Source organism: Streptomyces sp. NRRL F-5630, assembly GCF_000719475.1.
Taxonomy (GTDB): Bacteria; Actinomycetota; Actinomycetes; order Streptomycetales; family Streptomycetaceae; genus Streptomyces.
The window spans coordinates 1-54277 of sequence record NZ_JOGO01000042.1 but is presented as its reverse complement, the minus strand read 5'-3'; the positions used below and the strand labels follow the sequence as shown (position 1 = coordinate 54277).

General features: G+C 71.6%; 46 protein-coding genes and 2 pseudogenes. 19 read left to right on the top strand and 29 right to left on the bottom strand.

The window, feature by feature from the left end:
• The first annotated feature begins 197 nt into the window (after positions 1 to 197).
• The 10 genes from IF99_RS0119720 to IF99_RS35040 all read left to right on the top strand — a co-directional run bounded on the left by IF99_RS0119720 (position 198) and on the right by IF99_RS35040 (position 12313).
• On the top strand, positions 198 to 785 hold the full coding sequence (locus IF99_RS0119720) for a GTP-binding protein (RefSeq protein WP_037827195.1): 588 nt from the start codon (positions 198 to 200) through the stop codon (positions 783 to 785).
• The gene (locus IF99_RS0119715; RefSeq protein WP_030997910.1) at positions 785 to 1417 is read left to right on the top strand and encodes a GAF domain-containing protein; all 633 of its coding nucleotides are present in this window, start codon (positions 785 to 787) and stop codon (positions 1415 to 1417) included. Before IF99_RS0119720 ends, IF99_RS0119715 begins: the two co-directional genes overlap by 1 nt.
• A gap of 85 nt (positions 1418 to 1502) precedes the next feature.
• Positions 1503 to 2756, top strand: coding sequence for an acyl-CoA dehydrogenase family protein (locus tag IF99_RS0119710; protein ID WP_030997909.1), 1254 nt, complete (start codon positions 1503 to 1505; stop codon positions 2754 to 2756).
• 127 nt (positions 2757 to 2883) lie between these two features.
• A complete protein-coding gene (locus IF99_RS0119705) occupies positions 2884 to 3396 on the top strand; it encodes a DNA-binding protein (protein ID WP_051703583.1) in 513 nt (170 codons plus the stop codon).
• A 494-nt stretch (positions 3397 to 3890) separates the two neighbouring features.
• A complete protein-coding gene (locus IF99_RS0119700) occupies positions 3891 to 4070 on the top strand; it encodes an FxLD family lanthipeptide (RefSeq protein ID WP_030997907.1) in 180 nt (59 codons plus the stop codon).
• Positions 4071 to 4159: 89 nt separating this feature from the next.
• Positions 4160 to 6199 carry a lantibiotic dehydratase family protein gene (locus IF99_RS0119695; protein ID WP_234340767.1) on the top strand — a complete coding sequence of 680 codons (2040 nt, stop codon included), beginning with the start codon at positions 4160 to 4162 and terminating at the stop codon, positions 6197 to 6199.
• A complete protein-coding gene (locus IF99_RS0119690) occupies positions 6196 to 7266 on the top strand; it encodes a lanthionine synthetase LanC family protein (RefSeq protein WP_030997905.1) in 1071 nt (356 codons plus the stop codon). Before IF99_RS0119695 ends, IF99_RS0119690 begins: the two co-directional genes overlap by 4 nt.
• 37 nt (positions 7267 to 7303) lie before the next feature.
• Complete coding sequence (gene fxlM, locus IF99_RS0119685) at positions 7304 to 9346, top strand: methyltransferase, FxLD system (RefSeq protein ID WP_030997903.1); 2043 nt, start codon at positions 7304 to 7306, stop codon at positions 9344 to 9346.
• Positions 9347 to 9350: 4 nt separating this feature from the next.
• Positions 9351 to 10466: a hypothetical protein gene (locus IF99_RS0119680; RefSeq protein ID WP_030997902.1), complete on the top strand. Its 1116-nt coding sequence runs from the start codon at positions 9351 to 9353 to the stop codon at positions 10464 to 10466.
• 191 nt (positions 10467 to 10657) lie between these two features.
• Positions 10658 to 12313, top strand: a complete 1656-nt coding sequence (locus tag IF99_RS35040) for a hypothetical protein (RefSeq protein WP_234340766.1) — start codon at positions 10658 to 10660, stop codon at positions 12311 to 12313.
• Between the two features lie 36 nt (positions 12314 to 12349).
• Here the strand turns inward: IF99_RS35040 and IF99_RS0119670 are convergent, their stop codons facing one another.
• Complete coding sequence (locus IF99_RS0119670; RefSeq protein ID WP_158716628.1) at positions 12350 to 12934, bottom strand: DUF6461 domain-containing protein; 585 nt, start codon at positions 12932 to 12934, stop codon at positions 12350 to 12352.
• 177 nt (positions 12935 to 13111) lie between these two features.
• Positions 13112 to 14332 (bottom strand): IS256 family transposase, encoded by a 1221-nt coding sequence (locus tag IF99_RS0119665; RefSeq protein WP_030997898.1) that lies wholly within the window; start codon positions 14330 to 14332, stop codon positions 13112 to 13114.
• A 306-nt stretch (positions 14333 to 14638) separates the two neighbouring features.
• On the opposite strand from IF99_RS0119665, the pseudogene IF99_RS34405 reads away from it, so the two are divergent.
• Positions 14639 to 14728: pseudogene (locus tag IF99_RS34405) on the top strand (IS5/IS1182 family transposase); the annotation flags it as partial.
• 222 nt (positions 14729 to 14950) lie between these two features.
• Here the strand turns inward: IF99_RS34405 and IF99_RS0119660 are convergent.
• From IF99_RS0119660 to IF99_RS0119630, 7 genes are all read right to left on the bottom strand, one after another.
• Positions 14951 to 15847 carry a DUF5655 domain-containing protein gene (locus IF99_RS0119660; RefSeq protein WP_030997897.1) on the bottom strand — a complete coding sequence of 299 codons (897 nt, stop codon included), beginning with the start codon at positions 15845 to 15847 and terminating at the stop codon, positions 14951 to 14953.
• A 344-nt stretch (positions 15848 to 16191) separates the two neighbouring features.
• On the bottom strand, positions 16192 to 16842 hold the full coding sequence (locus IF99_RS0119655) for a hypothetical protein (RefSeq protein ID WP_030997896.1): 651 nt from the start codon (positions 16840 to 16842) through the stop codon (positions 16192 to 16194).
• Positions 16843 to 16857: 15 nt separating this feature from the next.
• Positions 16858 to 17613 (bottom strand): hypothetical protein, encoded by a 756-nt coding sequence (locus IF99_RS0119650; RefSeq protein ID WP_030997895.1) that lies wholly within the window; start codon positions 17611 to 17613, stop codon positions 16858 to 16860.
• The gene (locus IF99_RS0119645) at positions 17607 to 18137 is read right to left on the bottom strand and encodes a hypothetical protein (RefSeq protein WP_030997893.1); all 531 of its coding nucleotides are present in this window, start codon (positions 18135 to 18137) and stop codon (positions 17607 to 17609) included. The genes IF99_RS0119650 and IF99_RS0119645 overlap by 7 nt, the downstream gene beginning before the upstream one ends.
• Before the next feature lie 257 nt (positions 18138 to 18394).
• A complete protein-coding gene (locus tag IF99_RS0119640) occupies positions 18395 to 19417 on the bottom strand; it encodes a hypothetical protein (protein ID WP_234340765.1) in 1023 nt (340 codons plus the stop codon).
• A 379-nt stretch (positions 19418 to 19796) separates the two neighbouring features.
• Positions 19797 to 21140, bottom strand: a complete 1344-nt coding sequence (locus IF99_RS0119635; RefSeq protein WP_030997891.1) for a class I SAM-dependent RNA methyltransferase — start codon at positions 21138 to 21140, stop codon at positions 19797 to 19799.
• Between the two features lie 107 nt (positions 21141 to 21247).
• Positions 21248 to 23320 carry an APC family permease gene (locus IF99_RS0119630; RefSeq protein ID WP_030997890.1) on the bottom strand — a complete coding sequence of 691 codons (2073 nt, stop codon included), beginning with the start codon at positions 23318 to 23320 and terminating at the stop codon, positions 21248 to 21250.
• 261 nt (positions 23321 to 23581) lie between these two features.
• Between IF99_RS0119630 and IF99_RS0119625 the strand changes: the two genes are divergently transcribed.
• Entirely contained in the window at positions 23582 to 24250 is a 669-nt protein-coding gene (locus tag IF99_RS0119625; protein WP_030997889.1) for a potassium channel family protein, read from the top strand.
• Positions 24250 to 24930, top strand: coding sequence for a potassium channel family protein (locus IF99_RS0119620; RefSeq protein ID WP_030997888.1), 681 nt, complete (start codon positions 24250 to 24252; stop codon positions 24928 to 24930). The genes IF99_RS0119625 and IF99_RS0119620 overlap by 1 nt, the downstream gene beginning before the upstream one ends.
• A gap of 174 nt (positions 24931 to 25104) precedes the next feature.
• On the opposite strand, the gene IF99_RS0119615 is transcribed toward IF99_RS0119620, so the two are convergent.
• From IF99_RS0119615 to dut, 8 genes and pseudogenes are all read right to left on the bottom strand, one after another.
• The gene (locus IF99_RS0119615) at positions 25105 to 25854 is read right to left on the bottom strand and encodes a DUF3159 domain-containing protein (RefSeq protein WP_030997887.1); all 750 of its coding nucleotides are present in this window, start codon (positions 25852 to 25854) and stop codon (positions 25105 to 25107) included.
• A gap of 3 nt (positions 25855 to 25857) precedes the next feature.
• Entirely contained in the window at positions 25858 to 26277 is a 420-nt protein-coding gene (locus IF99_RS0119610) for an OB-fold nucleic acid binding domain-containing protein (RefSeq protein ID WP_199806523.1), read from the bottom strand.
• An 82-nt stretch (positions 26278 to 26359) separates the two neighbouring features.
• Positions 26360 to 27040, bottom strand: coding sequence for a response regulator (locus IF99_RS0119605; RefSeq protein WP_030997884.1), 681 nt, complete (start codon positions 27038 to 27040; stop codon positions 26360 to 26362).
• Positions 27037 to 29838 carry a sensor histidine kinase gene (locus tag IF99_RS0119600; protein WP_234340764.1) on the bottom strand — a complete coding sequence of 934 codons (2802 nt, stop codon included), beginning with the start codon at positions 29836 to 29838 and terminating at the stop codon, positions 27037 to 27039. The genes IF99_RS0119605 and IF99_RS0119600 overlap by 4 nt, the downstream gene beginning before the upstream one ends.
• Positions 29839 to 29990: 152 nt before the next feature.
• Positions 29991 to 30758, bottom strand: a pseudogene (locus tag IF99_RS32640) (SDR family NAD(P)-dependent oxidoreductase); the annotation flags it as partial.
• Entirely contained in the window at positions 30755 to 31438 is a 684-nt protein-coding gene (locus IF99_RS0119585; protein ID WP_030997880.1) for a TetR/AcrR family transcriptional regulator, read from the bottom strand. The gene IF99_RS0119585 and the pseudogene IF99_RS32640, both read right to left, overlap by 4 nt.
• Before the next feature lie 207 nt (positions 31439 to 31645).
• Positions 31646 to 32413, bottom strand: a complete 768-nt coding sequence (locus IF99_RS0119580; protein WP_030997879.1) for a DUF3710 domain-containing protein — start codon at positions 32411 to 32413, stop codon at positions 31646 to 31648.
• Between the two features lies 1 nt (position 32414).
• A complete protein-coding gene (gene dut / locus IF99_RS0119575; protein ID WP_030997878.1) occupies positions 32415 to 32930 on the bottom strand; it encodes a dUTP diphosphatase in 516 nt (171 codons plus the stop codon).
• Positions 32931 to 33053: 123 nt separating this feature from the next.
• Between dut and IF99_RS0119570 the strand changes: the two genes are divergently transcribed.
• Entirely contained in the window at positions 33054 to 33512 is a 459-nt protein-coding gene (locus tag IF99_RS0119570; protein ID WP_030997877.1) for a DUF3093 domain-containing protein, read from the top strand.
• 93 nt (positions 33513 to 33605) lie between these two features.
• Here the strand turns inward: IF99_RS0119570 and IF99_RS0119565 are convergent, their stop codons facing one another.
• From IF99_RS0119565 to IF99_RS0119550, 4 genes are all read right to left on the bottom strand, one after another.
• On the bottom strand, positions 33606 to 34565 hold the full coding sequence (locus IF99_RS0119565) for a hypothetical protein (RefSeq protein WP_030997876.1): 960 nt from the start codon (positions 34563 to 34565) through the stop codon (positions 33606 to 33608).
• Positions 34566 to 34578: 13 nt separating this feature from the next.
• Positions 34579 to 34875, bottom strand: a complete 297-nt coding sequence (locus IF99_RS0119560) for a DUF4193 domain-containing protein (protein WP_007821276.1) — start codon at positions 34873 to 34875, stop codon at positions 34579 to 34581.
• 451 nt (positions 34876 to 35326) lie between these two features.
• Positions 35327 to 36661 carry a HAMP domain-containing sensor histidine kinase gene (locus tag IF99_RS0119555; RefSeq protein ID WP_030997875.1) on the bottom strand — a complete coding sequence of 445 codons (1335 nt, stop codon included), beginning with the start codon at positions 36659 to 36661 and terminating at the stop codon, positions 35327 to 35329.
• A gap of 7 nt (positions 36662 to 36668) precedes the next feature.
• The gene (locus IF99_RS0119550; protein WP_030997874.1) at positions 36669 to 37322 is read right to left on the bottom strand and encodes a response regulator transcription factor; all 654 of its coding nucleotides are present in this window, start codon (positions 37320 to 37322) and stop codon (positions 36669 to 36671) included.
• Between the two features lie 466 nt (positions 37323 to 37788).
• Here IF99_RS0119550 and IF99_RS30940 point away from each other — a divergent pair, with 466 nt between their 5' ends.
• A complete protein-coding gene (locus IF99_RS30940) occupies positions 37789 to 37998 on the top strand; it encodes a hypothetical protein (RefSeq protein ID WP_037827193.1) in 210 nt (69 codons plus the stop codon).
• A gap of 114 nt (positions 37999 to 38112) precedes the next feature.
• On the opposite strand, the gene IF99_RS0119540 is transcribed toward IF99_RS30940, so the two are convergent.
• Complete coding sequence (locus IF99_RS0119540; protein WP_030997873.1) at positions 38113 to 38913, bottom strand: inositol monophosphatase family protein; 801 nt, start codon at positions 38911 to 38913, stop codon at positions 38113 to 38115.
• Positions 38914 to 39092: 179 nt separating this feature from the next.
• Complete coding sequence (locus IF99_RS0119535; protein ID WP_030997871.1) at positions 39093 to 40220, bottom strand: ferrochelatase; 1128 nt, start codon at positions 40218 to 40220, stop codon at positions 39093 to 39095.
• Positions 40221 to 40502: 282 nt separating this feature from the next.
• Between IF99_RS0119535 and IF99_RS0119530 the strand changes: the two genes are divergently transcribed.
• Positions 40503 to 41843 carry an MFS transporter gene (locus IF99_RS0119530; RefSeq protein WP_030997870.1) on the top strand — a complete coding sequence of 447 codons (1341 nt, stop codon included), beginning with the start codon at positions 40503 to 40505 and terminating at the stop codon, positions 41841 to 41843.
• Positions 41785 to 43122: a D-arabinono-1,4-lactone oxidase gene (locus IF99_RS0119525; protein ID WP_030997869.1), complete on the top strand. Its 1338-nt coding sequence runs from the start codon at positions 41785 to 41787 to the stop codon at positions 43120 to 43122. Before IF99_RS0119530 ends, IF99_RS0119525 begins: the two co-directional genes overlap by 59 nt.
• A gap of 127 nt (positions 43123 to 43249) precedes the next feature.
• Here the strand turns inward: IF99_RS0119525 and IF99_RS0119520 are convergent, their stop codons facing one another.
• Positions 43250 to 44512 (bottom strand): hypothetical protein, encoded by a 1263-nt coding sequence (locus tag IF99_RS0119520; protein WP_030997868.1) that lies wholly within the window; start codon positions 44510 to 44512, stop codon positions 43250 to 43252.
• A gap of 558 nt (positions 44513 to 45070) precedes the next feature.
• Here IF99_RS0119520 and sepH point away from each other — a divergent pair.
• Positions 45071 to 46150 (top strand): septation protein SepH, encoded by a 1080-nt coding sequence (gene sepH, locus IF99_RS0119515; protein WP_030997866.1) that lies wholly within the window; start codon positions 45071 to 45073, stop codon positions 46148 to 46150.
• A gap of 96 nt (positions 46151 to 46246) precedes the next feature.
• Here the strand turns inward: sepH and IF99_RS0119510 are convergent, their stop codons facing one another.
• Entirely contained in the window at positions 46247 to 47098 is an 852-nt protein-coding gene (locus IF99_RS0119510; RefSeq protein ID WP_030997865.1) for a sulfurtransferase, read from the bottom strand.
• A 270-nt stretch (positions 47099 to 47368) separates the two neighbouring features.
• Here IF99_RS0119510 and IF99_RS0119505 point away from each other — a divergent pair, with 270 nt between their 5' ends.
• The gene (locus IF99_RS0119505; RefSeq protein WP_030997864.1) at positions 47369 to 48166 is read left to right on the top strand and encodes a VOC family protein; all 798 of its coding nucleotides are present in this window, start codon (positions 47369 to 47371) and stop codon (positions 48164 to 48166) included.
• 6 nt (positions 48167 to 48172) lie between these two features.
• Here IF99_RS0119505 and IF99_RS0119500 read toward each other — a convergent pair whose 3' ends face one another.
• From IF99_RS0119500 to IF99_RS0119485, 4 genes are all read right to left on the bottom strand, one after another.
• Positions 48173 to 48823 (bottom strand): thymidine kinase, encoded by a 651-nt coding sequence (locus tag IF99_RS0119500; protein WP_030997863.1) that lies wholly within the window; start codon positions 48821 to 48823, stop codon positions 48173 to 48175.
• 215 nt (positions 48824 to 49038) lie between these two features.
• Positions 49039 to 50268, bottom strand: a complete 1230-nt coding sequence (locus IF99_RS0119495) for an alkaline phosphatase family protein (protein WP_030997862.1) — start codon at positions 50266 to 50268, stop codon at positions 49039 to 49041.
• Positions 50268 to 50876, bottom strand: a complete 609-nt coding sequence (locus IF99_RS0119490; RefSeq protein WP_030997860.1) for a DUF5998 family protein — start codon at positions 50874 to 50876, stop codon at positions 50268 to 50270. Before IF99_RS0119490 ends, IF99_RS0119495 begins: the two co-directional genes overlap by 1 nt.
• A 281-nt stretch (positions 50877 to 51157) precedes the next feature.
• On the bottom strand, positions 51158 to 54178 hold the full coding sequence (locus IF99_RS0119485; RefSeq protein WP_030997859.1) for a bifunctional GNAT family N-acetyltransferase/acetate--CoA ligase family protein: 3021 nt from the start codon (positions 54176 to 54178) through the stop codon (positions 51158 to 51160).
• Positions 54179 to 54277 lie beyond the last annotated feature (99 nt).

Sequence of the window (54277 nt, the reverse complement as noted above, 5' to 3'; positions counted from 1 at the left end):
TCTCCTTGACGCCAACGCCCTCGTCGTCCCCCTGACCCACCCCTATGCCGATACCGGCGAAGGGTCCGGTCCGACTCCCCAACTGCTGGCAGCCCTTTCTGCGGGCTTGAAGAGGAAGTGGCCTGATGCCGTCGCCTATCCCCAGGCCGGATGACCCGACCACGGTTTCGCCGCACCCACGGGCCGGTGCGCCGACCGTGCTGAAGATCGTGATCGCCGGGGGCTTCGGCGCCGGCAAGACCACCGCCGTGGGCGCCGTCAGCGAGATCACACCTCTGAGCACAGAGGAGTACCTGACCGAGGCGAGCACGGACGTCGACAGCCTGGCGGGCATCGAAGCGAAGCAGACCACGACCGTCGCCTTCGACTTCGGCCGGCTCACCCTGCCCGACGCGCCGATGCCTCTGGAACTGTTCCTGTTCGGCACGCCGGGCCAGGACCGGTTCGTCGACCTCTGGTACGACCTCTCCCGCGGAGCCATCGGCGCGATCGTCCTGGTCGACACCCGCCGCTTGGAGAGCAGCTTCACCCCCGTCAACTTCTTCGAAGCCATGGGCCTGCCCTTCGTCGTCGCCATCAACCAGTTCGACGGGGCGCACCGCTACCACCCCGAGCAGGTCCGCACCGCTCTCGAACTCCCCTCCGCCGTACCTGTGGTCACCTGCGACGCCCGCGACACGAATCACGTCGCCGGCGTTCTGCTGACCCTCGTCGACCACGCCGTGAACAGCGCCACCACCAATCGCACTGGTCACGCCCCATCCACGACCCTCCAGGACGCCTGATGTCACAGCACCCCAGCGACCCCTACCGCGCACCGCAGACCGCCCCGTCCGCAGGGTCCTTGCCGTGGCGCGACATGCGGGACACCACCCGCGGTCCGTTCACCACCGCCCTCACCAGCCAGCGGCCTCAGCAGTCGCTGGAGCTGGCGCAGCGTTACGAGCTGCTCAACCGCCTGGGCGTGCCCCCGGTGGCCAACGAGGACTTCGACGACCTGGCCCGCGACATGGCTGAGAAGGCCGGGTTCCTGTACGGGTTCGTCAATCTGTTCCTGGAGGAGCAGACCTTCATCGGACTGCACCAGCCGCCCGCGGACAGCGGGTACGTGATCGTCGGCCGCACCATGAGCCGGGACCACGGCTGGTGCCCGGAAGTCATGGCCCGCAAAAAGGCCCTCCCGCTGCACGATGTTCACGCCTCACCGCGCTTCAGCGGCAATGCGGTGGTTGACGCCGTCGGGATCCGTTCCTACTTCGGTGCTCCACTGATCCACGACAGCGGCACGGTGCTGGGCACGGTGTGCGTCATCGACCCCGAGATGCGGCCTCTGGCCGAGGCCCGCCCTCTGCGGGACATCGTCATCGACGCCAGTGCGCAGGTGATGGACCACATCACCCGCGCCCCCGTCCGCTAGGCCGTTCCACCACCCCCACCCGGGAGCCGCAGGCGATCCCCGGCCGCTCCACGCGTTGCGACCTTCATCCAGGGAGAGGGAGACCATGCCCGCCACACCCACCACGCCGCCACCGGCGCTGCGTCCCTACCTCACCGCCCGCCACGACCTGCTGTGGCAGGAGGCGGACGCCTTCGCGGCCGAGCACGTCATGCCGTGCGCCGCGCGGATGGAGGCCGCTCCGGGCAGGGTGGAGCGCAAGGTCGCCGGCCTGATGGCCGTCCGGGGCTGGTTCGCCGTCACCGTCCCGGACGTCTTCGGCGGGCTGGGCGCCGGACACGTGGCCAAGACGATCCTGGTCCACCGCATCGCGCGGGTCTCGGCGGCTGCCGCGGCCATCCTGCAAGCCACCCTCATCCCCGCCGGTGCCCTGCTGCACTTCGCCTCCTACGAGCAGAAGGGCCGCTGGCTTCCCCAGGTCGGGGACGGCTCCCTGCTGCTATCGATCGCCGTGACCGAACCACACGCCGGGGGGCACATCGGCGGTATCGAAACCACGGCCGAACGCGTCGGCAACGAGTGGGTGATCACCGGCAGCAAAATCCATATCGGCAACAGCCACGTGGCGGGGGCCCACCTCGTCATCGCCCGCACCGCCGCACCGAAAGTGAGCACCTCGCAGGCGCTGACCGCGTTCATGGTCGAAGCCGACCGCCCCGGGCTCTCCGTCCCCGCCCATCGTCCCGGCCTCGGCCTGCACGGCTTCTCCGCCGGCCGCCTCGACCTCGATCACGTCCGCGTCCCCGAGGACAACATGGTCGGTGAGGTAGGCCAGGGACTGGCCGTTGCCCAGAGCAGCAGCATCCTCTACGGCCGCCCCAACCTGGCCGCCCTCAGCCTCGGCCTCCATGAAGCCGCCGTGGACACCACCACCGCCCGTCTCAAGACCCGTCCCCGCTACCAGGGCACCCTGTCCGACCTGCCCGTTCTGCGGGACCGCGTCGGCGACATGGAGGCCCGCCTGCGCGCCGCCCGGATACTCGCCTACCAGGCCGTTCACCTCCTCGATCAGGGGCTGTCCTGCGACGCCGACCTGATCAACGCCAAATACCTCGGCCACAAGTGGGCCGTGCAGTCCGCCCAGGACGCCATGGAACTGCACGGCGCCCACGCCCTCGACGGCGACTACCTCCTCCAGCGTCTGTGGCGCGACATCCAGCACACCTACCCACCGGCCGGTACCGGTGAAGTCCAGCGCATCCGCCTGGCCGACGCAGCCTTCGACGAGGACCACATCCAGTGGTCCGAACGCCTCGCCGCCGAAGCAGCCTGGGCACACCCCGACCCGACCGCCGCATGAGCCCCCGTGCGCGGCGCCCCGTGAACCCCAGCGCCACGCACAGGCCCGCCCCGCCAGCCCTCGCCCCCCAGCTGAGGTCGACAGACCCCCTTCGGTGACCGTCATCCAAACCGAGAAAGAGACATCCGTGACTCCGCTCATCGCGACCCGAGCACCGATCACACCCCTGCAACCGGCCCTGCAACGCATCGCGCAACACCTCGTGGACGGGCTCACCACCTGCGAGATCGCCACACGAACCGGTCTGACGGTGGGCACAATCCGCCAGTACATTCGCGACATCCGCGACAGCGTGCACTGCCCGCCCCGCTGCAAACCGCAGGTGCTCGTCCACCTCCTGTTGGTTGCCGAGCAGGTTGCCCTGCCCACTTCTGACAGGCCAACACCGGAACTCAACGCGGAGCAACTGCTGCTGCTGCGGGCGGTAGCTGAGCACAGCGACTCCAGCGACGTCGCCCTCGCAGCCAGACTCGCGCCCGCCGACGTCCGATCCGCGATCGACCAATTGCTCGACGAGACGGGGGCCGCCGATGTCACGCAGCTCGTCGTCCTGGCTCACGCGTGGGGCCTGCTGGGCACGTGGCCCGCTACTGGGCAGCCAGCGACAACGGCACCCCGGCCGCGATCTCCCGCACCGTGAAGCGTGCGGATCGAGGTCGACCCTGACCTGTCCGACCACCACATCCTGCGGATCCGCATAAACGCCGGACGTTTCGCAGAGATCCTCAACCACGCCGCAGAGTAGAACGCCGCCAGCTCAGGCATTCGGCGGATGGACTTAAGCAACTTCCGGGCCGGACACCTGAAGGACAGCCCGGAGCACGCTGACGGCTTGGCTAGGTCCCGTCGCCTTCCGGACTCCGCGTCCTTCCCTGACCGCTCAGCCAGACACCGGCTTTCGTGTCTGGAGAAGTGGCCGCCGAGAGCGATGAGCAGGCCGAAGGCGTCGTCCCAGCGCTGGACAAGGCCGCTAAGAATCCCCGGCGGGCGCAGGTTGCTACGGCCTGACGCCACCCCACCGACTCCCGGGCGGGCGACTGCTCAGAGGCTTTCCCCGCCGTCGCCACCTGGTAGCAGACCCCGAGGTCCGAACGAGCCTCGGCATCCCGCAACACCCACTCATAGGAGGCATACATGACCGCCACCCAGAGTCCGACCCCTCCCGAGCAGGCGGGCCTCGTGAAGGCCGATGTCGACCCGTTCGGGCTCGACATCACCTTCATCGAGGGCACGCCGGCGACCGAGACGGTCCTGATGTGCAGCACGGGCGACACCTGCGGCAGCTCCTGCCCCAGCGCCTGCACCACCTCGTAAGCCGGGACGCCCCGGCAACGAGGGCCGGACGGGGGCTCTCCCCGTCCGGCCCGCCCAGCCCGCCACGCCAGAAGATGAGGAGAGCCCTGATGACACGGCGACGGCCCACTCTGTACGAGGCCACGGGACAGGCCATGCTGCGCGCCGCGGTGCACACGAGCGAGCCCGCCATGCCGCCATGGCCCGCAACCACGGCGCTCGCGGACGAGTGGCGCATGTGGCTGAGCACGGTGTGGTCCGACACCGGCTTCCGTCGGGCCGTGTCGCAGGCGAGCCCTCACCTGGCGGACCAGGTGCAGGCCATCATCGACGGCCGCACACCGAAGGCGCGTCGGATGCGCCGGGCGGCGCTGGCCACTGCCCGCTACGCGATCCGCTACGCCCACCGCTCGACCCCTTACGGTCTTTTCGCCGGCGTCACCCCGCTCTGCTTCGGCCAGACCACGTACGTCCGCATCGGCGACGAGCACCAGGCCGTGGCCCGCCCCGATCCGGTCGGGCTGGAGGAGATGCTCAGTGCCTGGGAGAGCGATGCGGCACGCATGGCCGACGCCGAGGTCTGCGTCAACACCCTGATCCAGCAGCGCGACCAGCACATCCACGTGCCCTCCGAGGGCGACGCTGAGTTCCGCCTCGCTCTCAGCCCCGCGCTGCGTCTGGTACTCGACCTAGCCCGGTCGCCGATCGGGTTTCGCCACTTGTCCGACAAGCTGGCCGCAGAGTTCCCCGCAGTGGGCAGTGCCGCGCGCGGCCGGCTGCTCGGTGAACTGCTGCGGGTGCGGGTGTTGCGCTCCTCGTTGCGCGCGCCCGCCACCGCCGCCGACCCCACCGATGTCCTGCCGCCCGCGGCACGCGCGCAGACGGCCAGCCTGCGGACAGCATGCGACGTGCGGTTGGACGCCGCCGTGCGGGTGTCCGAGCGGGTGCTGACCGAGGCAGAGACCGCAGCGACCGTTCTGGCCCGCCTGGTAACTCATCCGGCCGGGACACCGACTTGGCGGCGGTGGATCGAGCAGTTCTCCGAACGCTACGGCGAGAACACCGGGGTGCCGGTGGAGGCGGTGACGGACCCCGACCGGGGCGTGGGCTTCCCGGCCGGATTCGTCACGGCGAGCGAACCGCCCCGGCCGATGTCCCGGCGCGACCGCCTGCTGCTGGAGCTGGCCGGCACCGCAGCCGTCGAAGGCAGCCGCACCGTCGCGATGACTGGGGCGATGATCGAGGAACTGGAAGCAGCGGCGGGTGACAAGCCCCGCGACCTGGCGCCCCACCTCGAACTGGCCGCACAGGTTCACGCCGCCTCCGCTCCGGCCCTGGACCGGGGCGACTTCCGGCTGCGCGTGCTGACCGTCTCCCGCTCAGCCGGATCGATGACCGGCCGGTTCTGGCACCTCTTCCCCGGCACCGAGACGGCGTACGCGCATCTGCCCACCGTCGATCCGGAGGCGGAACTCGCGCAGCTCTCCTTCCACGCCGGACGGGTGGCGGCCGACCTGCTCACCCGCGCGCCCCAGGCCCCGCCCCGGATCGTGAGCGTCGGCGAATTCCGCCGCCCCGCCCCGCACGTCCTCTTCCCCCGCGACCTCGCGGTCACCGTCACCGACGGCCGCGCCCAGCTGGTGGAATCCGCGACGGGCAAACCGCTGGAGCTACTGGCCCCCACCGCCATCAACTTCCTGTGGAACAACTACACCCCGCCGATGGCCCGCTTCCTCGGCGAGATCAGCCGGGCCGCCTCCCCGCAGGTGACCTGGTTCGACTGGGGAGCCGCCTGGACCCTGCCCTTCACCCCGGCCCTCACCTACCGGCGCACCATCCTCACCGCCGCCCGCTGGAAGATCCGCAGCCGCACGCTCCCTGCCCGCACCGCACCTCTCCAGCAGTGGGCGCACCAACTCCACGCTTGGCGTGCCCGGTTCCGGGTGCCGGAGCGGGTCCTGCTCGCCGAGGACGACCAGCAGCTGCCCCTCGACCTCGCTCGCGACGTCGACCTGGACCTCCTGCGCGCGCACCTGGACGCCAGCCCCTTCGGCATCGCCACCTTGCACGACGCGCCCCCGCCGGACGCCGACGGGTGGATCGGCGGCCGGGCCCACAGCATCGTCGTCCCCCTGGCCAGGCGCTCATGACCGCGACGACCGGGCCTCGCACGCAGGACCTGTCCGAGGGTGCCCTGGGGATGGCCCTGCTCGACATCGAGCGCCGCGACCTGTCCACCGCCCGCCGCCACCTCGCCCAGGCCACCGCCCGAGGGGTGAGCACCGGCAACAACGCCAGCCTCTTCCACGGCGCGCCCGCCCTGGAGTTCGTCCTGGCTCGCGCCCACAGAGCCGACGACAACGTCCGCGCGGCCGTCGACCGCGTCGTGGACGCCCGGCTCGCCGCCGCCCACCGCCGCCAGGCGGCCGGCGCGCTGCCCCACCTCGCCGAATGGGACCTCATCCGCGGCCTGACCGGTCTCGCCGCCCTCCTGCTCTCCCGACAACCGCCCGTGCCCCGGCTGCCCGACGTGCTCGCCTGCCTCGTCGCGCTCGCCCACCCCACCCCCGGTGACGGCCGGACAGTGCCCGGGTGGTGGTCGCCTGTCGGCCCGGACGGGGAGGAGATGGCCGGCGGGCACGGCAATAACGGGATGGCTCACGGCATCGCCGGGCCCCTTGCCGTGCTCTCCCTCGCTCTGCGCGACGGCATCAGCGTCCCCGGTCAGGTGGAAGCCGTCGACACCTTCGCGACCTGGCTCGACCGGTACGGCGCACACTACTGGTCCACCGCAGCCCACCTGGACGCCGTCCAGCCGCCCGCGCCTGAGCCGACCCGCCAGTCCTGGTGCTACGGCCAGCCCGGCATTGCCCGCGCCCAGCAGCTCGCCGCGCTCGCCCTCGGCGACCCCGCCCGCCGCCGGGCGGCCGAGGACACCATCAAGACCACCCTGACCGACCCGCTGCACCTCGCCCGCATCACCGACTCCACGCTCTGCCACGGCTGGGCCGGGCTGCTGACGCTTACCCGCGCGGTCGCCGCCGACAGCCCAGCACCCGACCGCTTCAGCCCGATCATCCAGGAACTGCACCGACGGCTGGCCACCAGCTGGGAGCGCCTGCCCAAACCCGGATTCATGGAAGGCCGCGCCGGAGCCCAACTCGCCCTGCAGGCCGCCGATGCCACCGGCTGGAGCCGCGCCCTCCTGCTCACCTGACCCCCGAACCTGCCGACGTGCAAGGAGTTACCTCCCCATGACCTTCGACGACGAGAACCTGCCGACCCTGCCGGCCACGTCCTGGTGGCACGCATCCGTGGCCTTCGCCGATCCGCACATGGACGCTGCTCGGGCCCTGGCGTGCGCGCTGGCCAAACACCGCTTTCACTTCCTGCGCAAGGACGCCGGCGTGCGCCTGCGCACCGAACAGCCCGTCGCCAACTTGCTGGACCAGCTCGTCGCCGACGGAGTGATCACCGGCTGGGTGGGCGGTATCTACGAGCCGGAGACGCACGCCTTCGGCGGCCCCGAGAGCATGGAGGTTGCGCACGAGGTGTTCTGCGCCGACAGCCCGATCGCGCTCTCCGAGACCGGCAGCCCCGGCGCCCGCGAGCGCAGCGTGATGCTGCTGTCCGCCATGATCCGCGAGGCCGGGCTGGACCCGTTCGAAGCAGGAGACGTCTACGCCCAATGGGCCGCCCTACGTCCCCCCATCACCCCGCCCCAGGGCCCCGCGCTGAAGCAGGCCGCCTCCGCGATGCGGCAGCTGATGAACGCGGACGCCGCCCTACGCCCCGACGCGGAAGCCGGCTGGGTCGAGCGCGTCACCGCGTTCGAGGACGCCGGCCGTCGGCTGCGCCGGCTCGCCGCAGACGGCCGGCTGATACGCGGAATCCGGGGCGTCATCGCCCATCACGCGATCTTCGCGTTCAACCGCGCAGGCGTGCCTGCCGACGCGCAGGCCGCCACCGCGTGGCTCGGCCGTCACGTCGCCTTCTCCAGCGGAGAAGGCGACGTGTCTACCCGCAAGTCCGCCTCCGCGGACCCTAACCTCCCCCGAATGGAGACCACCGTGACACCCGAAACCGACCCCAGCCAGCTGCGCGAAGCCCTCGCCCAGCGGCTCGCCGACAGCGGCCACCTACGCAGCCAGGCGGCCATCGATGCCTTCCGCACCACCGACCGGCACGCCTTCCTGCCCGGCGTCGACCTGGAGAGCGCGTACAAGGAGGACGCGGTCCCGATCAAGCACGACGAGCACGAAGAGATGATCTCCTGCATCTCCGCGCCGTCCATCGTCGCCACCCAACTCGAACAGCTCGGCGCCCAGCCCGGCCACAAGATCCTGGAAGCCGGAGCCGCCACCGGCTACAACGCCGCCCTCCTCAGCAAGATCGTCTCCCCCGGCGGGCAGGTGTGGACCCTCGACGTCGACCAGGACCTCGTCGTCGGCGCGAACAAGAACCTCTCCGAAGCCGGCATCGACAACGCCACCGCGGTCATGGCCGACGGCGCGGCCGGACTGCCCGAACACGCCCCCTACGACCGGATCATCTTCACCGTCGGCGCCGGCGACGTCCCCGTGAAGATCCTCGACCAGCTCGCCCCCGGCGGGCGCCTGGTCCTGCCGATGCGCATCCGCGGCAGCATCTCCCGCTCCTTCGCCTTCGAACGCGACGGCGACACTTGGAAGACCGACTCCTGCGAGATGGCCACCTTCATCCCGCTGCGCAAGGGCGTCTGCGACGACGTGTACACGCTGGTGTCGATGGCCGGCGAGGGCAACGTGCGCCTGGAGACGTTCAGCGAGCAGGACGTCGACCGCGACGCCTTGCGTACCGTCCTCGACCAGCAGCAGACCAAGATCTACACCGGGGTGAAGTTTCGCCAAGGCTCGGCGTGGGAGTGGCTGTACCTGTACCTGACCTGCGTGCTGCCCAACGGCCTGTCCCGTCTGCCGGGCCAGCGCCCCGGCTTCACCCCGCACTTCGGCTGGGGCTCCATGGCCGCCCTCGACGGCGGGTCGCTCGCGTACCTGACCATCCGTGAGGGCGAGGACGAGAAGGGCCGGTACTGGGAGGTCGGCGTCATCGGCCACGGCGAGGGCGGCACCAACCTCGCCGAGCGCGTCGTGCACGAGATCCGCGCCTGGGACGCAAGCGGCGGCAATGACACCCCCGAGCCGGGCTTTCGGATGGCCGTAGCGGACTCGCGTGACCGGCTGACGGGCGACGACCCGCGCTTCGTCGTCGACAAGCCCTACAGCCGACTGGTCGTCGACTGGGCGCGCAAGGGCTGAGCAGATGATCCCCGCGATAGCCAGCCGCATCCCCCTGGTCCGCCGCACCAAGGCGCCAGCGCTCCCCCTGGAGCAGCGCATCAACCACCTCACCGGGCTGACCGTCGCGCCGGCAGGTGCGGGCCACCACGACCTAGTGGCCCGCACCTGCGGAGTCCTCAACTACGCAGCACTCATCGCCTCCGACACCGGTCTTCCCCGCCTGGCCGAGGATCTGTGCTGGCGCCAGCACCAAGTCTTCGCCGACGCCGGAAGCCTGCGCGGTCGGGTCGCCGTCATGTCGTTGATGCCGCTGGTCAACCTCTCCCGGCTGCTGACCCGCGACGGCCAAGGTGAGGCCGCCTACGAACTGCTGGTCCGCCTCAGCCACGCCGCTCGGCAGCGGAAGAAGACCGAGATCGGCGGCCGAACCGTCGACCTCTCACCCCTGACCGGCGCCCACGAGGACCACCGCACGGTGTGCCAGGAGCTTTACCTAACCCTGCTCGTGGATGGCGCCCGCGCCCTCGCCCGAATCGGACGGTGGACCCAAGCCGCCGACGCCATGGCCCAGCACCGCGGCATCGGCAACCGGCTCCTCGACGGCCGCCAGATCAAGATCATGGCCCTCATGGAGCAGGGCCTGGACCAGCAGGCCCGTGACCTGATCGACACCACGCAGCCCACCGAACCCTGGGAGGTGGCCGTCGCGCTCCTCCTCCGCGCCCACTGCCGGCCCACCAACGCCCCCGTCCCCGAAGCTGATCTGGACCGCACCTTTGATGAAGTCGCCCAACTTCTTGCCCAGCCCGATCCACCGACCGCCGTCTTCCAGACCCGGACGGCCCTGTCAGCCCTGGAACTGGACCACTCCGGACGCCATGCCGCCCGGATACTCGACGGTCTTGTCAGCGTCGCCCGACTCGACGCCTACGCAGCACGAGACGCTCTGCACCACCCGCTCGCCGCGTCAGCCCTGGACGACGAAGCGACAGCCGGGCTGACAACGGTGATCGCGGCAGCCGGACTGGGAGCCGGCGTTCTGTCCGCCCGCGACCACGTACTCCTGACAGGCGCGGTCGATCTCGCGGAGAAGAAGCTGGCAAGGCTGCTGCAAGAGCGGACCGGCGCGACGCCCTGATGCGGCAGAAGCCGTGCGCCACGGGCCGATCGAACTCATTGGCCTGTTAGCGGATTCCTTCTCGCCATCCGACTCCTGTCCGGCCAGTGGTCTGACCCGCAGACGGCCGGACGGGGCAGACCCCCGGCGCAGGAGCCGCCCTCCGCTCCGCCGGGCAGAACAACGACAACCAAACCATAAAAGGGGCATGAATGAACATTTTGATCGAAGATCACGCAGGCACGGAATTTACCGCGGTCGCGAAGGACCTGGAGGAGACCGTGCGAGCCGTCGCCCCTCTGGTCGGGGAGGTGACGGGACTGGAGCATCCGGACACCGTGGTCATCGAGACCGTGAGCCCGAAGGGCTGGGTGAAGCAGATGCGCCGTCTGGACAAGGCCCATTTATTCCTGATGAATGGCCTTGCTCGTGCTCAACTTGGGCTGCGAGCATGTCGCAGGTCCCCCCTGAGAGTCGCCGGGCCTTCCGGCGGTCGAGCGATGCTGCGTGAAAGGTCTTCTGTGATAAGACGCATTCTCCTGCCTGCCCTGGTCACATCCGCGCTCGTCGCGGGGGTGGCAGTTCAGTCGACGGCCTCCGCTGCGGACACCCGTGAACGAGCCTCGGGGTCCTCGATCAGTGACGTCTCCTCTCCATTAGACAAAAAACGCTTGGACAGCAGCGGCAGTCGGCCCGGCCTCAACGAGGCAGACTGCGAGAAGGCCCGGAAACAAGCCATGCGCGCCTCCGACTCGGCGCAGGCATACGGCTGCCTGACCTGGCTCTCTCCAGCAGAGGGCAAGACAGCCCTCGGTAAGGGCGCAGCTACCTCCGCGGTGCTGGATGTTCCGCTGCCAGTCAATGAGTGCACAGGCGACGAGGACGGAGCCTGGTACGCCACCCGCACCATGCAGTGCCAGATCGACCCGAACGTGAAGTACTCCTATTTCAGCAGTGACAACAAGCTGCTCGGCACTGCCCTGTTCGCCACCGCGCAGCAACTGGACTTGGCCACAACCAGTCTGCAGTGGACCGAGACTGACCAGATCACCATGCTGTCGTCCACAGGGACACTGCCTGCCGGCCTGGGAGTGTCGTGGACCACCAACTGTTCCTCCTCTTGCACCCCTGGTACGACGAAACCCTGGACCACGGCCCCTATCAGCGTCGGTCAAAACCTCAAGAGCACCTACACCCTCACTGACCAGCCCTCAACGGTCTACGAGTACATCGACATCGACTACCAGCTCCGCATCGGCTCACCCAACGCCATCGACCTGCTGCCACCCATCACGTGGGGCGGCGCCGAAGTCCGCTGCGACAACAAGATCTCTCTTCCCAACAATGCCGGTTGCGTGGTGCCCTGGTACACCCCGACGCTGCGCCTCCCACGATCCGAGTACGGCGCGTCAGCCGACATGATCGAATGGGCCCAGAAGAACCTCTCTGGCCACTGGGGACTGCGCGGCACCGGCCAGCCCCTCCACCGCCTGCAGGGTGAGACTCAGTCGGCGGGGAACCGGAACATCATCTGCGGAACCTCCAAGTTCACCAAGGACCCCAACGTGCAGGACGATTCCTGCGACGAGTTCCCCTTCGCTGGCAACTACGAAAGCGGCGCCCTCAACGGCATCACCCATGGCAAGGACTGCGCACAGGTAACGGCAGTTCGCGCAGATACTACGGGTGACTTGGCCACGGACTGGCCCACCGTGACCACTGTCGGAACTGTCACCGGCAGCGAAAAATGTGTGCGTGGACACATCCCCAAGGCTCTCAACACAGACGCGGGTGGCGCCTACGGGGCTTTCGTCGTGAGGCAGCGGCTGGCAGACAACGACCCGTTCTGGCTGAGCATCACCTTCTGACGGCTCGCTGCATCAGCAGACAGGACACATCGACGGTCAGCCTCGCACGTGCCGGAGGCTGACCGTCGGCAGGGGGCCGTGAGCGATCTCGGGTGGCAGCACCAGGCCGAACTCCCGCTCCAGCGCCAGGAGCGCGCTATCGGGCGCGGACCATTCGTCGGATTCCCAGTTCTCCTCAAGAAAGAACCCGACGTCGCTCAGAGCATGGTTGAGGCGCGAGGCATCGATGCCCTCTGCTGGCTCAAACATCCAGGCGTTGAAGTGAGCCAGGAGTTCCCCGTCACGCGCATGCGAGATCTGAGTAGTACTGTCCAGCAGTTTCCAGACCGAAACCGCCTCGGTCCCAACCGACAGGCGGGTGAGCACTGGGGTCTGCAGCAGCCGCCCGTGGGCTTCGACATCCAGAAGGATGGTCCATTCCCCGCTGCCACACACTCGCACTGCGGGTGACTCGAAGCCGTGCCCGAAATGCTGGATCGCCTCCTCGTCCGTAAATTGCGGGTACGGAGCTTGACCGGCGACGTCCAGCCGGGCGACCACATCATCAGGCGAGAGCCACCGGACGCATGTGATGCCGAACAGATCCAAGGGCACACAATCGGCGAGTCTTGATTTCGCCACTTCTCTTCCTCCTTCGGCTACGCGGTCATCACGCGCCGTACTCGTACCTCGGTGCCATGCCATGTCCGGGCGCTAGTAAGACTGTTGAGGACAGACAAGACCACTGTAACGTTCAGCCCTCACCGAAGCCGGAGTCGCCACCAGACGGGGTCATGTCCCTTGTCGTGGTGTGGGCGATCAGTCGTCTGACGTGGCGGGTAGGAGGATCGTGTCGTCGGGATAGAGGGCGTCCATGCTCTCGTTGGAGAGGTAACGGCGGGGGAAGGCGATCCATTCGTCGTGGAGTTCGGCGAGGACCGCGGTCGCGAGGCGGAGGACTGCGGGCGGGTTCGGGAACACCTGGACGACGTCGGTGCAGCGTTTGATCTCCCGGTTCAGCCGCTCCAGTGGGTTGGTGGACTGGATCTTCTTCCAGTGCTGGTGGGGGAAGTCCGCGAACGCGGTGAGGTCTTCCTTGGCCTCCAGCAGCATCTCTCTGACCTTGGGGAACTGGCGGCCGAGCATGTCGGCGACGGTGTCGAGCTGGGTGCGGACGGCGTCCGCGGTGGGCTGGGCGAAGACCGTGCGGATCGTCGCGGCGACCATCTCCGCCGACCCTTTCGGGATCACGGCGAAGACGTTGCGGACGAAGTGGACCCGGCAGCGCTGCCAGGCGGCGCCGAGCATGACCTTGCGGATCGCTTTGACCAGACCACTGTGACTGTCGGAGATGACCAGGCGGACGCCACCCAGTCCGCGTTCTCGCAGGTGACGCAGGAACTGGGCCCAGAAGGCTTCGGTCTCGCTGTCGCCGACCATGACGCCGACGACTTCGCGGCCGCCGTCCTGGGTGACGCCGGTGGCGATGACGACGGCCTGGGAGACGATGCGGTGGTCGACGCGGGCCTTGACGTAGGTGGCGTCGAGGAACAGGTAGGGGAACCGGATGTGGTCCAGCGGGCGGGTGCGGAAGGCGTCCAGCTGTTCGTCGAGCTCAGCGCAGATCCGGGAGACCTCACTCTTGGATATCCCGGTGTCCGAGCCGAGGGCTTTGACCAGGTCGTCGACGGAGCGGGTGGAGACGCCGTGGACGTACGCCTCCATGATGACCGCGTAGAGGGCCTGGTCGATGCGCCGGCGGCGCTTGAGGAGGCTGGGGAAGAAGCTTCCGGCCCGCAGTTTCGGGATGGCGAGTTCCAGGTCACCGGCCTGTGTGGTCACTGTCTTCTCACGGTGTCCGTTGCGCCAGGTGGTGCGAGTGTCGGTGTGTTCGCCCCACTCGGCGCCGATCTTCGTGGTGACCTCGGCCTCGATCAGTTCCTGCAGCAGCCTCTCGGCGACCTCGCGGACGAGTTCAAGACCATCAGCCGAACGTAGTGACTCAAGCAGGCGAAGTAGGTCATGCTGGGACAAGGCCACCGTGCACCCCCTGGGATCGAACTGCCCGTTCACTCCCGACAGTTGCACGGTGGCCTGCCAGTTGAGCAGGGAGCAGACGCCGGCAGACGGTGCACCCCAGGGAGCAGAACCCGCGCACTCAACCGCGAAGATCCCCTACACCACACAGCGGGACGCCATCCCAGACGGGGTTCACGAGCAGCCTGTCCCGGGCGTAATCGCGGGGTCGTGCGGCTTGGGCGCGCCATAGAGATACAGCCGCCAGTTGCCCGCACCGGCTCCGTGGAATTCGGGCCGTGAGCAGCAGTAGCCCGCTCGGGTGGACCTTACGAACGCGATCCCCGCAACTACCTGGCCTTCCTCGGCCTCGCAGCCGCTCTCTGCTGCTACAAACGGTTCCTCAAACTGACCATGTAGGAGACTGTGTTAGTGGGTCCGTTCTGCAGATTCGGCACCGTAGGCCACCGACCTGGGCAAGGACGCGCAACATAGCGCGGGATCGCCGGTTGGCCAAACCGGCGATCCCGCGCACCATAGATAGTCCACCGCCACGCCCTGCCCGTACGTTGAGAGGCTTCTCCCACGACCGCAGACACGACACGTAGCGCAGCCCGTCACGAGGCCAGCAGCACCGGGCGATCACGCCGCCGCGTAGCTTGCCCTGAACAACTCCTGCGCCCGCTCGACATCCCTCGGGGTACGCAGCTGCACCTCCAGATCACCCGTCCCGTGGTGACCGAGACCAGACACGTCGCGGGTGAAGCCCGGGACAAGGTCGATCTCCTGCGGGTTCACCTTCAGATACACCAGCAGCTTGCTGCGCTGCGGCGGGCACAGGCAGGCGAAGTTCCGCAGCCGCTGATAGGCCCGGTAGGTCTTGCGCTCCACCCGGTTCACGCCGTCCCCGAGCCCGATCAGGGCCTCGTCTACCGCGCCCGCCAACTCGCGCATCGCCGCACCCTGGGCATCAACCGCCGCCCCGGCGACCGCCCCGCGCCGTGCCCGGCGGGCCACCTGCATGCCGCCGCTCACGGAGGCCACGGTCTCAAGCCCGACCAGGTCCCGGCCGAAGAGTCGGTAGCGAACCAGGTCGATCGAGCGCCGGTGCTCGCGCACGGCATGCATGTCGTAGCGGGTGAAGTCGCCGGCGATACAGATCAGGCGCGGTCCGCTCCACAGAACCTGGGACGCGGCCGTCACCCCGAGCCGGTCGCGGACCAGGTGCTCGAACTCCGCCCGGTGGTCCATCAGCCAGGCCAGGTAGAACAGGCCCTGATTGATCACGCCGACATCCGTGCCGCGCTTGTACTCGACGATGACCGGCGAGCCGTTCTCGTCCAGCCCGAGCGAGTCGATCCGGCCCCCGTGCACCGGTCCCGTGCTGTACTCGCTCGCCAGGAACCGGACGCCCAGCAGCGTCTCCACGTGCGCCTCGACAAGGCCCTGCACATCGGCCTCGATCTCAGCAAGACGCGGCATGACCTCAGTCATGCCGCTATTCGTCGTGTCCATGCGGAACAGCTTCAGGCCCGACACCTTCCCCTCCTCGGCTCGGAGAGCACCAACGCCGATGAGGTGCGGGATTGTTTCCGCGAGAGGCTTCGGGGGCGTGAAGATGATGTGAGACCTTACGCATGGCCACGATCAGGGAGCGTCCGTGTCCCCCGGTCACCGAGAAGCCGCGATTCCCCCATGCGTCCCCCACGACCTCAGGGACAGCGCCGGGAAGCTGCGTTTACGCAGGTCAGTCCCCGTAGCTCAGCGGGTGGAGCAGGCGCCTTCTAAGCGCCTGCTCTATCACGAGGCGCACCCTGCCGTGGCCCTTCGGCTCCGGCGGGCTGCCCGGGAATGCATGGAAGTGCGGAAGCGGAACTCAGGAATCAGCCGTCGAATAGATCCGCTTGCTCCCAACGGGCCGGCGCCGACTCGCCTGAGTCGAGCAGATTCCCAAGCTGCGCCGCTTCCTCGTTGGACAGCCCTAGAAACAACCGAAGCGTGGTTCCCAGCAATTCAACGAAGGGAACAAGCGCTCTTGCTCCCGGCGGGCTGGCGATCCTGCTGATGAAATTACACCGCAGGGGAACTCGGGTGGATGTCAGAGCCTGCGCTTCAATTACGCCCTCTTCACGCCCCAGCGCGGCGCTAATGCCGTCCAGTTGCGGGTCATGAGTGACGTCTTCACCCGGCGCGTCATAGCCGATACTGCGGTTTGTCATCAGCATGCGGATGGATGTCAACGGGATAGAAAAAGCGGCGGCGCGTTCCCGGACCTCCGCCAGTAGGGGTGCGTCAAATTCTTCGGGAGCGTGGAGATCCTTGCGACTGGAGGCCACATAGGCGATGAACCCGGGGCCGTGAAGGCCAAGATGCCCATCCTTGATGACCCAGCGCCACGCGTCACCGGTGCTCGGTGAGTCCGGTTCCACCACCATGCAGACGTGCGCCTTCCACGATTGCACCGCGCTGCGCATCAACTGCTGGAGGTTGGGGGTGTCCGTGATGCCTGTCCGCAGAAGAGTCTTGGCGTCCACGAGCGGTCGGATACGTCACCAAAACCCCGCATCCCTGATCTCCGGAGAGGCCAGCAGCAAGTTCAGCGAGGTCTCGTCGAGAGACGCCAGGTGGGGCACACTGGCCGGGAACTCCGACAAGGAGCGGCCGCTCCCCTGCCACATAGCCGCCATCAATGTGGACATACGGCGCGAGACGTCGGGCACCGTGTGCCTGGAGACCTGTGAGAGGGCCAGGCGAGTAGGTTCCGTTCGGCCTTCGCGCGCTGCCTCCACACCCGTGCCGACCGCGTACAGGAAGCGGTCGACTTGACCCGCTTCCATGATGCCGCGGCCACCCTCGACGATCGCATCGGATGCCAGAGCGGTTGGTGTCCTCGTGGGGGTGCGAGCCGGCAGTGCCCCGAGCCCGGAGGGATCGAGCACAAGGGTGTGACGTTCCTCGGCAACGGCTTCCAGTTGCTGTCGCGCGGGCCCTGTCCCCAGGTGGACAAGGGGCACAACCAGCGGTTGCTGCTCGCGCTCGAGAAGCTGGACATCCGAAGCCAGAAGCCCCGGATCGCCGGAGGCACGAAGGTAGACCCGCCGTTCGGAGCGGTGAGCGCCGGAGCTCCATGTGAGCAACAGATCTGGCACGTAGGTGTGGTTGAAGAAGTCCGTCCGCACGATCCGGGCTGTGGGATAGACGTCCAGGAGACGTCGTTGCACCACATCCTTGACGCGCTCGACCGCCTGCCGGGGATCGGGGTGGTCGAGCGCACTGTTGATCTCCGGCGCCACCGGCGTCACCATGCCGACCTCCCCTGGCTGTTGTAGAAGTTGGCCACGACTCCACGCCAGTCGTCCAACGGAACCAGCTTCTCTTGCTTCTCTGACATCACGACCAGCCAGAGTCGGTCCGACAAGTCCACCAAGAGCTCATCCTTGATCGACTCTGCAGCCGTTTCGGGATCTTCGATACCGAAGATGCGCAGCGACTCCGCGAGAACGGCCTCCCGGATCGCCTGTGGGCTGGTGAGCTGGTCCCAGTCGTTGGCGCGGAAGGGTGCCCAACTGATCCACATATAGTGGTCTCCGAGCATGTATCCCTGACTCAGTGCCACGTAGCACTTGGCCAGGAAGCTCTTGTAGGCCGGGCCTTGGTCGCTGGCGTTCCGCCGCCACTTCACCTCGGCGCAGAACATCTGGCCGTCCCAGTCGCCGCCCCGCATGACCCCGCCGAGGTCGTACGAGAAGGGATTCTCGTTCCCGTTCGGCCACCGCAGGGTGAGCTTCCGCGCCCATACACCCTCAAGGTTGGTGTAGGACTGGGACACACGCATGGTTCCTTCGAGCCACCGCTTGACTCGTTGCACCGCCTCGGCGCCCTTTACGTGCTCTTCTTCACCCGGCACAGCGCAAGGGTATCTTTACGTACCACCTCCGATACAGAGCGCGAGGAACCTGGTGACCACTCGCGCGTGAGGCGCGCAGCCACGCTGCGGCCGCAATGCTCCTCGTCGCCGCTGAGCGACACGGCGCTCTTCCCCCCCCACCCCCCCACCTGCGCGCCGCCACGCTCGAACTCCGCGTTCTACGGTCCAGCCTGGCGTTTGGGCTCGTACGCACTCCAGCCCTTCAGGTACGGCCGCAGGTCATCCGGCGACGGTTCACATGGCGTCGGCATGCCCGGAGGCTGCCGCAGCGGGTCGATGTCCCGTGCGTACCGACGCGCCCACTCCAGCCAACGAAGCTGCGATCCCGTGGGCTGTTGGTCACCGTCCGCCTCCATGACTTCGAGACGCCGCTCCAGGGCATCGCAGTACTCCCCGATGAGGGCAGACTCACGCCATCGTCCGGCCTCATCACGCAGCATCGCGGCGAGTTGCTCCTGGCGCGCCGATTCCTTCGCCTCCTCCACGGCTGCCCGCCAGCGGGTCTCGCGCTCCCGCCGCCTACGTTCATCGTTCGCTCTGCGTTCCGCGTCCTCCACCGCACGCTCTTCGATCTCTGCGAGGATCACGCCCAGAGCCTGCTCGAGCAACCTGTTCTTCCGGTCGCGCCAGCGTCCCGACCGCCTGGTCAGTCCGTGCGCGACCTCGACTACGAGGCGCGCGGAACGCTCCGGAATTGTGGACTCGGGGAACTCCTGCCTGGCGGTGATGGTGTAGGCGAAGCCGTCAACGACGATGTCCACTCCGCCCTCGCGCCTGTAGAACCGTGAGTGGACTGCTCTCACTTCATAGCCTCGCCGCACCGCCTCAGCCGCGAGCCCCTGAAGCAACAGGAGTGACCTGCGGCGCAAGGGAGACGGCATCACCAAGCGCTGGTCGTCGCCTTTCAGCGCCCCCACAACCGGATGAAGATGCGCCAGCCGCGCGGGCATGGGAACCGGTCCGCTCGCCGCCGGACGCTGGCTGCGCGCGTTGGGGTGCGGGCCCTCAGCAAGGAAGAACTCCAGGCCGCGCCCGCCGTACGGAATTCTCTCGATACGGCGCCCTTCCGGCTCCATGCCGTGCCGCTTCGCGTAGTTGACGACGCGCCGCCACTCCGCGACCTCGTCGCCGCTCGGGTCCGTGAACCGAACCCGCCCTCCGGCCGACAGCCGCTCGACCAACTCCCGTGCCTTCGCTCTCCGCGCTTGAGCGACGGGACGCTCACTGTAAGGCGACGGTGAATCGCTCGGCACGGCGGCATCGCCACCTTCCTGGAACGGCGCAGGTACCCGGTCAGACGTGGCACACACCGTACGCGCCGACAAGGGAACCCACCCGACGATCCGAGACGCGCTACCCCTCGGGCAGGACCGTGGCCGCCCACGCAGGTTCCTCAGCCCACGCTGCAGCCCAGGTCACAGCATCCCGAAACACACCTGACGCGCCATCAGAACGAGCGTCAAATGAGCGTCAAGACACCTCGGAGAGCGTCATTTGAGCGTCAATATTTCGCCCGTAACGCCCATAGCGCACATCCCGCACACTAGCTAAAGCCGCAGGTCAACGGCCCTTTTCGGCAGGCTCAAGGATCGCGACACACTCCACATGATGCGTCATCGGGAACAGGTCGAACGCGCGCAGGACGCGGACGCGGTAGCCGTTCTCCGCGAAGTGCTTCAGGTCGCGGGCAAGGGCGGCGGGGTCGCAGGCGATGTAGGCGATGCGGCGGGGGGTGAGGGTGGTGAGGTGGCGGACCGTGGCCTTGCCGGCGCCCGCGCGTGGGGGGTCGAGGACGATGAGGTCGGCCTCGGTGATGCCGGTGCGCGGGAGGACCTGGTCGACCTTGCCCTGTTCGATGCGGACACGGGGGTGGTCGGCGAGGTTGTGGCGGGCGTCCTCGACGGCGCGCTTGGACGTCTCGATGCCGAGGACCGCGCCCTTCTCGCCGACGCGGTCGGCGAGCGCTCCGGCGAAGAGGCCGACGCCGCAGTACAGGTCGAGGGCGGTCTCGCCCTTGCGCGGGGTCAGGCCCTGCATCGCGGCGCGCACCAGGGTGTCCGCCGCCTTCGGGTGGACCTGCCAGAAACCGCCGTTGCCGACGCGCCAGGTGTGCTCGTCGGCCCGCTCGCGGACGAAGGCGCGGCCGTGGACGCGGTGGACGCCGCCGTCCTTCTCGTCCACGCGCAGGACGGAGACGGGCTTGTCGAGCTGGACGAGGGGCAGGCGGGCACCGGGGCGCGGGGTGACGATGACCTGGCGGTCCTGGGAGCCGGTCGCGGCGATCGCCTCGACGGTGTCCATGCCGCTCCAGTCGCGTGACTCGATGCCGAGTTCGCTGACGCCCTCGGCCGCGATGAGGCAGCGGTCGATCGGCTCGACCTCGTGGGAGCGGTGGCGGCGCAGGCCCGCGTGGCCGTCCTCGTCGATCGCGTACTGGACGCGCGTGCGCCAGGCGGGCACCTCGCCCGCGGGGAGCTTGTCGCCCTCGGCCGGGAGGACCGTGCCGTCCCAGTTGGCCTGCTCGGGGGTGAGCCCGGCGAGGCGTTCGAGCTGTTCGCGCAGGACGTCGGCCTTGAGGCGGCGCTGCGCGCCGGGCTTCGCGTGCTGCCAGTCGCAGCCGCCGCAGCGCCCGGGGCCGGCGAAGGGGCACGGGGCCTCGATGCGGTCCTTCGACGCGTCGAGGATCTCGACGGCGTCGGCGCGCAGGAAGCGGGAGTCCTCGGCACCGTCGGTGACACGCGCGACGACGCGCTCCCCGGGCAGGGTGTGCCGTACGAAGAGGACGCGCCCCTCCTGCGTACGCGCGACGCAGTGGCCGCCGTGTGCGACGGGGCCGACCTCGACCTCGTACTCCTGACCCGCCAGGGAGGCCCCGGACTGCGGTTTCTTCGGTTCTGCCTGCATGGGGCGGGGGCTCCTGAACGTACGTGGGGCGGGGGGTGGCGGGCCGCTGAGGGCAACAGCCTTCCAGTCTACGGGTCCGCCGTCCCCCGTACGGACCACGGGCGCTCTCAGTCCTTCGGCCTGCCACCCGTGCCCGCGGGCTCCTTCGTCCTGCGCTCGACCGGGCCGCGGCGCACGGCGCCGGGCGCGGACCAGTCCTGGCGGCGCCGGACGCGGCGCTTGGCGGCCTCGGAGGATTCGAGCTGGTACGGGACCGAGGTGACCATGACCCCGGGGCTGAAGAGCAGGCGGCCCTTGAGGCGCAGCGCGCTCTGGTTGTGGAGCAGGTGCTCGTACCAGTGGCCGACGACGTACTCGGGGATGATCACGCTCACGACGTCGCGCGGGTTCTCCTTGCGCAGCCGCTTCACGTACTCGATGACGGGGCGGGTGACCTCGCGGTACGGGGAGTCGAGGATCTTGAGGGGGACCTCGATGCCGCGCTGCTCCCACTCGGCGCGCAGGGCCTTCGTCTCGGCCGGGTCGACGCCGACCGTGAGGGCCTCGATGGAGTCGGCGCGCATGAGGCGGGCGTAGGACAGGGCTCGTAGCGTGGGGCGGCCCAGGCGGGAGACGAGGACGAGGCTGTGCACGCGGGAGGGGCGCAGGATGTCCTCGGTGTCCTCGGTGCCCGGCGGGGGCAGCGCGATCTCCTCGCTGACGCGGTCGTAGTGCCTGCGGATGGCCGTCATCACCCCGTAGAAGATGACCATGCCGAGGACCGCGACCCAGGCGCCGTGCGTGAACTTCGTGATGAGCACGACGACGAGGACGATGCCGGTGAGGCAGGCGCCGAAGGCGTTGATGGCGCGCGAGCGGTGCATCCGGCGGCGCGCGTTCTCGTCGCGCTCGGTGGCCAGCAGGCGGTTCCAGTGCCGCACCATGCCGGTCTGGCTGAGCGTGAAGGAGACGAAGACGCCGACGATGTAGAGCTGGATGAGGCGCGTGGAGTCGGCGCCGTAGACCGCGAGGAGGAGGGCGGCGGCACCGGCGAGGAGCACGATGCCGTTGGAGAAGGCGAGCCGGTCGCCGCGGGTGTGGAGCTGGCGGGGCAGGTAGCGGTCCTGGGCGAGGATCGAGCCGAGCAGCGGGAAGCCGTTGTACGCGGTGTTCGCGGCGAGGAAGAGGACGAGCGCGGTCGCCGCGGCGAGCACGACGAAGAAGAAGGTGCCGTTGCCGAAGACGGCCGAGGCGACCTGCGTGATGACCGGGTCCTGCACGAAGTCGCTGCCCACGGGGACGCCGTGGTGCAGGAGGTTGACGGGCGGGTTCTCCGCCATCCGCACGTGCGAGGCCATCGCGAGCCCGATGATCCCGCAGAACATCGTGACCGCGAGCAGGCCCATGAGGGCGAGGGTCGCGGCGGCGTTCTTGCTCTTCGGCTTGCGGAAGGCGGGAACGCCGTTGCTGATCGCCTCGACCCCGGTGAGCGCGGCGCAACCGGAGGAGAAGGCGCGCAGGAGGAGGAAGACGAGGGCGAAGCCCGCGATGCCCTGGTGTTCGGCCTTGACCGTGTAGTCGGCGGTCGGCGCGCTCAGGTCGTGGCCCATGAGGACGGCACGGACGACACCCCAGACGATCATGAGGAAGACGCCGCCGACGAAGACGTACGTCGGGATCGCGAAGAGTTTGCCGGACTCCCGCACACCTCGCAGGTTCATGACAGTGAGGAGGAACACGACGACGAGCGCGCACAGCACCTTGTGCTCGACGACGAAGGGGATCGCGGAGCCCAGGTTCTCGACGCCGGAGGAGACGGAGACGGCGACGGTCATCACGTAGTCGACGAGCAGGGCGCTCGCGACGGTGAGCCCGGCGCGAGGGCCGAGGTTCGTCGTGGCGACCTCGTAGTCGCCGCCACCACTCGGGTACGCGTGGACGTTCTGGCGGTACGAGGCGACCACCGTGAACATGAGGAGGACCACGGCCGCCGCGATCCAGGGGCTGAAGTGGTAGGCCGACACACCCGCCACCGAGAGCACCAGCAGCACCTCGCCCGGCGCGTACGCCACGGAGGAGAGCGGGTCGGAGGCGAAGACGGGGAGAGCGATGCGCTTGGGCAGCAGGGTCTCGCCGAGCCTGTCACTGCGCAGTGCGCGCCCGATGAGGAGCCGTTTGGGCACGTCGGTCAATTTGGACACGGCGGCGATCCTAAGGGCTCGAACAGGCGCGCACCCACCTCCCACCCCCCGTCCTTGCGAAGTCCTAACGCTTACGCGCGAACTTTGACGCGGCCTTGACGCGACACGGGTGCGAGGGGCGGGCGGATATGTACCGGACGCGGGACGTGTGTAGCTTGGCCCCTTGTCCGGAAATCGCGGGCCGGTCCGTCCGCACGACGGGAAGGCTCCCCGGACCGGCCCGCGAGGGCCGCCCGAGTCGATTCAGCCGGAAGGACGGTCGTGCACATCGTCATTATGGGCTGCGGGAGAGTGGGTTCCGCTCTCGCGCAGACCTTGGAGCAGCAGGGGCACACGGTCGCCGTCGTCGACCGCGACCCCACCGCCTTCCGCCGTCTCGGCTCAGGGTTCGGCGGGCGGCGGGTGACCGGCATCGGCTTCGACCAGGACACCCTTCGCGAAGCGGGCATCGAGGAGGCGGGCGCCTTCGCCGCCGTCAGCAGCGGCGACAACTCCAACATCATCGCAGCGCGCGTCGCCCGGGAGATGTTCGGCATCGAGCACGTCGCGGCCCGTATCTACGACCCGCGCCGCGCGGAGGTCTACCAGCGGCTCGGCATCCCGACCGTCGCGACGGTGCGGTGGACGGCCGACCAGATGCTGCGGCGTCTGCTGCCCTCGGGCGCGGAGCCGCTGTGGCGCGATCCCACGGGAGCGGTGGAACTCGCCGAGGTGTACGCGACCGAGGCGTGGGTCGGGCAGAAGGTGAGCCGGCTCCAGGAGGAGACCGGGGTGCGGGTCGCGTTCCTCACGCGGCTCGGCGAGGCGATGCTGCCGACCTCGCAGACGGTGGTGCAGGACGGTGACCTGGTGCACGTGATGATGCGCAGCGACGACGTGGCGCGGGTCGAGGCGGCCTTCGCCGAGGGTCCGCAGGAAGGCGGTCAGTGATGAGGATCGCCATCGCCGGGGCCGGGGCCGTGGGTCGTTCGATCGCCGGGGAACTCCTGGAGAACGGGCACGAGGTCCTGCTCATCGACAAGACGCCGACCGCGATCTCGGTGGAGCGGGTGCCGCGCGCGGAGTGGCTGCTCGCGGACGCCTGCGAGATCACCTCGCTCGACGAGGCGGCGCTCCAGCGCTGCAACGTCGTGATCGCCGCGACGGGGGACGACAAGGTCAACCTCGTGGTCTCGCTGCTCGCCAAGACGGAGTACGCGGTGCCGCGTGTGGTCGCCCGCGTCAACAACCCGAAGAACGAGTGGCTCTTCAACGAGTCCTGGGGCGTGGACGTCGCCGTCTCGACGCCGCGCCTCATGTCGGCGCTGGTCGAGGAGGCGGTGAGCGTCGGGGATCTCGTACGGCTGCTGCGCTTCAGCCACGGCGACGCGAACCTCGTGGAGCTGACCCTGCCGCCGGAGTCGGAGCTGGCCGGGACGCGGGTCGGGGAGGTGCGGTGGCCCGAGGACACCTCGCTCGTGACGATCATCCGGGGGACGCGGGTGCTGGCGCCGACCGTCGAGGACCATCTGGAGGCGGGGGACGAACTGCTCTTCGTGGCGGCGCAGTCGCGGGAGGAGCAGCTCGAAACGCTGCTCTCCGGGCGGGGTGGGGTGGACGCCGAGGAGTAGCCGAGCGGGGGCGGGGGACCGGGAGGCGCTGCCCGCGGGCCCCGGGTGCGGGGCTCCGCCCCGGGCCGCGGAAGCCCGGTGCGCCCACCCCGGCCACCGGGTTCCGGAACTCCGCCCCTGGCCCCGTCGCTCGATCGCCGGAGAGGCTGGACTCAGCCGCCGGAGGGGCCGGCCTCAGTCGCCGGAGGGGCTGGACTTGCCCGCCCGTTCCGCCTCTTCGGCCGCCTCCATCTCCGCGAAGACGTCGATCGGCGGCGGGGCCTTCGCCAGGAAGATCCACGTGAGCCAGACGGCGAGGAGGAACGGGGGGATCTTGAGGGCGACCAGGACCCAGCCCAGCGAGGTGGTGTCCCCCCACCAGTAGAGCGGGAAGAGGATCGCGCACTTCAGGAGGAGGATGAGGCCCCAGGCCCAGCTGGAGCGCGCGTACGCCTTCTTGCGGCCGGGGTTGCGGGTGCGCCAGGAGAGGTTCTCCTTGAAGACCGGCCCCAGGATGAGGCCGATCAGCGGGACCCCGGCGAGCGTCGTGAGGATGTACGCGAGCGCCAGGCCGAAGGTGTAGACCATGCCCGGCAGGTAGAAGTCCTTCGCGTTGCCCGTGAACATCGCGAAGAGGACGCCGAAGCCGACGCCGAAGACGCCCGAGAAGGCGTGCTTGACGGTGCCGCGCTGCACGAGCCGCGCGAGCCCGAGCACGATCGAGACACCGAGCGCCGAGAAGGCGGAGACCTTCAGGTCCTTGTCGATCGTGAAGATCGTGACGAAGAGCAGCCCGGGGACGACCGTTTCGATCATGCCGCGCAGGCCGCCGAAGGCTTCGAGCAGCGCCGCCTCGGTCACGGCGCGGTCGGCCGCTTCCTCGGATGCCGCGCCGGGCGGTCCGTCCTGCTTCCGGTGGCTGGTCGGCTTGTCGAGGGACGTCACCGGTTACTCCCGTCCGAGGGGCTTGAGTTCGTACTTCGGGTTGAACAGCACCCTACGGCCATGATTCATGCAGACCCGGCCCGAGGCGATCAGCTTGCGCCCCGGTTCTATCCCCGTGATGGAGCGCCGGCCGAGCCATACGACGTCGAGCGGGGCCGTGCCGTCGAAGAGTTCGGCCTCCAGCGCCGGGACGCCGGCGCGCGGCCGCAGGGTGACCGTGCGCAAGGTACCAGTTACCGTGACGAGCTGCCGGTCACCGGTCGCGGCGATGCGGGTGCAGCCGGTGGTCGTCTCCGCGTCCTCCTGGAGCTCTTCCGACTCCAGCTCCTCCTGCGGGGTGGAGAGACGGTCCAGCATGCGGCGCAGCCGCCCTGCCGGTCGTTCCGCCTTCTCCGGCCTGCCCGGCCTGGGAGTTCCGCTCATGATGCGCAGCCTATCGGGGACGGGGGGAGGGGTTTCCCCATGTCGGCTCTTCTGCCCCGGGGTCATTCCACGAACCGGGGAGTCATTTCTCGAACCGGTACCCCATGCCCGGCTCGGTGAGGAAGTGCCGGGGATGGGCGGGGTCCTTCTCCAGTTTCCTCCGCAACTGTGCCATGTACACGCGGAGGTAGTTGGTCTCGGTCCCGTAGGAGGGGCCCCAGACCTCCTGGAGCAGTTGTTTCTGGCCCACCAGGCGTCCCGCGTTGCGCACCAGGACCTCCAGGAGGTGCCACTCGGTCGGGGTGAGGCGGATGTCGCGACCCTCGCGCCGCACCTTCTTCGCGGCGAGGTCGACGTGGAAGTTCTCCGTCTCGACGACGATCTCGCCCTCTCCCCCGGCGGGCTCCGCGCGGCGCACGGCGGCGCGGAGGCGGGCGAGCAGCTCGTCCATCCCGAAGGGCTTGGTGACGTAGTCGTCGGCGCCCGCGTCGAGCGCCTCGACCTTCTCGTCGGAGCTGTGCCGCGCGGAGAGCACCAGGATCGGCACGCGGGTCCAGCCCCGCAACCCGCGGATGACCTCGACCCCGTCCATGTCGGGGAGCCCGAGGTCGAGCACGACGACGTCGGGGTGGCGGGCGGCCGCGAGCTGGAGGGCCGCGGCGCCGTCGGCGGCGGCGTCCACCTCGTAGTGCCGCGCCTTGAGGTTGATCACGAGCGCGCGGACGATCTGCGGCTCGTCGTCCACCACCAGCACGCGGGTCATGAACGAGCCGCCTTTCTGTCGGGCGAGGAGGGGGAAGCGGGGGGTGCGGGTGAAGCGGGAGTCGCGGAGGGCCCGGTCTGGGGGGCCTGGGCGGCTTGCGGGTCTTGCGGGGCCTCCTCGGACGGTACGGGGCCGGGGCGGGTCTCCGGCGGCAGGGGGCCGGAGTCCGCGTCCTCCGGCGTCGGGCCGGAGGCGCCATGCCTCTCCCCCGTCGGCGGACCCGAGCCCCCGTCCCCCGTCGGCGGGCCGGAGCCGCCATGGCCCTCCCCCGGCCCGGGACCGTCGTCCTTCGGCCGGCGGCGGGCCACCGGCAGGGTGAGGACCATCGTGAGGCCGCCGCCCGGGGTGTCCTCGGCGGAGAGGGTGCCGCCCAGCGCCTCGGTGAAGCCGCGGGCGACGGCGAGCCCGAGGCCCACGCCGGAGCCGCGCGGGGCGTCGCCGTGGCGCTGGAAGGGCTCGAAGATGCGGTCCTTGGCCTCGTCGGGGACGCCGGGGCCGCGATCGACGACGCGGAGTTCGACGCGGTCGCCGAGGGTGCTCGCGGCGACCAGGACGGGAGTACGGGCCGGGCTGTACTTGACGGCGTTCTCGACGACGTTGCCGACCGCGCGCTCCAGGAGCCCCGCGTCGACGGCGACCATCGGCAGCGTCTCGGGCACGTCGAGGTCCACGAGCGCGTCCGGGGGCAGGCCGCCGAGGGCCATCGGGACGACCTCGTCGAGATCGATCTCGCGGATGAGCGGGGTCACGGTGCCGGTCTGGAGGCGGGACATGTCGAGGAGGTTGTCGACGAGGTGGTCGAGGCGGTCGGCGCCGTTCTCGATGGCCTCCTGGAGGGCGTCGCGGTCCTCCTCGGACCACGCGACGTCCTCGGCGCGCAGCGAGCTCACCGCCGCCTTGATCGCGGCGAGCGGTGTGCGCAGGTCGTGGCTGACGGCGGCGAGCAGCGCGGTGCGGATGCGGTTGCCCTCGGCGAGCGTGCGGGCCTGGCGGGCCTGGCGTTGCAGGCGCTCGCGGTCCAGCACGACGGCCGACTGCGCGGCGAAGGCGGCGAGGACACGGCGGTCGGCGGCGGGCAGGACGCGCCCGGACAGGGCGAGCGCCATGTGGTCGCCGACGGGCATGTCCACGTCGGCGTCCTCGGGGCGCGCGGCGGGTTGGGGCCCCACGCTCCCCGCCGGGGTCCACGGCTCCCGGTCGCCCTCGCGCTCCAGGAGGGCCACGGAATGCATCGCGAAGGTCTCGCGGACGCGGTCGAGGAGCGCGTCGAGCGTCGTCTCGCCCCGCAGCACGTCCCCCGCGAGGAAGGAGAGGATCTCCGACTCGGCGCGCAGCCGGGCCGCCTGGTGGGTGCGGCGGGCCGCGAGGTCCACGACGGACGCGACCGCGACGGCGACGGCGAAGAAGATGACGATCGCGACGATGTTCGAAGGGTCACTGATGGTGAACGTGTGCGTCGGGGGCGTGAACCAGAAGTTCAGCAGGAGCGAGCCGACCGCGGCCGAGGCGAGGGCGGGGACGAGGCCGCCGAGGAGGGCGGCGCCGACGGTGAGGAAGAGGAAGAGCAGGACGTCGTTGGCGAGCCCGGGGCCCTCGTCGAGCGAGCGCAGCACGAGGGCGAGCAGGACCGGGCCGCCGACGCCGACGAGCCAGCCGGTGAGGATGCGGGAGCGGCCGAGGCGGGCGCCGCGCGCGACGGGCAGGCCGCGGCCCTTCGCCGCGGCCTCGTGCGTGACGATGTGGACGTCCAGGTCGGGGCCCGATTCGCGGGCGACCGTCATGCCGACCCCGGGCCCGAGGGCGTACTGCCAGCTGCGGCGGCGCGAGGAGCCGAGGACGATCTGCGTGGCGTTGACGCCCTTCGCGAAGTCGAGCAGCGCGGCGGGTACGTCGTCGCCTATGACGTGGTGGAAGGTGCCGCCGAGGTCCTCGACGAGGGTGCGCTGGACCGCCAGTTCCTTGGGGCTCGCGGCGGTGAGGCCGTCGCTGCGGGCGATGTAGACGGCGAGGATCTCGCTGCCGGAGCCCTTCGCTGCCATGCGCGCGGCGCGGCGGATGAGGGTGCGTCCCTCGGGGCCGCCCGTGATGCCGACGACGATGCGTTCGCGGGCCTGCCAGGTCGACTCGATGTTGTGCTCGCCGCGGTACTGCTGGAGGTACTCGTCGACGCGGTCGGCGGTCCACAGCAGGGCCAGCTCGCGCAGCGCGGTGAGGTTGCCGGGGCGGAAGTAGTTGGCGAGGGCCGCGTCCACCTTGTCGGGGGCGTAGACGTTGCCGTGCGCGAGGCGGCGGCGCAGGGCCTGGGGCGACATGTCGACCAGCTCGATCTGGTCCGCGCGGCGCACGACCTCGTCGGGCACGGTCTCGCGCTGGGTGACGCCGGTGATCGACTCGACGACGTCGCCGAGCGATTCGAGGTGCTGGATGTTGACGGTCGAGACGACGTCGATCCCGGCGGCGAGCAGTTCTTCGACGTCCTGCCAGCGCTTGGCGTTGCGGGCTCCGGGGACGTTGGTGTGGGCGAGTTCGTCGACGAGCACGACGGCGGGGGCGCGGCGCAGGACCGCGTCGACGTCCATCTCGGTGAACTCGGCGTCACGGTGCGTGTAACGGGCCCGGGGAAGCTCTTCGAGCCCGGTGAGCAGCACTTCGGTGCGGGGCCGGGCGTGGTGCTCGACGTAGCCGACGACGACGTCGGTGCCGCGTTCGAGGCGGCGGTGGGCTTCCGCGAGCATGGCGTAGGTCTTGCCGACGCCGGGGGCGGAGCCGAGGTAGATACGGAGTTTGCCGCGGGCCATACGTGCATTGTCCGTGCCCGCGGGGAGCCCTGTCGCCCTGGCCGGGTCCGGGCGCGAGACCTTGACGCGACTCTGATGCGCCGGGCCGCCGCACCAGCCCCTCCGGGGTGGGAGGAGCACAGGGTGCGACGGAGCCCGTGGGGCGAGCGGGGCGTGTAGCCGCCGTCCACCAGGTGGTAGCTGCCCACCACGAAGGAGGCGCGGTCCGAGAGGAGGAAGGCGATGACCTCGGCGACCTCCTCGCCCGTGCCGAGGCGGCCCGCCGGGTGGAGCGCCACGAGACCGGCTCGGGCGGCTTCGTCCATGTTCTTCAGCAGCGGGGTCTCGATGAAGCCGGGACCCACCGCGTTGATGCGGACGCCCTGCGTCGCGTACTCCATGGCCGCGGTCTTGGTGAGGCCGACGACCCCGTGCTTCGCGGAGGAGTAGGCGACTGCGGTCGGGAACCCGACGGAGCCGAGGATGGAGGCGGTGTTGACTATCGCGCCCTTGCCCGCGGCGGCCATGACCGGGATCTGGTAGCGCATCCCGTAGAAGACGCCGCTGAGGTTGGTCGCGATGACGCGGTCCCAGTTGTCGACCGGGTACTCGCCGGTCGGGGCGCTCTCGCCGCTGATGCCCGCGTTGTTGACGGCGAGGTCGAGGCTCCCGAAGGTCTGCACGGCGAAGTCGACGGCCGCCTCGACGGACGCGGCGTCGGTGACGTCGACGGCGACGGCGGCGGCCTCCACACCTTCCTTGTTCAGCTCGGCGACGGCCGCCTCGGCGCCGTCCTTGTTGTAGTCGGCGACGACGACCTTGGCGCCGCCGCGGCCGAGCCGCTGGGCGGTGGCGAGGCCGATGCCGGACGCGGCGCCCGTGACGAAGGCGGTCTTGCCGGCGAATTCGGTGCTGTCGACGGTGCTCGTGGTGGTGCTCATGGAATGTCGCTTTCCGTGCTGTGCTGCGGCGGGACCGGAACCCGGCCCGCCTCGGTGACGAAGGTCGCGTAGACGCGGTCGACGAGGGCCGGCAGGTCCTCGCCCGTTTCGTGGCCGCCGCGCGCCCAGAGCCTGAGGGCGGCGAGGAGCACGCCCGCTGCCGCGCCGACGACGGCCGCCGGGCGCGGATCGCGCTCGGGGTCGACGCCCAGCCGCGTCGCGAGGATGCGTACCGATTCGGCCTGGGCCGTGACGCGCACCCGCTCGAAGGCGGCGAACATGGTGGGTTCGCTGTCCACGAGCGCGAGGATCCCCGCGTATCCGGGGCTGTCCTGCCAGGCGTAGGCGGGGTCGGCGAGCCAGTCGGCGACGGCCGCGCGATAGGCGGACAGCGGCGGTTCGTGGGCCGGGCGCGCGCGCAGGGCCGCGTTGATGCGCTCGGTGTCGGCGCGCGCGAAGTCCAGCGCGGCCTCCTCCTTGCCGGAGAAGTACCGGCTGAAGGTGCGCCGGGTGACGTCCGCGCGCTCGGCGATCGCCTCCACGGTGACGGAGTCGAGCCCCTCTTCGAGAACCAGCTCCACCGCCGCGCGGGCCAGCGCCTCCCTGGTCCGCAGTGCCTTGCGGCGCCTGCGGTCCTCGGGTGCGGGCGACTGCGTCCGCCGCGTCTCCTCGGCCTTCATGCTGTCCACCGTACTCTTCTTCTGTCCCATGGGGACATGTGTCCCGGCGGGACATATGTCGCACGGGACTCTTCTCTGTCAGGGCCTTCGCTGCCGGGCGGGCTCTTCGCTGCCGGGGCGGGTGCGGGTACGCGGAAGGGGCCACACCCCCCTGACGGGAGTGCGGCCCCTTCGGCCGTGCTGGGGCGAGTGGCGCCCGGCGCTCGCTCAGCGGATCTCGGTGATCTCCGGACCCCGGGCGAGCTGGCCCATGTCGCCGCCGAAGCGGGACCCGGAGCCCTGGCGGTCCTGCTGCACGCCCTCGGGCACCATCTGGGCGTCCTCGGGGAGCTTGAGCACGATGGGGTCGCGGGGGGCCATCGGGCCCTCGCCCCGTACCACCACCGTGTCGCGCACGATCTGCTCCAGGACCCCGGCGGCCTGCGGCTGCACCGCGCCCTGGCCGGAGATGACCCCGCGCAGGAACCAGCGCGGGCCGTCGACCCCGACGAAGCGGACGACCTGCTGGCCGCTCTTGCCGTCCGGGAGCTGGATCGGGACCTGCGCGCGCAGTTCCCAGCCGAGCGGGCCCTCGATCTCGTCGATCAGGCCGCCCTGGCGCGTGATGCCGCTCGCGATCTCCTCGCGCACCTCGCCCCAGATGCCCTCGTTCTTGGGCGCCGCGAAGGCCTGGAGCTGTACCGCGCTGTCGCCGAGGACGACGGTCGCGGCGACGATCGCGTCCCCCGCGACCTCCACCCGCAGCTCCATGCCCTCGACGCCGGGCACGAAGAGGCCGCCGAGGTCGACGCGCCCCTCACCCGGCTCGTGCAGCTCCGAGATGTCCCAGGGCCCGTCGGGCCGGGGAGCGGGCGGAAGGCTGCGGCGCCCGGCGCCCGACGCGGAATCGCCATCGGCGGCCTGCGTCTCCGCGACCTGCTCGGTCTCGCTCTCCGCGTCTCCCGCGGCACCGCTGTTCTTGCGACGTCCGAACACGTCACTGTCCTTCCCGGTCGGATACGACCGAAGCGTAACCGTTCCCACCCGTGCCGTCGCCCACGGCAGCATGTCCGCCCGTGGACCCGAAACCGCCCGCCGCCCGCACCGAACCGGGGAGTTCACCGACCTCCCGGAACGCGGCCCGCTCGACGCGCTGGATCACCAGCTGGGCGATGCGGTCGAAACGCTCGAACCGCACCGGTTCGCGCGGATCGAGGTTCACCACGATCACCTTGATCTCCCCACGGTACCCGGCATCCACCGTCCCCGGGGCATTCACGAGCGCCACTCCGCACCGGGCCGCGAGCCCCGACCGGGGGTGCACGAAGGCCGCGTGCCCCTCGGGGAGCGCGAGCGCGATCCCGGTCGGCAGGACCGCGCGCTCGCCCGGGGCGAGGACGGCGGCCTCGGTGGTGACGAGGTCGGCGCCCGCGTCACCGGGGTGCCCGTAGGCGGGGAGCGGCACTTCGGGGTCGAGCCGCCGCAGCGGCACGGTCAGGGGCTCAGGGTTCACTGTTCACTCCGGTGACTTCTGTCCGGCGGCACGGACGGGTACAGCGCGCGCACGTGCGGTGTCCGGCGCCCGACCCTACCCGCGCCGCGAGAGGGCACAGGACGCCGTGCCAAGCTTGGATTCATGCAGCCTTACGAAGAACGTCTGACGGCTCCCCGTTCGTGGTGGGCGCTCTGTGTCCTGGTCGGGATCGTCTGCGCCCTCGTGGCGCTGCCGTTCGGCACCCTGCCCCTGCTCGGCGCGCTCGTCGCGGGCGCCGCCGTGTCGGCGGTGATCACGAGTGCGTACGGCTCCGTCCGCATCCGCGTCGTGGGCGGCTCGCTCGTCGCCGAGGGGGCGAAGCTCCCGGTGAGCGCGCTCGGGCGGGGCGAGATCCTGGACCCCGAGGCGGCGCGCGAGTGGCGGCTGCACAAGGCGGACCCGCGGGCGTTCATGCTGCTGCGTGCCTACATCCCGACGGCGGTACGGGTCCCTGTCACCGACCCGGCCGACCCCACCCCGTACCTCTACCTCTCCACGCGCGAGCCGCAGCGGCTGCTCGACGCGATCGAGGCGGCACGGGAGACGAGCCCGGCGGCCTGAACTCCCGGGGGCTTCAGTACGTTCCGAGCCCCGGGGCTTCACCGACTTCCTGGGCCCCCAGGGCTTGACCAGACTTCGGGCTACCTCTGGCCCTCAGGAGCCGGCGTCCCCGCGGGGGCCCGGCAAGCCCGGGTAGGGCTCCTCCGGCGGCTCCAGCGCGGGCAGCCCCTCCAGACGGTCCCACGGGATCGCCCGCTTCCGCAGGTCGGCGCGGACGTGCTCGGCGAGCTTCCTCGTGTCCCTGCTGTTCATGTACGCGCCCACGGCGGCGCCGATGAGGAACGGTACGAGGTTCGGCAGGTTGCGGATCGTCCGCTTCATGATCTGCTGCCGCAGCTCGCGTGCCGCCTGTCCGCTGAGCCCGCCCGCGGTGAGCGAGAGCGGTTTGCTCAGGTCGAGGCCGCGTTCCTGGGTCCAGGCGGTGAGATAGGCGGCGCTGCGCTGCCCGCGAGTGCCGGGCGGGCGGTGCCCGTAGACCTCGTGGAGTTCGGCGACGAGCTTGAGCTCGATCGCGGCGACGGCGGTGATCTCGGCGGCGAGTTCGGCCGGAAGCGCGGGCGGCACCGGCATCATCGCCGCGGCGCCGATCGACGCGCCGACGGTGGAGGCCGAGCGGGCCGCGCCGTTGACGAGTTTGTCGGCCAGTTCCTCCGGGCCGAGGCCCGGGAACTGGCGGCGAAGAGTGGCGAGATCGCGCACCGGCACGCGGGGCGCGGTCTCGATGATGCGGTCGGCGAGGAAGCCGACCGCCGCGCGGGTCGCCTCACGCCCGCGCCGGAGCCCCTGCCCCACGCCGGAGCGCAGGTTCGTGAGCCTGCCGCCGCGCGGGGGCTTCTCGCCCCCTGCGGCAGTCGTGTCCCGCTCAAGGGCGGTGCCCGGCTCCTCGGCCCCCGTGGGGGGCTGCTGAGCCGGGAGAAGGGCTGCGGCGGCGTCCTGCGCGTCCCGCTCGTCGAGCGAGGCCTCCTGGCCTCGCTCGTTCGCGCGTGCACGCCGCCCCGGGCCGTCCGACGACGCGGTGCGCCGCCGTTTCCAGGGAGGGGTCGAGCCAGTCACGGCCGCCCCGCCCTCAGTCGCAGTCGCGGCAGATCGGCTGCCCGTTCTTCTCCCGCGCGAGCTGGCTCCTGTGGTGCACCAGGAAGCAGCTCATGCAGGTGAACTCGTCCTGCTGCTTGGGCAGGACGCGGACCGCCAGCTCCTCGTTGGAGAGGTCGGCCCCCGGCAGCTCCATCCCGGCCGCCTCCTCGAACTCGTCGACGTCGACGGTCGAGGTGGTCTTGTCGTTGCGCCGGGCCTTGAGCTCTTCGAGGCTGTCCTCGTTGAGGTCGTCGTCGGTCTTGCGTGGGGTGTCGTAATCCGTGGCCATGTCGCTCTCCCCCTCTGGGTTCTGTGCGGTGTCTCAGCGCTCGTAACGCGTGAGAGGCCGGACTTGTGCCCGACCCGAGGCGGAGATTTTGCCTCACATCAAGGTCTGTTACTCAATCGACACTTCTCGCGCCCCCTTGACCAGGGACGCGGGGAAGTGCTGGTGCGCACCGTAACCGGTACGACAGTCGCACCGGGGAGGGGCCTCCCCGTGTACTTCCCGTGATCCACCCCCGCGAAAACCCCGATTTTCCGGGCTTTTCGGGACCCTCAGGGGTCACCCATTGTGAATGCCTGAAAACCCGTTCTTGTGATCGATCACACAGGTCGAACGCGGACGCAGGTCCCGAAAATTCCTCGCAAAGCGAACAAGGTGCCCCCGGTACGGTGCGCCGCCTCCCGTGTCGGACGACCCGGCGAACACGTATCGCATTCTTCCCAGCACTTTCCGCTCACAACGGGAGTGTGACCCGCATCACCAGGCCGCCTCCCTCCCGTGGCTCGGCGTGGATGCGCGCGCCGTGCGCCCGGACGATGGAGCGCACGATCGACAGGCCGAGGCCCGCCCCCTTGTCGCTGCCCGTGCGTTCGGTGCGCAGTCGCCGGAAAGGCTCGAAGATGTTGTCGATCTCGTACGCGGGCACGACCGGCCCCGTATTGCTCACGACGAGCACCGCCTGACCGTGCTGGGCCTCGGTGGTCACCTCGACCCAGCCGCGCTCCCGGGCGGCCTCCTCGCCGTCCTTGGTGAGCGGGGCCGCCGGGGGCGGCACGTTGTAGCGGATCGCGTTCTGGACGAGGTTGAGGGCCACGCGTTCCAGGAGCACGCCGTTGCCGTCGACGACGGCGGGCGCGCGCGTGCCCCGGATCTCCACGTCCCGCGCCGCCGCCTCGCCGCGCGCCTGGTCGATGGCGCGGTCCGCGACCTCGGCGAGGTCGACGGGGCCGCGCTCGACGAGCTGATTGTCGCTGCGGGCGAGGAGGAGCAGTCCCTCGACGAGTTGTTCGCTGCGCTCATTGGTGGCGAGGAGGGTCTTGCCGAGTTGCTGGAGTTCGGGGGGCGCCGCCGGATCGGAGAGCTGGACCTCCAGGAGGGTGCGGTTGATCGCTAGCGGGGTCCGCAGCTCGTGCGAGGCGTTGGCGACGAAGCGTTGCTGTGCCGTGAAGGCGCGCTCCAGGCGTTCCAGCATCTCGTCGAAGGTGTCGGCGAGTTCCTTCAGCTCGTCGTCGGGGCCGTCGAGCTTGATCCGCCGGGTGAGGTCGGAACCGGCCACCTGGCGTGCCGTCCTGGTGATCCGCCCGAGCGGCGACAGGACCCGGCCCGCCATCGCGTAGCCGAAGGCGAAGGCGATGACGCTGAGCCCGAGGAGCGCGAGGAGCGAGCGCGAGAGCAGGTGGTCGAGCGCGCGCTGGCGCTGCTGGCTCACGCAGGAGTTGATCGCGTCCTGGAACTCGGCCTGCGTGTGCACGCTGCCGGAGAGGTTCGCGAGCTGCGGGCAGTCGGCGCTGGAGACGATGACGTTCCCTCTGATCTCGAAGGGCATCTTCTGGCCGACGCCGACCGCCTGCACCGCGAGCAGGTAGATGATCGAGAGCAGCAGGATGCCCGCGATGAGGAACATCCCGCCGTAGAGCAGGGTGAGCCTTATGCGGATGGTCGGGCGCAGCCAGGGGAACGGGGGCTCGGCCGCCGTGAACGGAGGGCGGGCGGGCTTGGGCGGAACGGGCGGGCGGCCGGGGGGCCGGGGCGCGCGGGCAGCGCCCTGCCGGGAGGGGGACGGGGCCATGGGGGACTCAGATCCGGTAGCCGGAGCCGGGGACGGTCACGATGACGGCGGGCTCACCGAGCTTGCGGCGCAGGGTCATCACGGTGACACGGACGACGTTGGTGAAGGGGTCGGTGTTCTCGTCCCACGCCTTCTCCAGGAGCTGTTCGGCGGAGACGACCGCGCCCTCGCTGCGCATGAGCACTTCGAGGACGGCGAACTCCTTGGGCGCGAGCTGGATCTCCCTGCCGTCGCGGAAGACCTCCCTGCGGTTGGGGTCGAGCTTGATCCCGGCCCGCTCCAGGACCGGCGGCAGCGGCACGCTCGTACGCCTGCCGAGGGCGCGGACGCGGGCGATCAGCTCGCTGAAGGCGAAGGGCTTGGGCAGGTAGTCGTCGGCGCCCAGCTCCAGGCCCTCGACCCGGTCGCTGACGTCCCCCGAGGCGGTGAGCATGAGGACCCGGGTGGGCAGGCCCAGCTCGACGACGCGGCGGCAGACGTCGTCGCCGTGCACGAGGGGGAGGTCGCGGTCGAGCACGAGCACGTCGTAGTCGTTGACCTCGACGCGCTCCAGGGCCGCGGCTCCGTCGTACACGACGTCGACCGCCATGGCCTCCCGGCGCAGGCCGGTGGCCACCGCATCGGCGAGCAACTGCTCGTCCTCGACGACGAGTACGCGCACGTGGCTGGTCCTTTCCCTGGACGTCCCCGGCACGGGGACGCGGCGCGCCCACCCGCCCGGTACGGGACGGGTGACGGGACGCGCCCGACGACAGTAGTGGAGCCTCCATCCTGCCCCTTTCGGCCATAAACCGGCGGTAAGCGCTTAGCCACGCCTTATCACTGGCCGTGCACCGCCGCGGGCGGCGGGCCGCGCGGCGCGTGATCACGGAACGTACGCGGTGGAAACCTGGCGCGACCGCCGGGGAAAAACCGTGTATCCGTCCACGAATTCGCGCGACTACCGGATGCGGAGGTTTCCGGGACGGGCGCACTGGGGATGACCCGAGGACACCCCGCGATCACGTCCGGTACGCGGCACGCCTTCACGGCGTGCCGCTCCGCTTTGAGCCGAGCGGCACCGGCTGACCGCCCCTGTCTGGCACACCCCGTGCCGCCGACCCACGACCATGACGAGGGGGCGCACCATGGACGCTTTCACCGCCGCGCTGCTCCAGCGCATAAGGAACACCAAGTCCGACCTCGACCAGGCGCGTCGCAGCGGCGACGACTTCCTGGTGGATGTGGACGAATCGGACCTGGACGACCTGCGCCGGCTCGCCGCCGAGTACGGAGTCGACTTCGACGCCGTGCAGGCCGCCGACCACGCGCCGTCCCGCCCGGTCCAGCACGCCTGAGCGGCGGCGGCTCCCCGGCCGCCGCCCGAGCCGTGTCACGTCCCGTACGTCGCGCGAGCGAAGGGGCCGGTACGCACTCCGCGTACCGGCCCCTTCGCCTGCCCCGGCCCGCGCTCAGTCGTGCCAGGCGCCCAGCTCCTCCAGGCGGGCCTGGAGGCTCTCGAAGAGACCGGGAGGGGCTGCGACGGTCAGCTCGGGGCTCAGCGGCCGGCCGGGGCGGCCGCCGGTGAGGGCGCCCGCCTCGCGGGCGATGAGGTCGCCGGCCGCGTAGTCCCAGGGGTTGAGGCCGCGCTCGTAGTACGCGTCGAGCCGCCCGGCGGCGACGTCGCACAGGTCGATCGCGGCCGAGCCGCCGCGCCGGATGTCGCGGACCGAGGTGATGAGCCCGGCGATGACCTCGGCCTGATGGGCCCGGCGCTCGGCGAGGTAGCCGAAGCCGGTCCCGATGAGCGCCCGTCCCTCCTCGGCCGGGGGCCGCACGCGCAGCGCCCGCTCCCCGAGCCAGGCCCCGCCGCCCCGTACCGCGTGGGAGACCTCACCGCGCGCGGGCGCGTCCACGACACCGACGATCGTCTCGCCGTCCTTCTGGGCCGCGATCGAGACACACCAGTTCGGCAGGCCGTAGAGGTAGTTCACCGTCCCGTCCACGGGATCGACGACCCACCGCACGCCACTCGTCCCCTCGCGGCTCGCCCCCTCCTCCCCGAGCACGCCGTCCTCGGGCCTGTGCTCGGCGAGGAAGTCAGTGATGAGCTTCTCGGAGGCGAGGTCCATCTCGGTCACGACGTCGACGGGACTCGTCTTGGTCGCGGCGACACCCAGATCGGCGGGCCGCGAGTCCCGCAGGAACGCACCGGCCCGGCGGGCGGCTTCGAGCGCGAGGGGCAGCAGTTCCTGGGCGAGCTTGTCAGTCACGTTTCTCCAATGTCGAGCTGATTCCTCGGCGCCCCTGGTCCGGGCGCTCCCGCCGCACGGGGCGGGGAGATCCGGCGTCGCGGGACCGCGAGCGCGGCCCGGCGGGGGCCGCCCGGCCGAGGGCCGGGGATACAGGCAGCGGGTTCCCGGACGCGGCCCACCGGAACCCCGGGCACGTCCTACGCCCCGGCCGCCGCGGGGCGGGGCGTCCGCGCCGGGCAGCACCCGACGGGACACACGTCGTGGCTGGCGCCCAGCGCGCCGAGCGCGCACCGCGCGGGGCTCTCCCCCCGCTCCGTGGCGGCCCGCTCCAGCACCAGGTCCCGCACCGCCGCCGCGAACCTCGGATCGCTGCCCACCGTCGGGGACCTCCGCACCGGCAGCCCCAGCTCCGCCGCCTTCGCCGTCGCCTCCGTGTCGAGGTCGTAGAGGACCTCCATGTGGTCCGACACGAAGCCGATCGGCACCATGACGACCGCCGGGACCCCGGCCTCGTGCTCCGCCTCCAGGTGGTCGCAGATGTCGGGCTCCAGCCAGGGGATGTGCGGGGCGCCGCTGCGGGACTGGTAGACGAGGCGCCACTCGTGGTCGACGCCGGTCCGTTCGCGCACGGCGGCGTGGATGAGCGCCGCGACGTCGAGGTGCTCCTTGACGTAGGCGCCGCCGTCGCCGTGCGCGTCGGGGGCGCCCGAGGTGTCGGCGGCCGAGACGGGGATGGAGTGCGTCGTGAAGGCGAGGTGCGCGCGGTCCCGTACGTCCTCGGGAAGATCCGCGAGGGAGCGCAGGACGCCGTCGACGATGGGCTCGATGAAACCGGGGTGGTTGAAGTAGTGCCGCAGTTTGTCGACGGCCGGCGCCTGAATGCCCTCGGCCTCCAGGGTGGCGAGCGCGTCGGCGAGGTTCTCGCGGTACTGGCGGCAGCCGGAGTAGGAGGCGTAGGCGCTCGTGCACAGGACGGCGATGCGGCGACGGCCGTCCTCGGCCATCTCGCGGAGCGTGTCGGTGAGGTAGGGGGCCCAGTTGCGGTTGCCCCAGTAGACGGGCAGGTCGAGGCCGTGCCCGGCGAAGTCGGTGCGCAGCGCTTCGAGCAGTTCGCGGTTCTGGCCGTTGATCGGGCTGACGCCGCCGAAGAGGAAGTAGTGCTGCCCGACTTCCTTGAGCCGTTCGCGGGGGATGCCCCGCCCTCGCGTCACGTTCTCCAGGAAGGGGACGACGTCCTCGGGTCCTTCGGGGCCGCCGAAGGAGAGCAGCAGGAGGGCGTCGTAGGGGGCGGCACCCCGGGCGGTGGGATCGAGAGCTTCGGCCATGGCTCCGATCCTGCCACCAGCGGCGGGGCGCACGATGCCCGCCCCGCGCGTGTCCGCTCCCGCGCGGGACGAGCCGGACCCCCCGCGCCCCGGCCCTCCCCTGCTCGTCCGCGCCTCCGGCGTCCCGTCCTCCGTTCCGCCCCCACAACGCCCGTGCGAAAAACCGCACGACTGCGTAAGCTCACCGAGCCGGGTTCACTGCTTACCCCCAGTCCTCCCGCCCCCCTCCCGCACACGTCGGCGCCGTCCGTCCTGTGCCCGTACGCCTGCCCGGAGCCCGCCTTGCCCAGCCCCTACCGCGCGATCTTCCGCGCGCCCGGCACCCTTTCCTTCTCGGCGGCGGGGCTCATCGGGCGGCTGCCGCTCGCGATGATGGGGATCGGCGTCGTCACGATGATCTCCCAGCTCACGGGCCGGTACGGGCTCGCCGGCGGGCTCTCGGCGACGATCGCGCTCGCCGCCGCGGTGCTCGGCCCCCAGCTCTCGCGGCTCGTGGACCGGCACGGGCAGCGCCGGGTGCTGCGGCCCGCGACGCTCATCGGGCTCGCCGCGACGGCGGGGCTCCTGCTCGCGACGGTGTACGAGGCGCCGGACTGGACGCTCTTCGTCTTCGCGGCGGGGATCGGCTGTGTACCGAGCGTGGGCTCGATGGTGCGTTCGCGCTGGGCGGCGCTCTACCGCGACGAGCCGCGCATGCTGCACACGGCGTACTCCTTCGAGTCGGTCGTCGACGAGGTGTGCTTCGTCCTCGGGCCGATCATCTCGATCGGCCTGTGCACGGCGTGGTTCCCCGAGGCGGGACCGCTCCTCGCGGGCTGCTTCCTCGCCGTCGGCGTCTTCTGGCTCTCCGGGCAGAAGGCCACGGAACCGGCGGTGCACCCGGCCGGGCAGCACGAGCGCGGCAGCGCCATGCGCTCGGTGGGACTGCGGGTCCTCGTGCTCACCTTCGTGTCGACCGGGGTCATGTTCGGCGCGATCGACGTCGTCACGGTCGCCTTCGCCGAGGACCGGGGGCACAAGGCCGCGGCGAGCCTCGTCCTCGCCGTCTACGCGCTCGGCTCCTGCCTCGCGGGCGCGGTCTTCGGTCTCTTCCACTTCACCCGGCCGCCCGCGCGGCGCTGGCTCCTCGGGGTCTGCCTGGTGGGCGTCAGCATGATCCCGCTCCAACTGGTCGGGAACCTGCCGTTCCTGGCCGTGGCGCTGTTCTTCGCGGGCCTGACGATCGCTCCCACGATGACCACGACGATGGCCCTCGTCGAGCGGCACGTGCCCCGGGCGAAGCTCACCGAGGGCATGACCTGGGTGAGCACGGGCCTCGCCGTCGGTGTGGCGCTCGGCTCCTCCGTGGCGGGCTGGGTCATCGACGCCTCGGGGCCGAAGGCGGGATACGCCGTCCCGGGGGTTGCCGGGGCGGTCGCGGTCGTGGTGGCGTTCCTGGGGTACCACCGGCTCAACAAGCCGGTTCCGCGGCCGGGAGGGGCACAGGATGAGCAGCGAGCGGGCAGTGCCGGGGGCGAAGGAGACACGGGAAGCACGGGGAGCGGAACCGGCCGGGACACCGCCGGTGGTCCCGCGGCCCCGGAGCGCGCCGGAGACGGCGCGGCGGAGCGGGACCTGGCGTAACTGGGGCGGCAACATCACGGCGAGCCCGGCCCGCGAGGAGAGCCCCGCCTCGGTCGAGGAACTGGCCGGGGTGCTGCGCCGCGCGGCCGGGCAGGGGCTCACGGTCAAACCGGCGGGTACGGGGCACTCCTTCACCGCGATCTCCGCGACGGACGGCGTCCTCGTCCGCCCGCGGCTCCTCACGGGCATCCGGCACATCGACCGCGAGGCCATGACGATCACGGTCGAGGCGGGCACCCCGCTCAAGCGCCTCAACGCCGCGCTCGCCCGCGAGGGGCTCTCCCTCACCAACATGGGCGACATCATGGAGCAGACCGTCGCGGGCGCGGTCAGCACGGGCACGCACGGCACGGGGCGCGACTCCGCCTCGATCGCCGCGCAACTGGCGGGCTTCGAACTCCTCACGGCCGACGGCACGCTCCTGCACTGCACGCCGGAGGAGAACGCGGACGTCTTCGCCGCCGGCCGGATCGGCCTCGGCGCGCTCGGCGTCCTCACCGCCCTCACCTTCCGTATCGAGCCGGTCTTCCTGCTCACCGCGCGCGAGGAACCGATGCCGCTCGACCGCGTCCTCGCCGAGTACGAACAACTCGTGACCGAGAACGAGCATTTCGAGTTCTACTGGTTCCCGCATACCGAGAGGACCAACACCAAGCGCAACAACCGCAGCCAGGGACCGGCACGCCCCCTCAAGAAGCTCAGCGGCTGGTTCGAGGACGAGTTCCTCTCCAACGACCTCTTCCAGGCGGTCAACTCCCTGGGCCGCGCGGTCCCCGCGACCATCCCGGCGGTGGCCCGCCTCTCCAGCCGGGCACTCTCGGCACGCACGTACACGGACATTCCGTACAAGGTGTACACGAGCCCGCGCCGGGTGCGGTTCGTGGAGATGGAGTACGCGGTACCGCGCGCCGAGGTTCCCGCGGTGCTGCGCGAGCTGAAGGCGATGATCGAGCGCTCGCGCCTGCGGGTGAGCTTCCCGGTCGAGGTGCGCAACGCCCCCGCCGACGACCTCGCCCTCTCCACGGCGAACGGTCGCGACACGGGCTACATAGCGGTCCACATGTACCGGGGCACGCCGTACCGCGAGTACTTCACGGCGGCGGAGAAGATCTTCACGGCACACGCGGGCCGCCCCCACTGGGGCAAGGTCCACACCCGCGAGGCGGCCCACCTCGCCGAGGCGTACCCCCGCTTCGCCGAGTTCACCGCCGTCCGCGACCGCCTCGACCCCGATCGCCTCTTCGCGAACCCGTATCTGCGGCGGGTACTGGGGGACTGAGGGGGCGGTACGAGGCGACCCGACCGTCGTACCCCCGCGCTTCCGCGCCCACGCGGCGGAGCCCCCGTCGGCCCCCTGTGCGGGGCGGACGGAGGCTCCGTTCCTCGTGGACCGGCGGGCGGGGGGCTCAGGGCGTCGGCGTGGCCGCGCCCTCCTCCGGCTGCTGCGGGCCCGTGTCGCCCTGGTCACCCGTGCCGGAGTCCGTGCCCCCGCCCGACTCCTGGCCCGTGCCGGGGGTCGACCGGGTCGGGTCGGGGGTCGTGCTCGGGGACGGCTTCTGTTCGTCGCGCTGCTTCGTGTCGTCGCCCGGCGCGCTCGGGTCCTTGCTCGCGCCCGTCTTCCCCGAGGACGCGTCCGGCGAGGGGCTGTCGCCCGGCGTGGGGGACGTGGCGCCGTCCTTGTTCCCGTCCGTCGAGCCGGTCGAGCTCGTCGAGGGCGATCCCGTCGGCTGCTCGGGGGGCGCTTGGTGGTGGCTGCCACCGTTGCCGCCGAGCTTGCTGATCGTGGAGCCCGAGCCGCCGCTCAGCGAGTGGCCCGCGACGAGTTCGTACCCCGTGATGCCCGCCATCGAGACGGCGAAGACGCCCACGGCCGTGAGCAGCGGCTTGCGCCAGCCGCGCAGCTTCCGGGGGCTCTGGTGCGTGACGGGGGCGCTGTACGGGTCGGTGGCGGGACGGAGCAGGCGCGTCGCGTCGTCCTCATGGGCCACCGCGCGGGCGCGGGTCGCCTCGTTGCGGGGAGCGGCGCCGAGCACGCGCGTCGCGTCGTCCTCGGCGACCGCCCCGAGCAGGCGTGTCGCCTCGTCGGCCGGAACCGCGGGCAGCAGGCGCGACTCGTCGTCGGGGATGGGCTCCTGGCCGGTACGGAGCACTCGTGTCGCGTCGTCGCGGGGCGCGGCGGCGGGAAGCACCGTGGTCGGGTCGGCGTCGGCGGCCGGGAGGACGGTCGTCGGATCGCCGTCCGCCAACGGCAGGACGGTCTTGGCCTCGGCGCGCGGCTCGGGGACCTCCGTGAGGTGGCGCTCGGGGTGCGCGAGGAACGTCGGCGGTACGGGCTCACCGGCGCCGTCGTGCGGAATCCCGTGCCGGGGGATGACCTGCCCGGCCGCGTCGCGGAGCTGCTCGCCCGTTCTGCGGAAGAGGTGCTGGAAGACGCTGCCGCCGGTCGTCGCCACGATGCTCATGACCCCGGCGCCGATGACCGTGCCGTAGACACCGAGTTGGGAGGCGGCGATCGCGGCGGCGACCGAGGCGACGGCCGAGCCCGCCACCTGGGGCACACTCAGGTCGAAGCGCTTGGGGGGCTTTCGCTCATCGGCGACCGCCTCAGCCGAGGACGCCTGTCCGCCGCGTATGTGAGGTGTGTCGCCCTTCACGGCTTCCTTGTGCATCTACCTGCCTTACATCGCCTTTCGTCCACCTTGCCGCAGGAAGTGACGGTCGGGCGAATCGATTGGTTCCGGTTCCGGGGATTTTGTGAAGCGCGCCACCCACCGGCCGGACACACTCGCCCGGTGCCCGCGCGAGCGCCCGCGAAACGCCCGGCGCGCCCGCCTTCGCTCCCGCGCGCGCCCGGGGCGGGGGATGTCCGGCGGAGCGTCGCCCCACCACGGATGGCCCGAATGGAGTACTGTTGCGAGCCCTGGGTCCGGTCTCCCGTCAGGGTGCCCGGGACTCTTCGCACCGGAACGGCCGGCCATCCGGCCGGAGCGGGTCCGTCCGCGAGGGGACGACCCGGCGGTGGCGGGAGAGCCTCGTCGCCTCTGGGAGCCCGGGGTGGTCACTCAGCGTTGCAATGAAGTACCGTGCCATAACGGAGTGTCAGGTCCCGTGCCCGACACGCCGGGCAACTCGGCAAGGTTGTGGCAGGCTGCACCCGGGCAGGCCACACTCGACTAGCGGAAGCAGCGACGCACGTGACGTCGGCAGGCACCACCCGGGAGGTCCCCATGCCCGAACTGCGTGTCGTGGCCGTCAGCAACGACGGCACACGTCTTGTGCTGAAAGCTGCCGACAACACGGAGTACACCCTCGCCATCGACGAGCGGCTGCGTGCCGCCGTGCGCGGTGACAGGCCGCGCCTCGGCCAGATCGAGATCGAGGTCGAGAGCCACCTGCGCCCGCGGGACATCCAGGCCCGTATAAGAGCAGGGGCGAGCGCGGAGGAAGTCGCGCAACTGGCAGGCATCCCCGTGGACCGCGTACGGCGCTTCGAGGGCCCCGTGCTCGCGGAGCGCGCCTTCATGGCGGAGCGGGCCCGCAAGACGCCCGTACGCCGTCCCGGCGAGTCCGCGGGCCCCCAGCTCGGTGACGCCGTGCAGGAGCGGCTGATGATGCGCGGGGCCGACAAGGAGACCGTGCAGTGGGACTCCTGGCGCCGCGACGACGGCACCTGGGAGGTCATCCTCGTCTACCGGCTCGTGGGCGAGACGCGCTCGGCGAGCTGGACGTACGACCCGCCCCGCCGTCTCGTGCAGGCCGTGGACGACGAGGCGCGCGCGCTCATCGGCGAGTCCGACGAGCTGTCCTCGCCCGAGCCCATGCCCTTCGTGCCCCGTATCGCGCGACTGCCGCGCGAGCGCACGATCGACCGCTTCGACCGCGACCGTCCCGCGCTCCCCGACCGGCCCCCGGCGCTCCCGCAGGCGCCCGCCGCCGAGGACGAGGACGAGGACGAACTCCCCGTGGCCTCGGCCGACTCGGGGCGCGACTCGCTGACGAGTCTTCTGGAGGCGGTGCCGAGCTTCCGCGGCGACATGGTGGTGCCCGAGCGGTCGTCGGCGGAGCGTGCGGGGCAGGACGAGCCGGAGCGCGAGCCCGAGGTCGAGGAGCCCCCGGCCCCCGCGGCCTCGGCGGGTTCGGCGTACGCGGACGTGCTCATGCCGCGCGCGGTCTCCAGCCACCGCGACCGGCTCATCGGCTCCACCGACCGGCAGGCCGAGGCGGACGGCGTCCGGCCGGGCCGACGCGCGGCGGTCCCGAGCTGGGACGAGATCGTCTTCGGGACCCGGCGCAAGAAGCAGGACTGAGCACCGCCAGGAACGAGCGGTGGCGGGCCCGGGACTGAACTCCCGGGTGGGAGGGGCGCCTTCGGCGGCGCCCGCTCCGCGCCGGTTCCTCAGCCGTCAGCCGCGCTCCGGCCCGGTGGCGACGGGCCGCCCCCCGTCGGCCGTCCACTCCGACCACGACCCGGGGTACAACGCGGCCCGCACCCCGGCCAGTTCGAGGGCCAGCACTTCCTGTGCCGCCGAGACCCCCGAGCCGCAGTAGACACCCACCGTCCGGGCGCCGTCCGCGCCCAGCTCAGCGAAGCGTGCCTTCAGCTCCGCGACGGGCCTGAACCGCCCGTCGGGCAGGACGTTCTCGGCGGTCGGCGCCGACACGGCCCCCGGGATATGGCCTCCCACGGGGTCGACCGGCTCCACCTCGCCCCGGTACCGCTCCCCCGCCCGCGCGTCGAGCAGCAGGCCCGTACGCGCCAGTGCGGCCGCGCTCTCCGCGTCGAGCGTCGGCAGCGCGCCCGGCCGCGGCACGAAGTCGCCCGCGGCGGGGGCCGCCGCACCGGTCTCCAGGGCCCCGGTCCAGGAGGGGAATCCCCCGTCGAGCACCCGCACCGCCGCGTGCCCCGACCAGCGCAGCAGCCACCAGGTGCGCGCCGCCGCCCAGCCCTGCCCGTCGTCGTACACGACGACCCGGCTGTCCGCGCTCACCCCGGCGGCGCGCATCACGGCGCCGAAGTCGTCGGGCTCGGGCAGCGGGTGGCGCCCGCGCGGTCCCGGCGGGGCGGCGAGCTGGGTGTCGAGGTCGACGAAGACGGCGCCGGGCACGTGCCCTTCGAGGTAGGCGGGCCGCCGGCTGGGCTGTCCGAGCCGGTAGCGCACATCGAGGACGACGGGCGGACGGGGGCCGGCGAGGTCCTGGGCGAGGGTGTTCGCGTCGATGAGCGGGGAGACGGGGGCGGGTGGCGAAGTGGTCATGGGATCATCCTGGCCCACCGCGCCACGCGACCCCACCCCCGCGCCCCGCTCCCCGCTCCCCGCCCCACCGCACCCGCGCACTCCCCCACCCGGCGCGCCCCGTGCCCGCTCGCACGCCCCGTACGGCCTCCGGTGCGCGCGCTCGTGCGGCGAAGCCGGGGCCCGCCGGTCCCGGGCGGGTCGTCCGGGCGACCAGGGGTGCACAATCGGGTACGCACCGTGGCAGGGGGTGCGGTGGGTGCGGGCGGAGTGGGCGGAGAGCGAGGCGCGATGGCTGAGGCACGGGCGGCGGAGGAGCGGGACGGTATGGCACGAGAGGTGCGCGGGGGGCCGTGCTGGGTGAGCCTGATGGTGCGCGAGCCCGGCGCCGCGCGGGAGTTCTACGGCGGGCTCTTCGGCTGGGAGTTCGCGGAGGGACCGCGCCAGCTCGGCCCCTACACCCGCGCCCATCTCGACGGCCGTCCGGTCGCCGGGCTCGGGCAACTGCCCACCGGAACGGGCCTCCGGGTCGCCTGGACCACGTACTTCGGGGCTGCGGACGTCAACGAGCTGGCCGCCGCGGTGCGCGCCTGCGGGGGCACCGTCGGCGTCGGCCCGCTCGACTCCCCGGGCGCCGGGCGGCTCGCGCTCGCCGCGGACCCGGGCGGCGCGGGCTTCGGGCTGTGGCAGCCCACCGCGCACGCGGGCTTCGCCGTGACCGGCGTGCCGGGCGCCCACTCCTGGTCCGAACTCCTCACCCACGACACCGCGTCCGTCACGCCGTTCTACCGCACCGTCCTCGGCTTCGGCGCGCGGCAGGACGACCCCGATCACCTGACGTTCACGCTCGACGGACGCCCCGTGGCCTCCGCGCTCGGCGTGGGCCGCTCGCGGGCGCGGGAGCACGGCGCGGGGTGGCTCGCGTGCTTCGAGGCCGCCGACGTGGCCGCCTCGTGCGCGCGGGTCCTCGCCCTCGGCGGCCAGGTCGTGGAGGAGCCCGCCGAGGGCCCGCGGGGGCACACGGCGACGGTCGCCGACCCGGAGGGCGCGGTCTTCGCCCTCGTACGGACGGACGTCGCGGGCGGCTGAGCCGTGTCAGCCGCCCTGCACCGGCAGGACGTCGGGAGAACGCACGCCCGCCTTCGCCGTCGCGCTCGTCACGCGGCGCAGATGGTGGCGGCGGCACAGCACCTCGTAACCGACCTCGCCCGCACGGCGGTTGACGTCCCCGACGACGACCTGCGCGCCCTCGACGACCATCTCGCCGTCCACCGTGCGGGCGTTGTGCGTCGCCCGCGCGCCGCACCAGCACAGCGCCTCGACCTGGAGGGCCTCGACGCGGTCGGCGAGTTCGATGAGCCGCTGCGAGCCGGGGAAGAGCTTCGTGCGGAAGTCGGTCGTGATGCCGAAGGCGAAGACGTCGAGCCGGAGTTCGTCGACGATGCGCGCCAACTGGTCGATCTGCCGGGGCGCGAGGAACTGTGCCTCGTCGACGATCACGTAGTCCACCTTGCCGCCCTTGGAGAGCCGGTCGACGAGGTAGCCGTGCACGTCCATGCCCTCGGTCGCCTCGACCGCGTCCGTGACGAGCCCGAGCCGCGAGGACAGCTTCCCCTCCCCGGCACGGTCGTCCCGCGTGAAGATCACGCCCTGGAGCCCGCGCGCTGACCGGTTGTGGCCGATCTGGAGGGCCAGTGTGCTCTTTCCGCAGTCCATCGTCCCGGAGAAGAAAACCAATTCGGACATGTGCGGACAGGGCCTTTCTGGAACGCCGGGCGGCGGGGCGGGGCGGTGGTACGGGAGCGGGTGGGGCGGTGGGCGCCGGGGCGACCCCAGACCCTACGCCACGCGCGCGGCCGGGACGGGGCCGGGTGCGGCGGGCCTCGGCGCACCCCGGCGGGCCTGGCCGAGGCCCGGGGCAGGGGTCGGGGGCCTGCGGGCACGGGCCCGGGGCCCCGCGCTCAGGTGCGGATCTCGATGAGCGGCACGTACTGCTCCGCCGGCGTGAGGGAGCCGTGCATCCCGACGAGCGCCGTCTCACGCGGCTCGGTCTCGCTCGCGACGATCGCGGAGAGCCCCTGCGGCGCCGCGACCACGTCGCCGATCCGCGCGTGCACCCGCTCCTCGCACAGCTCCGGCGGCCCGAACCACCCGGCGTCCAGCGCCTCTTCGCGGCTCGCGACCCAGAAGCGGTCCCCCAGGACCTCGCGCCACACGGCGAGGACGTCGGCGGCCGCTCCCGGGTGCGCGTACACGTGGCGCGCGCGTCCCTCGCCGCCCAGCAGCGCGACGCCCGCGCCGAGTTCCCAGTCCTCGTCGTAGTCGACGCGGCTCTCGGGGTCCTCGGGGACGTCGACCATGCCGTGGTCCGCCGTGACGTACAGCGCGGTACGCGGCGGGAGTTGCCCCGCGAGGCGCTGCACGAGCCGGTCGACCTGCATGAGCTGGCCGCGCCACGTGTCCGATCCCGTGCCGTACTTGTGCCCGGCGCCGTCGAGTTCGCTGTAGTACGTGTAGACGAGCGAGCGGTCGCCCGCGGCAAGTTCCTCGGCGGCGCGGTCCATGCGCTCCTCGCCGGTGAAGCGGCCGTGGAAGGTGCCGCCGGAGAGCGCGACCTTGGTGAGGGGCGTCTCGCGGAAGTGCGGGGCCGAGACCTGCGCGGTGTGCACCCCGGCCGCGTCGGCGGCGCGGAAGACCGTGGGATGCGGCTGCCAGGCGGTGGGGTCGGTCCAGGGCTGCCAGCGGAGCTGGTTCATGAGCGCGCCCGTCGCCGGGTCGCGCACCGCGTAGCCGAGCAGTCCGTGCCGGCCGGGCACCGTGCCGGTGCCGACCGAGGCGAGCGAGGCGGCGGTGGTCGAGGGGAAGCCGGAGGTGAGGGGCCGTCCCGTGCCGCCGCGCGAGGTGCCGAGCAGGCCGTGCAGGAAGGGCGCCTCGTCGGGGTGCGCGCGAAGCTGCTCCCAGCCGAGGCCGTCGACGAGGAAGACGCAGGCGCGGTCGGCCGGGGTCAGCTCGCCGATGGCCGGGACGAAGCCGGGGACGCCGAGCCCGGCGGCGAGGGTGGGGAGGAGGTCCGCGAGGCTGCCGCTCCCGTACTCGGGCACGAGCGCCGAGGAGAGCGGGAGCGGCGCGTAGGGGTCGGGGGCGTGCCGCGCCTCGTAGGCGTCCCAGTCCGCGTGGTGCGCCCCGCCCATCAGCGCCGGGTCCCGGAGGGGCCCTCGCCGAGCGCCGCCGTGGCCTCCGAGAGGGCCTGCGAGAAGGCGAGCGCCTGGCGGACCGTCTCGGGACCGTCGCCCGCCTCGCTCACCCGCAGGCTCAGGTCGTCGGCGGTGGAGCTGCCCGTGTAGCCGTGGTCGGCCTCGCAGTTCGGGTCGCCGCAGGCGGCGGGCTCCAGGTCGAGACGGGACACGGCACCCCAGCCGATCGTGAGGACGACCTCACGGGGCAGGGTGCCAGGGGTGTACGACTCGGGGTTGGCGACGACGCGGCTCGTCACGACGGAGGAGATCCGCTCGATGCGCACGGACTCGGTCGACGTCGTGGCGTACGGGGTGGGCGAGGTGTCGTCGGCGGCCTGCTCGTCGGTGTGGCTCACGATGAAGCGGTGCTCGGTGAGCACGAGCACGGTGACGTGCCTGCGGACCTCGTTCGCGTCGAACGTCGTCTCCTGGTGCACCAGGTACGACACCACCGGGTCCCCGCCGACCGCGGCCTCCACGGCCTCGGCCACGAGGGCCGGGTAGTAGCCGCTGCGCTCGATCGCCGCGCGGAGCCCCTGGGTCGTCGTACCGGTCTTCGCCATGCGCCCATCCTACGGGGGCGGGGGCCGTGGCCGGTCACTCCGTGGGGGTTCGTCCTGCGGCGGGGGCGGGGCAGGGGCCGGGCCCGGCGGGAGCACGGGGCGCCGGGCGTGCGCGAAGACCGTGCCGCGCGGGGAAGCGGGCACGGCGAGGGGGACGCACGGCGGTGCTGGAAAGGCACGTGACGCCCTTGGCGAAACCCGGCGGTCGGCGGTCGTCGCGGAGCGCGGGGGCCCGTGCTCCGGGCCGCTGCCGGGCCCCGCCGGTCCCCACGCCCCGCCCGTCAGTACGTCGGCATCCTGCGCGGTCCCTCGCCGCCCACCGCCGGGGGGTGGGCCAGGCGGAGGGACGCGCCGAGGACGCGCACCGTGCGGGGGGCGACGACGACCGGTTCCAGGGAGACCGCGACGATCTCGGGGTGGTCGTCCACGAGGCGTGAGACGCGCTGGATCAGCTCCTGGAGGGCATCCGTGTCGACGGGAGCCGCGCCGCGCCAGCCGAAGAGGAGCGGGGCGCTGCGCAGCGAGCGGACCTGCTCGGCCGCGTCCCTGTCGGTGACCGGGACGAGGCGGTGCGCCGTGTCGCCGAGAAGCTCGGAGGGTGCCCCCGCGAGCCCGAAGGAGAGCACCGCGCCCGCCGCCGGGTCGATGACGGCCCGCACCACCGTGTCCACCCCGCGCGGTGCCATCGACTGCACGACGGGCCGCAGTTCGGCGGGCGAGCCGAGGAGCGCGGTCAGGTCCGCGTAGGCGCGGCGCAGGTCGTTCTCGTCGGCGAGGTCGAGACGGACGCCGCCGAGGTCGGGGCGATGCCGCAGGTGCGGGGCGGTGATCTTGAGCGCGACCGGGTAGCCCAGCTCGGCGGCGGCACGCGCCGCCGTGTCGGCGTCGGGCGCGGGCAGGGCGCGCAGGACGGGGACGCCGTAGCGCCGCAGGAGGTCCCCGGTGTCCTCGGGCCCGGGCGTCGTGCCGCGCGCGCCCGCCGGGAGCGCGTCGAGGAGCGCGGCGATGCGCTCGGCGGCGCCGTGCTCGTCGATGTCGTCGAACTCGGGCACGCGTCCCGGGTGCTCGGTGTCCGTGCGCCACTGCGCGTGCCGCACGGCGCGGGCGAGCGCGCGGACGGCACGCTCGGGGGCGGGGTAAGCGGGGATGCGAGGGGCAGCGCCCGGGGACTCCTCGGCGCCCGGCGCTGGGGCGGGGTCGCCGGTTCCCCCTACCGCGGCGCCGGGCTCCCGGGCCGCCGCGCCCGGCTCCCGTACCGCCGCGCGTGCCTCGCGCTCGTCGCGTACGACCCCCGCCTCGCGCACGTCCGCGCGGACCGCGCCGCCCGGGGTGTGCGGGCCCGCGCTCGCCGGGAGGGTCGCGGTCGCCGCGGAGAGTGCGTGGGCAAGGCCACCGAGTTCGACGTGCACGACGAGGACCGGCTTGCGCGACGTCGAGGCGGCGACCGCCTCGCGCAGCGCCGCGCCGAGCACCTCACCCTCGGGCCAGTCGAGCGCGCCCTCGCCGACCCACGGGATCGCGGTGACGACGACGGCGTCGCTGTCCGGCTCGGCGAGCGCCTGCTCCAGGGCGCGCCGGAAGTCCTCGGGGCTCGCGGACGTCGTGAGGTCGAGCGGGGTGCGCGGGCGCAGGCCCTCGCTCAGGCACGCGTCGTACGTGAGCAGGCCGAGCGACTCGGAGTTGCCGAGGATCGCGACGCGCGGCCCCTCGGGCAGCGGCTGGCCCGCGAGCAGCACCCCGGTGTCGACGAGGTCGGTGACGGTCTCGACCCTGATGACACCGGCCTGCGCGAGGAGCGCGGAGACCGTCGCGTGCGGGAGGCGGGTCTCGGCGACGGCGTGCGAGGGCGGCGTCGCGGCACTGTGCCGGGCGCCCTGCACGACGACGAGCGGCTTGGTCGCTGCGGCGCGGCGTGCGAGCCGGGTGAACTTGCGGGGGTTGCCGATCGACTCCAGGTACATGAGGGCCACGTCGGTGTCGGGATCGTCGTACCAGTACTGGAGGACGTCGTTGCCCGAGACGTCGGCGCGGTTGCCCGCCGAGACGAAGGTCGAGAGCCCGGTGCCGCGCTGGTGGAGCTCCGAGAGGAGCGCGATGCCGATCGCGCCGGACTGCGTGAAGAGCCCGACCCGGCCGCGCGGGGCGAGTTCGGGAGCGAGGGAGGCGTTGAGGCGCACGGCGGGGTCGGTGTTGACGAGGCCGAAGGCGTTGGGACCGACGAGCCGCATCCCGTAGCTGCGCGCCTGCCGCACGAGGCGTCGTTGCCGCGCCTTGCCCGCCGTCACGCTCTCGCCGTACCCGGCGCTGATGACGACGAGGCCGCGCACCCCGTGCTCACCGCACTCGGCGACGGCCTCGGGCACGCGCTCGGCGGGGACGACGACCACGGCGAGATCGACCTCCTCGCCGATCTCCTTGACGGTGCGGAAGGCGGGCACGCCGTCGAGGGTGCCCTGGTCCTCGGGGAAGCTGCTGTTGACGGCGAAGAGGCGGCCCGTGTACCCGGCGGCGAGCAGGTTGCGCAGGATGCTGCGGCCCACGCCGCCGCCCGCGCGCTTGGCGCCGACGACCGCGACGGAGGTGGGGGCGAGGAGGCGCTGCACGGAGCGGGACTCGGCACGCTGCTCGCGCGCGTACTGCACGGCGAGCGAGCGCTCGGTGGGTTCCAGACCGAAGGTCAGGTGGACGACGCCGTCCTCGAAGCTGCGCTTCTGCTGGTAGCCCGCGTCCGTGAAGACCTTGATCATCTTGGTGTTGTGGGGCAGCACCTCGGCGCCGAAGCGGCGGATGCCGCGCTCGCGCGCGACGGCCGCGATGTGTTCGAGGAGCGCCGAGGCGACGCCGCGCCCCTGGTGCGCGTCCTGCACGAGGAAGGCGACCTCGGCCTCGTCGGCGGGCGCGGACGCGGGGCGGCCGGTCGCGTCGACGCGGTCGTAGCGGACGGTCGCGATGAACTCGCCGCCGATGGTCGCGGCGAGCCCGACGCGGTCCACGAAGTCGTGGTGCGTGAACCGGTGCACGTCCTTCGCGGAGAGCTTCGGGTAGGGGGCGAAGAAGCGGTAGTACTTCGACTCGTCGGAGACCTGCTCGTAGAAGCTGACGAGCCGTTCGGCGTCGTCCGCGGTGATGGGCCTGATCCGCGCGGTGCCGCCGTCGCGCAGTACGACGTCGGCCTCCCAGTGGGCGGGGTAGGCGGCCTCGTGACGCTGCGCCGAGGGGTGCTGGTCCTGGGGGCGGCCGCCTCCTGGACGGGGCGCTGAGCTGTGCTCCTCTGGGCGGGGCGGGTCGGCCGGGGTCTCCATGGGGTCAGGGTACGACCGTGTGTGCGAGGCGCGGGGGCGCCGTGCGGGGGCGGGAGGGCTGATCGGGAGGGGCGGACGGCCGGGGGCTTCCGGGGGGGG

Bases quoted from the DNA above. Each gene is read 5' to 3' on its own strand.
- IF99_RS30940 (WP_037827193.1), top strand. From the start codon at position 37,789: ATGGACGCTTTCACCGCCGCGCTGCTCCAGCGCATAAGGAACACCAAG.
- IF99_RS0119535 (WP_030997871.1), bottom strand. From the start codon at position 40,220: ATGGCCGAAGCTCTCGATCCCACCGCCCGGGGTGCCGCCCCCTACGAC.
- IF99_RS0119570 (WP_030997877.1), top strand. From the start codon at position 33,054: ATGCAGCCTTACGAAGAACGTCTGACGGCTCCCCGTTCGTGGTGGGCG.
- IF99_RS0119690 (WP_030997905.1), top strand. From the start codon at position 6,196: ATGACCGCGACGACCGGGCCTCGCACGCAGGACCTGTCCGAGGGTGCC.
- IF99_RS0119510 (WP_030997865.1), bottom strand. From the start codon at position 47,098: ATGACCACTTCGCCACCCGCCCCCGTCTCCCCGCTCATCGACGCGAAC.
- IF99_RS0119650 (WP_030997895.1), bottom strand. From the start codon at position 17,613: ATGGTGACGCCGGTGGCGCCGGAGATCAACAGTGCGCTCGACCACCCC.
- IF99_RS0119620 (WP_030997888.1), top strand. From the start codon at position 24,250: ATGAGGATCGCCATCGCCGGGGCCGGGGCCGTGGGTCGTTCGATCGCC.
- IF99_RS0119695 (WP_234340767.1), top strand. From the start codon at position 4,160: ATGACACGGCGACGGCCCACTCTGTACGAGGCCACGGGACAGGCCATG.
- IF99_RS0119700 (WP_030997907.1), top strand. From the start codon at position 3,891: ATGACCGCCACCCAGAGTCCGACCCCTCCCGAGCAGGCGGGCCTCGTG.
- IF99_RS0119710 (WP_030997909.1), top strand. From the start codon at position 1,503: ATGCCCGCCACACCCACCACGCCGCCACCGGCGCTGCGTCCCTACCTC.
- IF99_RS0119495 (WP_030997862.1), bottom strand. From the start codon at position 50,268: ATGGGCGGGGCGCACCACGCGGACTGGGACGCCTACGAGGCGCGGCAC.
- IF99_RS0119490 (WP_030997860.1), bottom strand. From the start codon at position 50,876: ATGGCGAAGACCGGTACGACGACCCAGGGGCTCCGCGCGGCGATCGAG.
- IF99_RS35040 (WP_234340766.1), top strand. From the start codon at position 10,658: ATGAACATTTTGATCGAAGATCACGCAGGCACGGAATTTACCGCGGTC.
- fxlM (WP_030997903.1), top strand. From the start codon at position 7,304: ATGACCTTCGACGACGAGAACCTGCCGACCCTGCCGGCCACGTCCTGG.
- IF99_RS0119585 (WP_030997880.1), bottom strand. From the start codon at position 31,438: ATGAAGGCCGAGGAGACGCGGCGGACGCAGTCGCCCGCACCCGAGGAC.
- IF99_RS0119600 (WP_234340764.1), bottom strand. From the start codon at position 29,838: ATGGCCCGCGGCAAACTCCGTATCTACCTCGGCTCCGCCCCCGGCGTC.
- IF99_RS0119500 (WP_030997863.1), bottom strand. From the start codon at position 48,823: ATGTCCGAATTGGTTTTCTTCTCCGGGACGATGGACTGCGGAAAGAGC.
- IF99_RS0119610 (WP_199806523.1), bottom strand. From the start codon at position 26,277: ATGAGCGGAACTCCCAGGCCGGGCAGGCCGGAGAAGGCGGAACGACCG.
- IF99_RS0119680 (WP_030997902.1), top strand. From the start codon at position 9,351: ATGATCCCCGCGATAGCCAGCCGCATCCCCCTGGTCCGCCGCACCAAG.
- IF99_RS0119555 (WP_030997875.1), bottom strand. From the start codon at position 36,661: ATGGCCCCGTCCCCCTCCCGGCAGGGCGCTGCCCGCGCGCCCCGGCCC.
- IF99_RS0119520 (WP_030997868.1), bottom strand. From the start codon at position 44,512: ATGCACAAGGAAGCCGTGAAGGGCGACACACCTCACATACGCGGCGGA.
- IF99_RS0119505 (WP_030997864.1), top strand. From the start codon at position 47,369: ATGGCTGAGGCACGGGCGGCGGAGGAGCGGGACGGTATGGCACGAGAG.
- IF99_RS0119635 (WP_030997891.1), bottom strand. From the start codon at position 21,140: ATGCAGGCAGAACCGAAGAAACCGCAGTCCGGGGCCTCCCTGGCGGGT.
- IF99_RS0119485 (WP_030997859.1), bottom strand. From the start codon at position 54,178: ATGGAGACCCCGGCCGACCCGCCCCGCCCAGAGGAGCACAGCTCAGCG.
- IF99_RS0119605 (WP_030997884.1), bottom strand. From the start codon at position 27,040: ATGACCCGCGTGCTGGTGGTGGACGACGAGCCGCAGATCGTCCGCGCG.
- sepH (WP_030997866.1), top strand. From the start codon at position 45,071: ATGCCCGAACTGCGTGTCGTGGCCGTCAGCAACGACGGCACACGTCTT.
- IF99_RS0119715 (WP_030997910.1), top strand. From the start codon at position 785: ATGTCACAGCACCCCAGCGACCCCTACCGCGCACCGCAGACCGCCCCG.
- IF99_RS0119560 (WP_007821276.1), bottom strand. From the start codon at position 34,875: ATGGCCACGGATTACGACACCCCACGCAAGACCGACGACGACCTCAAC.